Origin of the sequence: Pseudomonas sp. NBRC 111143, from assembly GCF_001320965.1 — a bacterium.
In the GTDB taxonomy this organism is placed as follows: domain Bacteria; phylum Pseudomonadota; class Gammaproteobacteria; order Pseudomonadales; family Pseudomonadaceae; genus Aquipseudomonas; species Aquipseudomonas machongensis.
The window spans coordinates 1-43409 of the sequence record NZ_BCBT01000056.1 but is presented as its reverse complement, the minus strand read 5'-3'; the positions used below and the strand labels follow the sequence as shown (position 1 = coordinate 43409).

38 protein-coding genes and 1 riboswitch are annotated in these 43409 nt (G+C 64.5%); of the genes, 15 read left to right on the top strand and 23 right to left on the bottom strand.

The features are described from left to right. Positions 1-46: 46 nt before the first annotated feature. The 12 genes from phaZ to gshB all read right to left on the bottom strand — a co-directional run bounded on the left by phaZ (position 47) and on the right by gshB (position 11407). Positions 47-898 carry a poly(3-hydroxyalkanoate) depolymerase gene (gene phaZ / locus APH44_RS23700; RefSeq protein ID WP_054894849.1) on the bottom strand — a complete coding sequence of 284 codons (852 nt, stop codon included), beginning with the start codon at positions 896-898 and terminating at the stop codon, positions 47-49. Between the two features lie 60 nt (positions 899-958). Then, positions 959-2638 (bottom strand): class II poly(R)-hydroxyalkanoic acid synthase, encoded by a 1680-nt coding sequence (gene phaC / locus APH44_RS23695; RefSeq protein WP_054894848.1) that lies wholly within the window; start codon positions 2636-2638, stop codon positions 959-961. A 233-nt stretch (positions 2639-2871) separates the two neighbouring features. Beyond that, entirely contained in the window at positions 2872-3249 is a 378-nt protein-coding gene (locus tag APH44_RS23690) for a gamma-butyrobetaine hydroxylase-like domain-containing protein (protein WP_054894847.1), read from the bottom strand. Positions 3250-3403: 154 nt separating this feature from the next. Further along, entirely contained in the window at positions 3404-4747 is a 1344-nt protein-coding gene (gene hslU / locus APH44_RS23685; RefSeq protein ID WP_054894846.1) for an ATP-dependent protease ATPase subunit HslU, read from the bottom strand. Between the two features lie 76 nt (positions 4748-4823). Continuing rightward, positions 4824-5354 (bottom strand): ATP-dependent protease subunit HslV, encoded by a 531-nt coding sequence (hslV, locus tag APH44_RS23680; RefSeq protein ID WP_054894845.1) that lies wholly within the window; start codon positions 5352-5354, stop codon positions 4824-4826. Positions 5355-5509: 155 nt separating this feature from the next. Beyond that, a complete protein-coding gene (locus APH44_RS23675) occupies positions 5510-6781 on the bottom strand; it encodes a dihydroorotase (RefSeq protein WP_054894844.1) in 1272 nt (423 codons plus the stop codon). Next, on the bottom strand, positions 6778-7782 hold the full coding sequence (locus APH44_RS23670; protein ID WP_054894843.1) for an aspartate carbamoyltransferase catalytic subunit: 1005 nt from the start codon (positions 7780-7782) through the stop codon (positions 6778-6780). The genes APH44_RS23675 and APH44_RS23670 overlap by 4 nt, the downstream gene beginning before the upstream one ends. A gap of 12 nt (positions 7783-7794) precedes the next feature. Next, complete coding sequence (pyrR, locus tag APH44_RS23665) at positions 7795-8313, bottom strand: bifunctional pyr operon transcriptional regulator/uracil phosphoribosyltransferase PyrR (protein ID WP_054894842.1); 519 nt, start codon at positions 8311-8313, stop codon at positions 7795-7797. Between the two features lie 46 nt (positions 8314-8359). Next, a complete protein-coding gene (gene ruvX / locus APH44_RS23660) occupies positions 8360-8785 on the bottom strand; it encodes a Holliday junction resolvase RuvX (RefSeq protein ID WP_054894841.1) in 426 nt (141 codons plus the stop codon). After that, on the bottom strand, positions 8785-9354 hold the full coding sequence (locus tag APH44_RS23655; RefSeq protein ID WP_054894840.1) for a YqgE/AlgH family protein: 570 nt from the start codon (positions 9352-9354) through the stop codon (positions 8785-8787). The genes ruvX and APH44_RS23655 overlap by 1 nt, the downstream gene beginning before the upstream one ends. Positions 9355-9464: 110 nt before the next feature. After that, positions 9465-10364: an energy transducer TonB gene (locus APH44_RS23650; RefSeq protein ID WP_054894839.1), complete on the bottom strand. Its 900-nt coding sequence runs from the start codon at positions 10362-10364 to the stop codon at positions 9465-9467. 89 nt (positions 10365-10453) lie between these two features. Further along, the gene (gene gshB / locus APH44_RS23645) at positions 10454-11407 is read right to left on the bottom strand and encodes a glutathione synthase (protein WP_054894838.1); all 954 of its coding nucleotides are present in this window, start codon (positions 11405-11407) and stop codon (positions 10454-10456) included. A gap of 195 nt (positions 11408-11602) precedes the next feature. On the opposite strand from gshB, the gene APH44_RS23640 reads away from it, so the two are divergent. The 7 genes from APH44_RS23640 to APH44_RS23610 all read left to right on the top strand — a co-directional run bounded on the left by APH44_RS23640 (position 11603) and on the right by APH44_RS23610 (position 21485). Beyond that, entirely contained in the window at positions 11603-12004 is a 402-nt protein-coding gene (locus APH44_RS23640; RefSeq protein ID WP_054894851.1) for a PleD family two-component system response regulator, read from the top strand. A 47-nt stretch (positions 12005-12051) separates the two neighbouring features. Continuing rightward, positions 12052-12417 carry a twitching motility response regulator PilH gene (pilH, locus tag APH44_RS23635; RefSeq protein ID WP_012274551.1) on the top strand — a complete coding sequence of 122 codons (366 nt, stop codon included), beginning with the start codon at positions 12052-12054 and terminating at the stop codon, positions 12415-12417. After that, positions 12414-12968 (top strand): chemotaxis protein CheW, encoded by a 555-nt coding sequence (locus APH44_RS23630; RefSeq protein WP_054894837.1) that lies wholly within the window; start codon positions 12414-12416, stop codon positions 12966-12968. The genes pilH and APH44_RS23630 overlap by 4 nt, the downstream gene beginning before the upstream one ends. A 50-nt stretch (positions 12969-13018) precedes the next feature. Next, entirely contained in the window at positions 13019-15040 is a 2022-nt protein-coding gene (locus APH44_RS23625) for a methyl-accepting chemotaxis protein (protein ID WP_371105645.1), read from the top strand. Between the two features lie 10 nt (positions 15041-15050). After that, complete coding sequence (locus APH44_RS23620; RefSeq protein ID WP_256216666.1) at positions 15051-20327, top strand: Hpt domain-containing protein; 5277 nt, start codon at positions 15051-15053, stop codon at positions 20325-20327. Beyond that, positions 20320-20793, top strand: coding sequence for a chemotaxis protein CheW (locus APH44_RS23615; RefSeq protein ID WP_054894834.1), 474 nt, complete (start codon positions 20320-20322; stop codon positions 20791-20793). Before APH44_RS23620 ends, APH44_RS23615 begins: the two co-directional genes overlap by 8 nt. Positions 20794-20867: 74 nt before the next feature. Further along, positions 20868-21485 (top strand): hemolysin III family protein, encoded by a 618-nt coding sequence (locus tag APH44_RS23610; protein ID WP_054894833.1) that lies wholly within the window; start codon positions 20868-20870, stop codon positions 21483-21485. 9 nt (positions 21486-21494) lie between these two features. Here the strand turns inward: APH44_RS23610 and APH44_RS23605 are convergent, their stop codons facing one another. Further along, positions 21495-22214: a 16S rRNA (uracil(1498)-N(3))-methyltransferase gene (locus APH44_RS23605; protein WP_054894832.1), complete on the bottom strand. Its 720-nt coding sequence runs from the start codon at positions 22212-22214 to the stop codon at positions 21495-21497. Positions 22215-22347: 133 nt separating this feature from the next. Then, positions 22348-23754 carry an adenosylmethionine--8-amino-7-oxononanoate transaminase gene (locus APH44_RS23600; RefSeq protein WP_054894831.1) on the bottom strand — a complete coding sequence of 469 codons (1407 nt, stop codon included), beginning with the start codon at positions 23752-23754 and terminating at the stop codon, positions 22348-22350. Positions 23755-24014: 260 nt separating this feature from the next. On the opposite strand from APH44_RS23600, the gene APH44_RS23595 reads away from it, so the two are divergent. From APH44_RS23595 to APH44_RS23585, 3 genes are all read left to right on the top strand, one after another. After that, entirely contained in the window at positions 24015-25814 is a 1800-nt protein-coding gene (locus APH44_RS23595) for a flavin monoamine oxidase family protein (RefSeq protein WP_054894830.1), read from the top strand. Between the two features lie 217 nt (positions 25815-26031). Next, complete coding sequence (locus tag APH44_RS23590) at positions 26032-26583, top strand: cytochrome b (protein ID WP_054894829.1); 552 nt, start codon at positions 26032-26034, stop codon at positions 26581-26583. Positions 26584-26617: 34 nt separating this feature from the next. Beyond that, complete coding sequence (locus tag APH44_RS23585) at positions 26618-27196, top strand: YceI family protein (RefSeq protein ID WP_054894828.1); 579 nt, start codon at positions 26618-26620, stop codon at positions 27194-27196. Between the two features lie 53 nt (positions 27197-27249). Here APH44_RS23585 and APH44_RS23580 read toward each other — a convergent pair whose 3' ends face one another. The 4 genes from APH44_RS23580 to ahcY form a co-directional block, all read right to left on the bottom strand. Next, the gene (locus tag APH44_RS23580; protein ID WP_054894827.1) at positions 27250-29154 is read right to left on the bottom strand and encodes a DEAD/DEAH box helicase; all 1905 of its coding nucleotides are present in this window, start codon (positions 29152-29154) and stop codon (positions 27250-27252) included. 339 nt (positions 29155-29493) lie between these two features. After that, positions 29494-30570, bottom strand: a complete 1077-nt coding sequence (locus tag APH44_RS23575) for a hypothetical protein (RefSeq protein WP_054894826.1) — start codon at positions 30568-30570, stop codon at positions 29494-29496. Between the two features lie 91 nt (positions 30571-30661). Next, on the bottom strand, positions 30662-31507 hold the full coding sequence (gene metF, locus APH44_RS23570; RefSeq protein ID WP_054894825.1) for a methylenetetrahydrofolate reductase [NAD(P)H]: 846 nt from the start codon (positions 31505-31507) through the stop codon (positions 30662-30664). 131 nt (positions 31508-31638) lie between these two features. Then, positions 31639-33048 (bottom strand): adenosylhomocysteinase, encoded by a 1410-nt coding sequence (gene ahcY, locus APH44_RS23565; protein WP_054894824.1) that lies wholly within the window; start codon positions 33046-33048, stop codon positions 31639-31641. Positions 33049-33069: 21 nt separating this feature from the next. Further along, positions 33070-33165, bottom strand: a riboswitch (S-adenosyl-L-homocysteine riboswitch). 179 nt (positions 33166-33344) lie between these two features. On the opposite strand from ahcY, the gene APH44_RS23560 reads away from it, so the two are divergent. Then, positions 33345-33746 (top strand): acyl-CoA thioesterase, encoded by a 402-nt coding sequence (locus APH44_RS23560; protein WP_054894823.1) that lies wholly within the window; start codon positions 33345-33347, stop codon positions 33744-33746. 58 nt (positions 33747-33804) lie between these two features. Here the strand turns inward: APH44_RS23560 and APH44_RS23555 are convergent, their stop codons facing one another. After that, positions 33805-35040 (bottom strand): sodium:proton antiporter, encoded by a 1236-nt coding sequence (locus APH44_RS23555; protein ID WP_054894822.1) that lies wholly within the window; start codon positions 35038-35040, stop codon positions 33805-33807. Between the two features lie 200 nt (positions 35041-35240). Here APH44_RS23555 and APH44_RS23550 point away from each other — a divergent pair, with 200 nt between their 5' ends. Together APH44_RS23550 and APH44_RS23545 are read left to right on the top strand one after the other, a co-directional pair. Then, a complete protein-coding gene (locus APH44_RS23550; protein ID WP_054894821.1) occupies positions 35241-36074 on the top strand; it encodes a DMT family transporter in 834 nt (277 codons plus the stop codon). Positions 36075-36098: 24 nt separating this feature from the next. Continuing rightward, on the top strand, positions 36099-36485 hold the full coding sequence (locus APH44_RS23545) for an MAPEG family protein (RefSeq protein WP_054894820.1): 387 nt from the start codon (positions 36099-36101) through the stop codon (positions 36483-36485). Between the two features lie 39 nt (positions 36486-36524). Here the strand turns inward: APH44_RS23545 and APH44_RS23540 are convergent, their stop codons facing one another. After that, positions 36525-37676 carry a murein transglycosylase A gene (locus APH44_RS23540; RefSeq protein ID WP_054894819.1) on the bottom strand — a complete coding sequence of 384 codons (1152 nt, stop codon included), beginning with the start codon at positions 37674-37676 and terminating at the stop codon, positions 36525-36527. Positions 37677-37795: 119 nt separating this feature from the next. Here APH44_RS23540 and APH44_RS23535 point away from each other — a divergent pair, with 119 nt between their 5' ends. After that, the gene (locus APH44_RS23535) at positions 37796-38242 is read left to right on the top strand and encodes a cytochrome c (protein WP_054894850.1); all 447 of its coding nucleotides are present in this window, start codon (positions 37796-37798) and stop codon (positions 38240-38242) included. Positions 38243-38288: 46 nt separating this feature from the next. Here APH44_RS23535 and APH44_RS23530 read toward each other — a convergent pair whose 3' ends face one another. The 3 genes from APH44_RS23530 to APH44_RS23520 all read right to left on the bottom strand — a co-directional run bounded on the left by APH44_RS23530 (position 38289) and on the right by APH44_RS23520 (position 41090). Beyond that, positions 38289-38684, bottom strand: coding sequence for a DUF1090 domain-containing protein (locus APH44_RS23530; RefSeq protein ID WP_054894818.1), 396 nt, complete (start codon positions 38682-38684; stop codon positions 38289-38291). Positions 38685-38888: 204 nt separating this feature from the next. Further along, positions 38889-40079, bottom strand: coding sequence for a methionine adenosyltransferase (metK, locus tag APH44_RS23525; RefSeq protein ID WP_054894817.1), 1191 nt, complete (start codon positions 40077-40079; stop codon positions 38889-38891). Positions 40080-40091: 12 nt separating this feature from the next. Beyond that, entirely contained in the window at positions 40092-41090 is a 999-nt protein-coding gene (locus APH44_RS23520; protein ID WP_054894816.1) for a metalloregulator ArsR/SmtB family transcription factor, read from the bottom strand. Between the two features lie 279 nt (positions 41091-41369). Here APH44_RS23520 and tkt point away from each other — a divergent pair, with 279 nt between their 5' ends. Continuing rightward, positions 41370-43367, top strand: a complete 1998-nt coding sequence (gene tkt, locus APH44_RS23515; RefSeq protein WP_054894815.1) for a transketolase — start codon at positions 41370-41372, stop codon at positions 43365-43367. The last annotated feature ends 42 nt before the right edge of the window (positions 43368-43409 follow it).

Genomic DNA, 43409 nt, shown 5'->3' with positions numbered 1-43409 from the left:
CCCGCGAAGGCAGCACCGCCGAGTAACTGAATGTCCTGGCGCCCGCTTACCTGCGCGCCACCGGCCGTGGATGCATGACCGCTCGCTGGCGCTCTTCCTGGAGGAATTTCATGATGATCGGAGCGACGGCCTCGGCGCGAGTGATCAGAAAAAGATGGCCGTCGTCGATTATGTGTAGCTGGGCATTGGGAATGCGCCAGGCCAGCAGGCGCATGTTGATCAGCGGAATCAGCGGGTCATCGTCACCGGCCAGCACCAGGGTCGGCTGGTGGATCTTGTGCAGCCAGTGGATGCTCGTCCAGCCAAGCCCCGCGAACAGTTGCCAGTAGTAGCCGGTCTTGCCCCCGGAGCGCACCTTGGAGGCGTGGTGCAACGCCAGGTCCGGGTCGCGGCGGAAGGCGCCGCCATAAATCATCGGCGCAATGCGGATCACGTGCGACGGCTGCACATAGCGCCGCGGGCTGGCCATCATCCACAACACCTTGGGCTTGCCGGGCACCATGAAGGCCCCCGCAGCGGTGGCGGCGAGCACCAGTTTCTTGCAGCGCTCGGGATAGTCGTGGGCAAACTGCTGGGCCAGCGCCCCGCCCCAGGACACGCCGATGACATTGACCTGGCCGTAGTCCAGGTAGTCGAGCATGCGCGCGGTGAGCTTGGCCAGGCCCGGGAAACGATAGGGGTGGCGGGGCGTGGACGAGCCGCCGACACCGGGTACGTCGAAGGCGATGACCTCAAGGTCCGGGTCCAGCGCCTCGATGAATGGAAATACCAGCTCGAGGTTGGCGCCAATGCCGTTGAAGATCAGCAGCGGCGTCAGGTGTGGCTTGCCGGGGCGGACGGCGGTGCGGATGGACTGGTTGTCCAGCTCGACGGTCCTGAATATGTAGGGTTGCGACATGCGCCTGACTCTGTGATGGATGAAGCGCCGCAGCCCGCCGGGTGGCCGCGGCGGTGCGGCTCAACGCTCGTGCACGTAGGTCCCCGGGGCCGCTTCGCCCGCGCTGTAGGCGCGATTGCCCAGGCGCGCCGGTGCTTTCTTCAGCTCACCGGCGCGTTCACCCAGCCAGGCCTGCCAGTGCAGCCACCAGGAGTCGGCGTGCTTGATCGCGTTCTCCTGCCAGGCCAACGGGTCGTCCGGGCGGTCTTCACCGGTCAGGAAGCGCGCCTTGGGGTTGCCTGGTGGGTTGAGGATGCTCTGGATATGGCCGCTGTTGGAGAGCACGAACTCGATCTTGCCGCCGAACAGGTGCGCCGAGCGGTAGCACGACTGCCAGGGGGTGATGTGGTCGGCGGTGCCGGCGACGCTGTAGATATCGCACTGCACTTTCTTCAGGTCGATGGCGGTGCCGGAGACTTCCAGCGCGTCGGCGCGGGTCAGCGGGTTGGTCTTGAACATCTCGATCAGGTCGCCGTGGAAGGCGGCCGGCAGGCGTGTGGTGTCGTTGTTCCAGAACAGGATGTCGAAGATCGGCGGCTCGTTGCCGAGCAGGTAGTTGTTGACCCAGTAGTTCCAGATCAGGTCGTTGGGGCGCATCCAGGCGAACACCTTGGCCATGTCGCTGCCTTCGAGCACGCCGGCCTGGTAGGAGTGGCGCTTGGCGGCTTCGAGGGTCTGTTCGTCGACGAACAGTGCCACTTGGGTATCGACCGTGGTGTCGAGCACGCTCACCAGCAAGGTCAGCGAGTTGACCTTGGTTTCGCCCAGCGCGGCGTAGTGGCCCAGCAGCGCGGTGCAGGTGATGCCGCCGGAGCAGGCACCGAGCATGTTCAGGTCCTTGCTGCCGGTTATGGCCAGCACCGCGTCCACTGCTTCCTTGAGGGCGTCGATGTAGGTCGACAGACCCCACTCACGCTGGGCCTTGGTCGGGTTGCGCCAACTGATGATGAAGGTCTGCTGGTTGGAGCGCAGGCAGAAGCGCGCCAGGCTCTTTTCCGGGCTGAGGTCGAAAACGTAGAACTTGTTGATCTGTGGCGGCACCACCAGCAGCGGGCGGCTGTGCACCTGCTCGGTGATCGGCCGGTACTGGATCAGTTCCAGCACGTCGTTGCGAAACACCACCGCACCTTCGCTGGTGCCGAGGTTCTTGCCAACCTCGAAGGCTTCCATGTTCACCTGGCTGGGCATGCCGCCGTTGTTGACCATGTCCTTGGCGAGGTTGGACAGGCCATCGAGCAGGCTCTTGCCGCCCGTCTCGAAGAAGCGCTTGACCGCCTGCGGGTTGGCCAGCGTATTGGTCGGCGCCATGGCCTCGGTCATCAGGTTGATGACGAACTGGCCGCGGCTGACATCCTGGGGCGACAGGTCACTCTCGGCGATCCAGTCGTTGAGCTCCTTGCGCCAGGCCAGGTAGGTCTGCAGGTAACGGCGATAGAGCGGGTTCTGGCTCCAGGCCGGATCGCTGAAGCGACGGTCATCGCTCTCGGGATGCAGGTTGGACTTGCCCAGCAGCACGTTTTTCAGTTCCAGGCCGAAATGGGCCACATGCTTGGCGCTGTGCAGCGGCTGACGCACCGCCTGGCGCAGTACGGTGCGCGCGGAGCTCAGCAGGTCCTTGCGACGAATGCCGATGACCGGATTCAGGCCGAGGGTGTTTTCCGAGGCCTGTTTCTGCAACTCATCGTTGTTCTTGTTACTCATCTACGACGCTCCGTTGTCCTGAGACGAGTACCGGCTGCCTGTGGCGGGTACACAGACGACCGCCCGGTACTGCTGCTCGGGTGACCAGTGATAACGAACAGATGCAGGAACTTGCCAGCCCCATTGGTTACCCGACTTTCATGCAATGCGCAAGACAGCCAGTCATTGGCTGTCTGTAAGTCATTCAAACAGAACGCATTAGAAAATGCGCTCTAACGCCTGGGAAGCTTGACCTAGAGCATGAGCTTGACCACTGACTCGACCGGGTCGCGGGATTTGCCGGCTTTGTGCAGTTCGTCGAGGTACTCGGCCCACAGCTGTTCCTGGCGCAGGCACAGTTGCTCGAGGTATTCCCAGGTGAACAGGCCGCTGTCGTGGCCGTCGTCGAACGTCAGTTTCAAGGCATATTGGCCGGCAGGTTCCAGGCCGTTGAGGCCGACGTTGATCTTGCCGAATTGCAGGATGGGGTTGCCGTGGCCCTGGACCTCGGCGGAGGGGGAGTGCACGCGCAGGAACTCGGCGGGCAGGTGATAGACCTCGCCGGGGGCGTAGGTGAGTGTGAGGGTTTTCGAGGCTTTGTGCAGGTTGATGGCGGTGGGGAGACGGGCCATGGGGGGAAATCTCTCGGGAGCTGATGGAACAAGCTTCCAGCTTCTGATGGAGGGATTCAAGGGCCCATTCGCGGGCAAGCCCGCTCCCCAGGGGCACCACATACTTCAGCATTTTGGTGACCCCTGGAGAGCGGGCTTGCCCGCGGTGGTGCTATTACAGGATGTAACGCGACAGGTCTTCGTTCTGCGCCAGCTCACCGAGGTGGCTGTTCACATAGGCGGCGTCGATGTTGATCGGCGTCTCGTCATGGGCGCTGGCCAGGTCGCCGGCACTGAACGACACCTCTTCGAGCAGGCGCTCGAGCAGGGTGTGCAGGCGGCGGGCACCGATGTTCTCGGTCTTCTCGTTGACCTGGAAGGCGATCTCGGCCAGGCGCTTGATGCCTTCGTCGGCGAAGGCGATGTTCAGGCCTTCGGTCTTGAGCAGCTCGCGGTACTGTTCGGTGAGCGAGGCGTGCGGCTCCTTGAGGATGCGCTCGAAGTCCTGCGGCGTCAGGGCCTTGAGCTCGACGCGGATCGGCAGGCGGCCCTGCAGCTCCGGTACCAGGTCGCTCGGCTTGCTCAGGTGGAACGCTCCGGAGGCGATGAACAGGATGTGGTCGGTCTTGACCATGCCCAGCTTGGTGTTGACCGTGCAGCCTTCGATCAGCGGCAACAGGTCGCGCTGTACGCCTTCGCGGGACACATCGGCGCCGCCGACGTTGCCGCGCTTGGCCACCTTGTCGATCTCGTCGATGAACACGATGCCGTGCTGCTCGACGGCTTCCAGGGCCTTGGCCTTGAGCTCTTCCTCGTTGACCAGGCGGCTCGCCTCCTCGTCACGGACCATCTTCAGCGCTTCCTTGACCTTCAGCTTGCGTGCCTTGCGCTTGCCTTTGCCCATGTTGGCGAACAGGCTCTGCAGCTGGTTGGTCATCTCTTCCATGCCGGGCGGCGCGGCGATTTCGACGCCCACCGCATCGGCAACTTCGATCTCGATTTCCTTGTCGTCCAACTGGCCTTCACGCAGGCGCTTGCGGAACAGCTGGCGAGTGTTGGAGTCGCTGCTGGACTGCTGGGCTTCCTCGTTGAAACTGCTGACCCGCGCCTGCGGCAGCAGGGCGTCGAGGATGCGGTCTTCGGCGGCGTCTTCGGCGCGGTGGCGCACACGGACGATTTCCTGCTCGCGCAGCATCTTCAGCGCAGCATCGGCGAGGTCGCGGATGATCGACTCGACATCACGGCCAACGTAGCCGACCTCAGTGAACTTGGTCGCTTCGACCTTGATGAACGGAGCATTGGCGAGCTTGGCCAGGCGTCGGGCGATTTCGGTCTTGCCGACGCCGGTAGGGCCGATCATCAGGATGTTCTTGGGGGTGACTTCAGCACGCAGCTCGGCAGGCAACTGCATGCGCCGCCAGCGGTTGCGCAGGGCGATGGCGACGGCACGCTTGGCGTCGTCCTGGCCGATGATGTGGCGGTTGAGTTCGTGGACGATCTCGCGGGGGGTCATGGACATGGTGAATTGGGTCCTGGGGCGTGGTGAGTCAGCGTGGGAAAAAGTCCCGCAGTGAGCGGGACACCAGATCAGCTGATCACTCGGCCAGGTCCTGCTCCTCGATGGTCAGGTTGTGGTTGGTGAACACACAGATGTCACCGGCGATATTCAGTGCGGTCTCGGCGATTTCGCGGGCCGAGAGATCAGTCTTGTTCAGCAGGGCGCGGGCTGCAGCCTGGGCGTAGGCACCACCGGAACCCATGGCGATCAGGCCGTCTTCGGGTTCGACCACGTCACCGTTACCGGTGATGATCAGCGAGGCGTCCTTGTTGGCCACGGCGAGCATGGCTTCCAGGCGGCTCAACGAGCGGTCGGTGCGCCACTCCTTGGCCAGTTCGACGGCCGCACGCACCAGGTGCCCGGAGTGCTTCTGCAGTTGCGATTCGAAGCGCTCGAACAGGGTGAAGGCGTCGGCGGTGGCGCCGGCAAAGCCTGCAATGACCTCGCCGTTGTACAGGCGACGGACCTTCTTGGCGTTGCCTTTCATGACGGTGTTGCCGAGGGATACCTGGCCGTCGCCGCCCATGACGACTTTGCCGTTACGGCGGACAGAAACGATGGTGGTCAAGAGAGAGTCTCCACGCAGCGGGGCGAAAATGCCTGTTGCAGACTCATATGGGGGGAGGGGGGAAGGATTTCAACCGGGGGGGATGAATGGTTGGGCCTTCGCGGGCAAGTCGGAGCGCCGAACCGCCGCTGCGACTTGCTCGCGAAGAATGTTACTCAGGCCTCGTGGCAGACGTGCCCATCGACCAGGGTGTAGCGCACTGCGCCCGGCAGGCAATGTCCGATGAACGGGCAGTTTTCGCCACGGGAGAACCACTGCTCGCCGGCCACGGTGGAGGCGCTCGGGTCGAACAGCACCAGGTCTGCCGCACCACCGACCTTCAGCTCGCCCGCCGGCAGGCGCAGCGCCTGGGCCGGGCCGCTGGACAGCCGTGCCAGCAGGGTCGGCAGGTCGAGCAGGCCGTCCTCGACCAGGGTCATGGCCAGCGGCAGCAGCAGTTCGACACTGCTGATCCCCGCTTCGGTGGCGCCGAACGGTGCCAGCTTGGCATCGCGCTCGTGGGGCTGGTGGTGGCTGGAGATCGCCTGGATGACGCCCGACTTCACTGCCTCGCGCAGGCCATCGCGGTCGGCCGGCGTGCGCAGCGGCGGCTGTACGTGGTACAGGCTGGAGAAATCGCGCAGCGCCTCGTCGGTGAGGATCAGCTGGTACAGCGCCACGTCGGCAGTGACCGGCAGCCCCAGTTGCTGGGCCTGGGCGATCAGCCGTGCGCCGCGGGCGCTGGTGATCTGGGTGAAGTGCGCTCGCACGCCGGTCTGTTCGACCAGCAGCAGGTTGCGCGCCAGCGCCACGGTCTCGGCGGTTTCCGGTATGCCCGGCAAGCCAAGGAAGCTGGCCATGGCGCCTTCGTGGGCCAGGCCTCCGGCTGACAGGTCGCGGTCCTGGGAGTGGAACACCACGGTCAGGTCGAAGGTGGCGGCATATTCCAGGGCGCGGGCCAGAGTCCGGTTGTTGGGGATCTCCTTGAGGCCGTTGCCGAAGGCCACGCAGCCGGTGTCGCGCAGGGCCACCAGCTCGGCCAGTTGCTCGCCTTCCAGGCCCTTGGTCAGGGCGCCAATCGGGTAGACCTTGCTGTTGGCTGCCTCGCGGGCGCGGTCGAGGATCAGTTCCGCAACGGCCGAGGTGTCGAGCACCGGTTTAGTCTGCGGCGGGCAGCACAGGCTGGTGACACCGCCGGCCACGGCTGCGCGGGTTTCGCTGGCAATGTTGCCCTTGCGGCTGTAGCCCGGCTCGCGCAGGGCGACGTCGAGGTCGACCAGGCCAGGTGCGGCCACCAGGCCGTCGGCCTGGATCGTGCGGCTGGCGCTGAAGCCTGCTGGCGCTGCGCCGAGGGCAAGGATGCGACCGTTCTCCAGGTGCAGGTCGGTGATCTGGTCCAGGCCGCTGCTGGGATCGATGACCCGTGCGCCGATGATGCTGATGGTCACAGGGCGTTCTCCTGGTCGAGTTGACGTTGCGCGTTCTGGCCGCTCATGGCCATCGACAGTACGGCCATGCGCACGGCGATGCCGTAGGTCACCTGGTTGAGGATCACCGAGTGCTTGCCGTCGGCCACCGCCGATTCGATTTCCACGCCCCGATTGATCGGGCCCGGGTGCATGACGATGGCGTCCGGCTTGGCGCCGGCCAGGCGCGCGGTGGTCAGACCGAACAGGCGGTAGAACTCGCCCTCGCTGGGCAGCAGGCCACCGGCCATGCGCTCACGCTGCAGGCGCAGCATGATCACCACGTCGACGTCCTTGAGGCCCTCGGCCAGGTCGGTGTAGACCTTGACCCCGTACTGCTCGATACCGATCGGGATCAGCGTCTTCGGGCCGATCACACGGATGTCCGGGCAACCCAGGGCCTTGAGCGCGAGCATGTCGGAGCGGGCTACGCGCGAGTGCAGGATATCGCCGACGATCGCCACCGAAAGGTTCTCGAAGCTACCCTTGTGCCGACGGATGGTCAGCATGTCGAGCATGCCCTGGGTCGGGTGGGCATGGCGGCCATCGCCGCCGTTGATCACCGCGACCTCAGGGCATACGTGCTCGGCGATGAAGTGCGCGGCGCCGGAGTCGGAGTGACGCACGACGAACATGTCGGCAGCCATTGCTTCCAGATTGCGCAGGGTATCGAACAGGGTCTCGCCCTTGCTGGTCGAGGAGGTCGACACGTTCAGGCTGATCACGTCGGCCGACAGGCGCTGGGCGGCCAGTTCGAAGGTGGTGCGGGTGCGGGTGGAGTTCTCGAAGAACACGTTGCACACGGTCTTGCCGCGCAGCAACGGAACCTTCTTGACGGCCCGGGCGCCAACTTCGAGGAAGGAGTCGGCGGTGTCGAGGATCTCGGTGAGCAGTTCGCGGGGCAAACCGTCGAGCGAGAGGAAATGGCGTAGCTGGCCCTGATCGTTGAGCTGCAGCGGGCGCTTGGCGTCGAATGGCGTCATCGCGGGGGACTCTTAAAGGGCGGATGCGGGGGCGAGGTCCTGGCGCTCGAGGGCGAGCGGGGCGGGTCCAGTCAATTTTACCCGTTCATGGGCCGCCAAGGACAGCGTCGCACCGAGCACATTCGGGCGGATCGGCAATTCGCCTGCGTCCAGGTCGAGCAGGCAGACCAGGGTCACACTGGCCGGGCGCCCATAGTCGAACAGCTCGTTGAGCGCAGCGCGGATGGTTCGACCGCTCATCAGCACGTCATCCACCAGCACCAGGTGCTGGCCTTCGATCTCGAACGGCAGCTCGGACGGGCGCACCTGCGGGTGCAGGCCGTTCTGGCTGAAGTCGTCGCGGTAGAACGACACGTCGAGGGTGCCCAGCGGGCTCTGGTCGCCAAGCGCTTGCTGCAGGGCCTGGGCAACCCACACGCCACCGGTGCGGATACCGATGAAGCGTGGCTCTGCGATGGCGCGGCGCGCCAGGTGGGCGCGAAGGTCGACGGCCATCTGCCGGATCAGGTCGGCGGGATTGGGTAGGCTCATTGCGTGCTCCTTGGGGCGCCGGCATCGCCGGCAGCAAAGCGGATGGTCAGGTATTGGCCTCCAGCCAGCCCTGCAGCAGCAGTGCAGCGGCGATGGCGTCGACCGGGTTGTCGCGGTAGCTGCCACGCTGGCCGCCACGGGCCATCTGTTCGCCCTTGGCCTCGAAGGTGGTCAGGCGTTCGTCGTGGGTATGTACCGGCAGGTTGTAGCGTCCATGCAGGCGGCGGGCGAACTTCTCCGCGCGTTCGCTCATCTCGCTGGGCGTGCCGTCCATGTTCAGCGGCAGGCCGACGACGATGGCGTCGGGTTTCCATTCCTTGATCAGTTTCTCGACCTGGTTCCAGTCCGGCACGCCGTTCTGTGCCTTGAGCGTACACAGTTCGCGGGCCTGGCCGGTGATGACCTGGCCGACGGCGACGCCGATCTGGCGGGTGCCGTAGTCGAAGCCCAGCAGCAGGCGCAGCTCGGCCATCAGGCGTGCCCTGCCTGGCTGGTCAGCAGACTGAGGTTGATGCCCAGGCTTTGCGCGGCGGCCTGCAAGCGCTGCTCGCAGGCCATGCCGAAGAGGATCTCGGGGTCGAACGGGCAGTTGAGCCAGGCGTTATCGGCCAGCTCCGCCTCGAGCTGCCCGGCTTCCCAGCCGGCGTAGCCCAGGGTGATCAGGCTCTGCTTCGGGCCGACGCCCTCGGCGATGGCGAACAGCACATCCTGTGATGTCGACAGCGACAGGCCTTGCAGCTCGATGGTGGCCTGGTAGGTGCATTCGGCGCTGTGCAGCACGAAGCCGCGGTCGGTCTGCACCGGGCCACCCTGGTAGATCGGGATCTGCAGGGTGCTGGCAGGCGGTTCCTCATCCGGGCGCAACTGCTCGAGGATATCGGCCAGGTTCAGCTCCTGCGGGCGATTGACCACCAGGCCCATGGCGCCGTTGGCGTTGTGCTCGACGATGTAGGTGAGGGTCTGGGCAAAGTTCGGATCGGCCATGTGCGGCATGGCAATCAGGAACTGGTGCTTGAGGTAGCTCGGCGTGAGGGTTTTCATGAGGGGTAGTGTGGCGTCAGGTGGCGAGGCTGACAAGCTGGCTGTGCGGTGTATGTACCGGCCCCATCACGGGGCAAGTCGCAGCGATGGGCCGACACAGCCCGTACCGGTCAATTGCTCGACAGCCGGTCCCCACGCGCGAAGCGCCAGGTGCGGATGATCTCCAGGCGGTCGAATTCCGCCAGGTCGCCGGTGAACGGCGCGAACGGTGCCGCAAGGCGAACGATGCGCTGGGCGGCCTGGTCCAGCACCGGTTGCCCGGAGGATTCGAGCACCAGCACTTCATACAACGAACCGTCGCGGTTGATCGACACCATCATCCGCAGGCTGCCGTACATCTGCTGGCGTCGGGCTTCTTCCGGGTAATTGAGGTTGCCGATCCGCTCGACTTTCTTGCGCCATTCCTCTTTGTACCAGGCCCCCTTGTCGCGCATGGTCGAGGCCGCGTTGAGACGATGGATGCGGGGGCGCTTGGCATACAACTGCTGTTCGTTGGACAGCTCGGCCTCGAGGCTGGCGATCTGGCTCGACAGCTGCGAGCTGTCGAAGTCCGGCACCGGCGCGGGGGGCTTGGGTTGAGGCTTGCTTTCCTTTGGCGCGGTTTCGGCTTTCTGCGGTTTTGGTGCCTTGGTCGTCACCACGGATTTTGCCGGCGCCGCTGGCGTTTCCGGCCGGGCTGCTGGAGGCGGGGTGATCTTGTTGACCTTGCTGTCCTGGAATGGCGCCACTTCGGTGGTGGTGGGCACGGCTTTCTTGTCCAGGGTGCCACTGCCCTGCTGGTTGTCCTGGGCCTGGTAGTCGGCTTTCTCCGGCGCTTTCTCGCTCTTGAAGGTGGCCAGGGTGATGTCCATGGTCTGGCGGACTTCGGCGGGCTTGACCACGCTGAAACCCACCCCGAGGATCAGCGCAAGGTGCACCAGGGCGGCAAGAAACAGCGTGAAACCGAGCCGGTCCACCGGGCGAACGCGCGGTGGCAGCAGGTCGGATGGGATGTCGGCAGGCAGCGTCATCGGGTATCCAGCAACCGCAGTGGGGCAGCAGGTCGAGTGAAATGGACCGGCATCATACCCCACTCCAGGGTTTTGCTCCGCGTCGGTGGTCAGCGCGCCTTGAGCTTGCGATCAATGGCGTCCATCAGCTGGCCGCCGATATGGGTGTTGTAGGCAGCATCGATCTCGCGGATGCAGGTCGGGCTGGTGACGTTGATCTCGGTCAGCGAGTCGCCAATCACGTCCAGGCCGACGAACAGCAGGCCCTTTTCGCGCAGGGTCGGTCCAACCTGGGCGGCGATCCAGCGGTCGCGCTCGGTCAGCGGACGGGCTTCGCCACGGCCACCAGCGGCGAGGTTGCCACGGGTCTCGCCGCTGGCCGGGATGCGTGCCAGGCAGTAGGGCACCGGCTCGCCGTCGATCATCAGGATGCGCTTGTCGCCATCGACGATCTGCGGCAGGTAGGCCTGCGCCATGATCTGCTGGTGGCCATGCTGGGTCAGGGTTTCGAGGATCACCGAGAGGTTCGGGTCGCCCTGGCGGTGACGGAACACCGATGCTCCGCCCATGCCGTCGAGCGGCTTGAGGATCACATCGCCATGGGTGGCGGCGAAGGCGCGCAGGATGTCGGCGCGGCGGCTGACCAGGGTTGGCGCCATGCACTGCGGGAATTGCGTGGCGAACAGCTTTTCGTTGCAGTCACGCAGGCTCTGCGGTTTGTTGACGATCAGCACACCTTCGCGCTCGGCCTGCTCCAGCAGGTAGGTGCTATAGACGAACTCCATGTCGAAGGGGGGATCCTTGCGCATCAGGATCACGTCCAGCTCGTTCAGCGCGCTGTCCTGCTCATCGCCCAGCTCGAACCAGCGGGCCGGATCGGCGAACACCTTCAGCGGTCGCATCTGTGCACGGGCCTGGCCGGCACCCAGGTAGAGGTCGCGCTGCTCCATGTAGAACAGGCTCCAGCCACGCTCCTGCGCCGCCAGCAGCATGGCCAGCGAGCTGTCCTTCTTGTAGGAAATGGACGCGATGGGGTCCATGACAATCCCGAGACGAACGCTCATGGGGTAATTCCTCTTGGCGGCAGGTGGCCGCGATGGCACGAAAGAAAAGTGGCTCAGGGTGGCGCCGGGAACGCGGCCGGTCAAGGGGGGAGGCAGATGGAATGCCTACCCGGACTGTGTTAAAAATGCCAGTCAGAGCGCTGCATGGCAGCCCTCGAGGTTTCATTCCTGGCTTGGCGATGGGTGACGCATTTCATGGAACAGCCCCTGAAGGTGATGGTGATCGACGATTCCCGCACCATCCGCCGCACCGCCCAGATGTTGCTGGGCGAGGTGGGTTGCGAGGTGATCACCGCCAGCGACGGTTTCGATGCCCTGGCCAAGATCGTCGATCACAAGCCGCGGATCATCTTCGTCGATGTACTGATGCCGCGTCTGGACGGTTACCAGACCTGCGCAGTGATCAAGCACAACAGTGCGTTCAAGGATATTCCGGTGATCCTGCTGTCGTCGCGTGACGGCCTGTTTGACAAGGCCCGCGGCCGGGTGGTCGGCTCCGATCAGTTCCTCACCAAACCGTTCAGCAAGGAAGAACTGCTCGACGCGATCCGTGCCCACGTGCCCGAATTCGCCGTGCAGGCACAACACGCACCCTGACCGCGCCCGCCCTGGCGCGGTCTTCATTTTCCTGATGGGGAAACCGTATGGCCCGAGTGCTGATTGTCGACGACTCGCCGACAGAGATGTACAGATTGACCGAATGGCTCGAGAAGCATGGCTACCAGGTGCTCAAGGCCAGCAACGGTGCCGATGGCGTGGCCCTGGCCCGCCAGGACAAACCGGATGCGGTGCTGATGGACATCGTCATGCCCGGCATGAACGGTTTCCAGGCCACCCGCCAGCTCAGCAAGGACCCTGAAACCAGCGCCATCCCGGTGATCGTGGTCACCACCAAGGACCAGGAAACCGACCGCATCTGGGCCACGCGCCAGGGCGCTCGCGATTTCCTGACCAAGCCGGTGGAAGAGGACGCGCTGATCGCCAAGCTCAAAGAGGTGCTGGGCGCTTGACCACACGCCCCCAGGGTGCGTCGCTGACCGCCTTCGAGCTGTTGCTGGACATCGACCGCCGCTGCCGCCTGTTGGTGGCCGACCAGCCGCTGCAGGACACGCGCCTGCAGCAGTGGAGCGGTATCGGCTTTCGCATCGCCGGGCAGTGGTTCGTCGCCCCCATGGGTGAGGTGGCTGAAGTGTTGCGCGAGCCGCGCAGCAGCCGGGTGCCCGGGGTGCAGCCTTGGGTGCGCGGCGTCGCCAACTTGCGCGGTCGCCTGCTGCCGGTGATGGACCTGTCGGCGTTCTTCGGCCTTGGGCCGGCGGCCTCGGGCAAGCAGCGCCGCGTGCTGGTGCTGGACCATGACGACCTGTTCGTCGGCCTGTTGGTGGATGAAGTGGTCGGCTTGCAACATTTCGACCTGAGCAGCCTGGAGCTGTCGCCCCCGCAGCCACTGATCCGCGCCGCGGCGCGTTTCGTCCAGGGGCATTTCCCGCGTGAGCGCAACTGGGCGATCTTCAGCCCCTTCGCCCTGGCCCAGGCGCCAGGCTTTCTCGATGTGGCGTTGTAGAGGACCCTGCGACAGTGAACAAGCCCGCTCCAACCGTCGTTCCCGAAGCCGTGGCCCAGCGCCCGCGCAGCACCGCACAGATCACTGTACTGTTCGTGGTGCTGATCCTGTCGATCGTGCTGCTGTTCGCCAACTTCGCCTACCTCAACACCCAGTCCAACCACGACAAGCAGTACATCGGCCACGCCGGCGAGTTGCGCGTGCTGTCCCAGCGCATCGCCAAGAACGCCACCGAGGCGGCGGCGGGCAAGGCCCTGGCGTTCCGGCTGCTGTCCGATGCACGCAACGATTTCGAGCGCCGTTGGAAATACCTGCGCGAGGGTGACAAGGCCACCGGCCTGCCGCCAGCACCGGCCACGGTGCGCGACGAGATGGACGCGGTGCGCCAGGACTGGGAAAACCTGCGGCGCAACACCGACACCATCCTGGCCAGCGAGCAGACCGTGCTGTCCTTGCACCAGGTGGCGGCGACCCTGGCCGAAACCGTGCCACAGTTGCAGGTCGAGTATGAAAAGGTCGTGGAAATCCTGCTGCAGAGCGGTGCACCGGCCAGCCAGGTGGCCGTGGCCCAGCGCCAGTTGCTGCTGGCCGAGCGGATTCTTGGTTCGGTCAATACCGTGCTGGCCGGTGACGATAGCTCGGTGCAGGCCGCCGACACCTTTGGCCGTGATGCCAGCCGCTTCGGCCAGGTGCTCGAGGGCATGCTCGGTGGCAATCCGGCGATCCAGGTGACCCGTGTCGAAGACCCGGACGCGCGTGCGCGTCTGGCCGAGATCGCCGAGCTGTTCCAGTTCGTTTCCGGCTCGGTCGACGAAATTCTCGAGACTTCACCGGAGCTGCTGCGGGTGCGCGAGGCCGCGAGCAACATCTTCAGCCTGTCGCAGACCCTGCTCGACGAAGCCTCGCACCTGGCCAATGGTTTCGAGAACCTGGCCGGGCGCACCCTCGACACCGTCGGCGGCTATGTGCTCGGCCTGCTGGCGCTGGCCTCGATCATCCTCATCGGCCTGGTGATGGTTCGCGCCACCAACCGGCAACTACGCGACACGGCGGAGAAGAACGAGCGCAACCAGCAGGCGATCATGCGCCTGCTCGATGAAATCGAAGAGCTGGCCGATGGCGACCTGACGGTGACGGTGTCGGTCACCGAAGACTTCACCGGCGCCATCGCCGACTCGATCAACTTCTCGGTGGACCAGTTGCGCGACCTGGTGGCGACCATCAACCACAGCGCCGAGCAGGTCGCCGCTGCGGTGCAGGACACCCAGAACACCGCACGCCAGCTGGCCAAGGCTTCGGAACACCAGGCCGACCAGATCAGCGAGGCGTCGCTGGCGGTGGGCGACATGGTCGAGTCGATCGACCGGGTTTCCGCCCACGCCTACGAGTCGGCCAAGGTCGCCGAGCGTTCGGTAGCCATCGCCAACAAGGGCAACGAGGTGGTGCACAACACCATCCATGGCATGGATAACATTCGCGAGCAGATTCAGGACACCGCCAAGCGCATCAAGCGTCTGGGGGAGTCTTCCCAGGAAATCGGCGACATCGTCAGCCTGATCGACGACATTGCCGAACAAACCAACATCCTGGCCCTCAATGCGGCGATCCAGGCTTCGCTGGCGGGTGAAGCGGGGCGCGGCTTCGCCGTGGTCGCTGACGAAGTGCAGCGCCTGGCTGAGCGTTCGTCGTCGGCCACCCGACAGATCGAAGCGCTGGTGCGAACCATCCAGGCCGATACCAACGAAGCGGTGATCTCCATGGAGCAGACCACCGCCGAAGTGGTGCGTGGTGCGCGTCTTGCACAGGACGCAGGCGTGGCCCTCGCTGAAATCGAGGGCGTGTCGCAGAACCTGGCCGAACTGATCCACAGCATTTCCGACGCGGCGCAATTGCAGACATCCTCGGCCGGGCAGATTTCCCACACCATGGCGGTGATCCAGCAGATCACTGCGCAGACCTCCGCCGGTTCCGGCGCTACCGCCGACAGCATCCGTCACCTGGCCAGAATGGCCAGCGAGATGCGCCGTTCGGTGTCTGGTTTCACCTTGCCGGCCCCGGCCGAGCGGCGCTGAGGAGAGGTCGATGGCCGTTACGGCAATGAGCCCCGAGCGTCACGACACGGTCGCCCTGAGCTGGACCAAGGCGGCCATCGCCGATTGCCTGGGCCAGGCGCGGCAGGCGCTGGAGCGTTTTTCCAGCGAGCCGGGCGACCCCGCCTTGCTGGGGTTCTTCGTCGACAACCTGCATCAGGTGCAAGGGTGCCTGACGATGCTCGAGCTCAATGGCGCGGCGCGTCTGGCCGAGGAATTGGAGTTGCTCGGGCGCGCCCTCTTCGAGGGCCAGGTCAGCCCGCGTGGCGATTGCCTGGGTGCGCTGTTCCGCGGCCTTGAGCAATTGCCGCCCTACCTCGAGCGCCTGCGGGGCGCGCGCCACGACCTGCCGTTGGTGGTGCTGCCGTTGCTCAATCAGTTGCGCCTGTGCCGCGGCGCCGAGCCGCTGGCCCAGGACAGCCTGATGGGAGAGGCGGCGCAGCGCCTGGCGGGGGCCAACGATCTGGCCAACCTCGACCTGTCGCTGGGCAACTGGCGCGACCAGTTGCAGGCCGGCCAGGGCCGCGATGCCCTGCGCTCGGTGATCACTGCCCTGTGCGACGACCTGGTGCGGATCAAGGAGCGGCTCGACCCCTTCGTACGGGGGGATAACGAGCAGCGCGACCCACTCGATGTGCTGATCGCGCCGCTGCGCCATGTTGCCGATACCCTCGCAGTGCTGGGCTTCCAGCAGCCGCGCCGGGTCATCATCGACCAGGTGCTCGCCTTGCAGGCCCTGGCCCAGGGCGAACGTGCCGTGGACGATGCGGTGCTGATGGATGTGGCCGGTGCCCTGTTGTACGTGGAGGCGACGCTCAACGGCATGGTGGGCGGCCTTGCCGAGGGCCTGGAAGGCGGTATGCCCGGCTCGGACGTGACCGAGATCCGCCAACGGGTGTTCGAGGAGTCGCTCTCGGTGTTGCAGCAGGCCAAGGACCTGATCGGCGACTGTCTGGAATCCGGTTGGCCGCGCCAGCGTCTGCAGCCCCTGCCGGGCCTGCTGCAGCAGGTGCGTGGCGCGTTGGCGATGCTGATGCTGCCGGCCGCCTCCGAGGTGTTCGGGGTGTCGGCCGACTATGTGCAAGGCTGGTTGTCGCATCTTGAGCAGGAGCCACCGGAGCAGGAGCTGGCCCACCTGGCCGAGGCCTTGAGTGCGGTGGAGTGCTACCTGCAATGGCGTGTCGCCGATCCGCTGGCCGATGCCCAGCGTTTTCTCGACATGGCTTGCGCCAGTCTGGCCGCCCTTGGCCTGCGCTGCAGCCAAGCGCCGGTCATGGCTGAGCCGCAGCGTGCCGATGACGGCATCGACGATGAGCTGCGCGAAGTGTTCCTGGAGGAAACCGCTGAACTGCTGCCGGAGATCGAACGCCAATGGTTGCGCTGGCGTGCCGACAACCAGCAACGCGATGCGCTTGTCGAACTGCGCCGTGCCTTGCATACGCTCAAGGGCAGCGGGCGGATGGTGCACGCAGGCGCCGTGGCCGAGCTGGCCTGGGGTGCCGAGCATCTGCTCAACCGTGTGCTGGAAGGACGCATCGTGCTCAGCGGCGAGGGCGCCGTGGCGCTGCAACAGGCCTTCGTGCACCTGCCTGACCTGCTCGCCGACTTTGCGGTGGGTCAGATACCCCGGCTGGCCGATGTCGAGCAGCTCAGCAGCCACCTGCACGCCCTGGCGGTCAACGACACCGCGTCTGCCAGCGACAGTGACGGGCTCGATCCGCAACTGCTGGAGATCTTTCGCAACGAGGCACAGGGCCATCTGGCCAGCCTCGACAGTTTCCTCATGGCTGCCAAAGGCCAGGACACCCCGGTCAGCGACAGCCTGCAACGCGCGCTGCATACCCTCAAGGGCAGCGCGGCCATGGCCGGGGTGATGCCGATCGCAGAGCTTGCCACCGCCTTCGACCGCCTGGCGCGTGAATACAAGGCGCACCAACTGGCTTTGGAAGTGGCGGATATCGAATGGCTGGAAGCGTCGCGCAGCCTGTTCCAGCTGGGCCTGGCCCAGCTTGAGCGCACACCGCTGGCACCGATTCCTGGCGCTGCGCAACTGATCGAGCAGGTCGGCGAAGCGGTGGATGCACGCCTGGCGGTGCTGCAGGACGCAGCGCCGCACACCCGCCGCAACCGTCGTGATCCACAACTGATCGCCAGCTTCCTGGCTCAGGGCATGGATATCCTGCTCGATGCCGAGTCGCTGTTGTCGCGTTGGCAGGAGCATCCGCGCGAACGCCAGGAGCTGGACACGCTGCTTGATGAACTGACGACCCTGGCCCATGGTGCGCACCTGGCCGATTTCTGGCAGGTGGATGAGCTCTGCGAAGCGCTGCTCGATCTGTATGGGGCGGTTGAGGAGGGCAGCCTGGTCGCCAACGGGCATTTCTTCGCCCAGGCGCGGCAGGCCCACGAAGCCCTGATCGACATGCTCGATGAGATTGCTGCCGGGCAGGAGGTCACCCCGCGCAGCGAGTGCCTGGATGGCTTGCGTGCGTTGCTGGACGGGGCGCTCGACCCGGCGGCAACCGGGCTGGTGGGCGAGCAGGGCGTGACCCCGCTGGCCACGGCCATGGACCTGCCGGAGCCGGCAGTGGTGCAGTTGTTCCTCGACGAGGCCGGCGACATCCTCGACAGCGCCGATCAGGCTTTGCAGCGCTGGCGACAGGAGCCGGAAGGCAGCTCAGCGGTGTCGGCGTTGCAGCACGATGTGCAGACCTTGCGTGGCGGTGCGCAGATGGCCGCGATTGGCGCCATCGAGGTGCTCGCTCAGGAGCTGGCGTTGCTCTACGAAGGGCTGGTCGATCGGCGGTTGGCCGCCAGCAGTGCGCTGTTCGAGCTGCTGCAGCGCAGCCATGCGGCGCTGGGCCAGATGCTCGACAGCCTGCGTCAGGGCGAGCTGCCGTCTTCAGCGGTGGCACTGCTCGGCGAGTTGCGTGAGTTCCGCCATGCGCCGGTCAGCGAGCCGGAGGTGGCAGAAACACCTGGCGACAAGGAGCTGCTGGAAGTCTTCCTCGAAGAAAGCTCGGACATCGTCGAAAGCGCTGCGGCTGCGTTGGCGCGCTGGCAGGCCGACCCGCGCAGCAGTGTCGAGGTGGAAAACCTGCTGCGCGACCTGCACACCCTCAAGGGCGGCGCGCGCATGGTAGAAATCGCCGCCATTGGCGACCTGGCCCATGAGCTGGAGTTTCTCTACGAACTGCTCGCTGCTGGCCGCCTGCCGCCGACGCCCGCGCTGTTCAGCCTGCTGCAGAACTGCCACGACCGCCTTGCGCACATGCTCGACGCCGTACGTCTGGGGCAGCCGCTGCACGCGGCAACGGCGCTGATCGACTACATTCGCAACTTTTCCAGTGCGGCGCTGACCGACAGCGCCGCCGGCCAGCCGCCGGTGGAGGCCGCGCCGCTCGATGTGCCGAGCGCTGCACCCGAGCGAGCGCCGGGGGACATGGTCAAGGTCGATGCCGAACTGCTCGACGACCTGGGCAACCTGGCCAGCGAGCACGCGATCATTCGTGGTCGTATCGAGCAGCAGGTCAACGATGCACAGTTCGCCTTGAGCGAAATGGAAACCACCCTGGAGCGCATGCGCGACCAGTTGCTGCGCCTGGACAACGAAACCCAGGGCCGCATGTCCAGCCGCTGGCAGGCCGAGGGCGACGCCTACGACGACTTCGACCCGCTGGAAATGGACCGCCATTCGCAGTTGCAGCAGCTGTCGCGGGCCTTGTTCGAATCGGCTTCCGACTTGCTCGACCTCAAGGAAACCCTGACCCTGCGGGCCCAGGAGGCGCATGGCCTGCTGCAGCAGCAGGCGCGGGTCAACAGTCAGTTGCAGGAAGGCCTGACCGCCACCCTGATGGTGCCTTTCGAGCGCCTGGTGCCGCGCCTGCAGCGCGTGGTGCGGCAGGTGGCGAGCGAGCTGGGCAAACAGGTCGAACTGGTGGTCGGCAATGCCGAGGGCGAGCTGGACCGCAGCGTGCTCGAGCGCATGGTCGCGCCCCTGGAGCACATGCTGCGCAACGCCGTCGACCATGGCCTCGAGCCGCGCGAGGTGCGCCTGGCGGCAGGCAAGCCGGAGCAGGGCACAATCCACCTCAACCTGCTCCACGAGGGCGCCGACATCGTCATCGAGATGAGCGACGACGGCGCCGGGGTGCCGCTGGAGGCGGTTCGCAAGAAGGCCATCAAGCGCGGCTTGCTGGCGCCGCAGGCGCAGCTCAGCGATCACGAGATCTTGCAGTTCATCCTGCGTCCGGGCTTCTCCACGGCCGAGAAGATCACCCAGATTTCCGGGCGCGGGCTGGGCATGGATGTGGTCCATGAAGAGGTCAAGCAGTTGGGCGGCTCGATGAGCATCGAGTCCAGCCCAGGCAAGGGGGCACGCTTCCAGATCCGCTTGCCGTTCACGGTATCGCTGAACCGGGCGCTGATGGTGCACCTGGGCGAGGAGCAGTACGCCATCCCGCTCAACACCATCGAGGGCATCGTCCGCGTGCCGCCCGCCGAGCTCGAGGCCTGCTACCAGCTGGATCCGCCGCGCTATCGCTATGCAGGGCACGCCTACGACCTGCGCTACCTGGGCGAGCTGTTGCAGGATGTCGGCCGTCCGCGCCTGCTGGGGCAAAGCCTGCCCTTGCCGGTGCTGCTGGTGCATGCCCAGGAGCAGTCGTTTGCGATCCAGGCCGATGGCCTTTCGCCGAGCCGCGAAATCGTGGTGAAAAGCCTGGGGCCACAGTTCGCTGCGGTGCCGGGCTTGTCTGGTGCGACCTTGCTCGGTGATGGGCGGGTGGTGCTGATTCTCGACCTGCTTGGTCAGCTGCGCGGCCAGCAGCGACGCCTGGCGCGGTTGCCGGTGGGTGACGGCGAGCGGCGCCAGCTGTTCGGCCCGGCGGCGCGGCGTCCGTTGCTGGTGATGGTGGTCGACGACTCGGTCACCGTGCGCAAGGTCACCAGCCGTCTGCTGGAACGTCACGGTATGAGCGTGTTGACCGCCAAGGACGGGGTCGATGCGATGGCCCTGCTGGAGGAACACCGTCCTGACGTGCTGCTGCTGGACATCGAGATGCCGCGCATGGACGGCTTCGAAGTGGCGACGCGGGTGCGGCGTGACAACCGCCTGCACGACTTGCCGATCATCATGATCACCTCGCGTACCGGGCAGAAACACCGCGACCGGGCCATGGCCATCGGCGTCAACGAATACCTCGGCAAGCCTTACCAGGAGTCGCTCCTGTTGCAGAGCATCGCCCACTGGAGCCAGCCTCATGCTTGAACATATCGCCGGTCAGCGCAGCAGCCTCACCGGGCTGTTGCTGCCCCTGGGCGACCGTACCCTGGTGCTGCCCAACGTTGCGGTGGCCGAGCTGATCGGCGAGCGTGCGTTCGTCTGCGAACTGCATGAGCCGGCCTGGCACATGGGCTGGATCGACTGGCGCCAGCAGTGTCTCCCGCTGATAGGTTTCGAGGCCGCCTGTGGCGGTGAAACGCCCTGTGGCGAGCGGGCGCGGATCGTCGTGCTCAACGCCTTGGGCGATACCGGGCTGCGCTACCTGGCGCTGCTGCTGCAGGGGATCCCGCGCTCGTGCAAGCTCGACAGCCAGTTGAATTATGTAGACGTGCCGCTGGGGGCGCTGGAGCTGGCGGCGGTGCAGGTGGGCGAGCAGGTGGCGCGGGTGCCGGACCTGGCGGCGCTCGAGCGGCTGGTGCGTGACGCGGATCTGCAACCTTCGGCGCAGTAGGATGATGCTCGTGCGGGCCCTGTCGCGCCACTGCCCGCCAGGAACCCATTGGCTTTGTGGAGGTCTGAGCCTGCATGTACTACGGTGAACGCTTCAACGCCTGGACCCACCTGGTCGGTGCTGTCCTGGCCTGTATCGGTGCCATCTGGCTGATCGTCGTCGCGGGCCTGCAAGGCGACCCCTGGAAGATCGTCAGCTTCTCCATCTACGGCTTTACGCTGCTGTTGCTCTACAGCATTTCCACGCTCTATCACAGCACGCGCGGCCGGGCGAAGGTGGTCATGCGCAAGCTCGATCACCTGTCGATCTACCTGCTCATCGCCGGCAGCTATACACCGTTCTGCCTGGTCAGTCTGCGCGGACCCTGGGGCTGGAGCCTGTTCGGCATCGTCTGGGGCCTGGCGGTGATCGGCATGCTCCAGGAGATCAAACCGCGCTCCGAGGCACGGATCCTCTCGATCATCATCTACGCGGTGATGGGTTGGATCGTGCTGGTGGCGGTCAAGCCGCTGCTCCGCAGCCTCGGTGGCGCCGGCTTTGCCTGGCTGGCGGCCGGCGGCGTGCTGTACACCGTCGGCATCATCTTTTTTGCCTTCGACAGCCGCTTTCGCCACTGGCACGGCATCTGGCACCTGTTCGTCATCGCTGGCAGCCTGATGCACTTCGTCGCGGTGTACTTCTACGTGCTATAGGGGCTGAGCTTAGAAATCGCCCCACAGCTGCTGCGCCACCGACAGCGCCACCACCGGCGCCGTCTCGGTGCGCAGTACGCGAGGGCCGAGGCGGGCGGCGTGGAAGCCGGCGCCCTTGGCCTGATCGACTTCGGCATCGCTCAAGCCACCCTCAGGTCCGATCAGGAAGGCCAGGCGTGTCGGTTTGTCATGGCTGGTCAGCGGCTCGGCCACCGGGTGCAGGACCAGCTTGAGATCGGCCTCGCTGTCTTTTAGCCATTCGGCCAGGGTCACCGGCGGGTGGATCACTGGCAGCGTAGAGCGCCCGCATTGTTCGCAGGCGCTGATCGCCACCTGGCGCCAGTGAGCCAGGCGCTTGTCGGCGCGCTCGTCCTTCAGGCGCACTTCGCAGCGCTCGCTGACGATCGGGGTGATTTGGCTGACGCCCAGCTCGGTGGCTTTCTGGATCGCCCAGTCCATGCGCTCACCGCGTGACAACCCCTGGCCGAGGTGGATGTGCAGCGGCGAATCGGGCTGGCCGGACAGAGCCTGGTCGAGGCTGACCCGCACGGATTTCTTGCCCACGTCGAGCAACTGGCCGAGGTATTCCTGGCCGCTGCCGTCGAACAGTTGCACGGCGGCGCCGGCGCTCATGCGCAGCACGCGGCCGATGTAATGGGCCTGGGCCTCGGGCAACTCGTGCTCGCCAAGGCTCAGGGGGGCGTCGATGAAGAAACGGGACAGTCTCATGGTTCGGCTCGGAATAGGGGTGAGGACATCATCCTCTGTGGGAGCGGGCTTGCCCGCGAATGCGGTGATGAAATTCACTGATGCATTCGCGGGCAAGCCCGCTCCTACAGGGTTAGGCGGGGAGTTTGCCGGCCTAGCCCGGATCGCGGAAGTCGGGATGAAAATCGGCCGGCACCGCCACGCTGACACTGTCACGGGTGGCGATATCGATGCCTTCGCTGGCCACTTCGGCCAGGAAGTCGATCTGCTCCGGGGTGATCACGTAGGGCGGCAGGAAATACACCACGCTGCCCAGCGGTCGCAACAGCGCGCCGCGGGTCAGGGCATGCTCGAAGACCTTCAGGCCGCGGCGTTCCTGCCACGGATAGGCGACCTTGCCGGCCTTGTCCTTGACCATCTCGATGGCCAGGGCCATGCCGGTCTGGCGCACTTCGGCCACGTTCGGGTGATCGACCAGGTGCGCGGTGGCGCTGGCCATGCGCGCCGACAGCGCTTTGTTGGCGTCGATCACCTGGTCCTGCTCGAAGATGTCCAGGGTCGCCAGCGCGGCGGCGCAGGCCAGCGGGTTGCCGGTGTAGCTGTGCGAATGGAGGAAGGCGCGCAGGGTCGGGTAGTCGTCGTAGAAGGCCTGGTACACGTCATCGGTGGTCAGGCAGGCGGCGAGCGGCAGGTAGCCACCGGTCAGGGCTTTGGACAGGCAAAGGAAGTCTGGGCGGATACCGGCCTGCTCGCAGGCGAACATCGTGCCGGTGCGGCCGAAACCGACGGCGATTTCGTCATGGATCAGGTGCACACCGTAACGGTCGCAGGCTTCGCGCAGCAGCTTGAGGTAAACCGGATGATACATGCGCATGCCGCCAGCGCCCTGGATCAGCGGCTCGACGATGACCGCGGCGATCGTGGCGTGGTGTTCGGCCAGGGTCTGCTCCATGGCTGCGAACATGTTGCGCGAGTGTTCCTCCCAACCCATGCCTTCAGGGCGCAGGTAGCAGTCGGGGCTGGGCACCTTGATGGTGTCGAGCAGCAGGGCCTTGTAGGTTTCGGTGAACAGCGGCACATCGCCGACCGACATCGCGGCGATGGTTTCGCCGTGGTAGCTGTTGGTCAGGGTGACGAAGCGCTTCTTGGCGCCTTGGCCCTTGTTCTGCCAGTAGTGGAAGCTCATCTTCAGCGCCACTTCGATGCATGACGAGCCGTTGTCGGCGTAGAACACTCGATCCAGCCCGGCCGGAGTCATGGCCACCAGGCGCTCGGACAGCTCGATCACCGGTTGATGGCTGAAGCCTGCAAGGATGACGTGTTCGAGCTGGTCGACCTGATCCTTGATACGCTGGTTGATGCGCGGATTGGCATGGCCGAAGACGTTGACCCACCAGGAGCTGACCGCGTCCAGATAGCGCTTGCCCTCGAAGTCCTCGAGCCAGACGCCCTCGCCGCGGCGGATCGGGATCAGCGGCAGGCTCTCGTGGTCTTTCATCTGGGTGCAGGGGTGCCACAGGACCTTGAGGTCGCGCTGCATCCACTGTTGATTCAGGCCCATGGGGCGGATCTCCTGGCTGGGGTGGCAAGTAGGACGGCGTAAGCCTAAGCAAAGGCACCCCCAGGAACAACCTTGGATTTTGTGCTGGCTTGCGTGGTAGCGGGCTAGCCCATGAAAGGCTCAACATAGAAAACCGAACCATTCGAAGCACTTGATAGCGCTGTGCTGGCAGGCTCCTGGGACCTGACGTATTCTTAGCGCATCTCTCCTGGGGAGATCCTCCCCACTTACATTTCGCTTCTGATCCGGAGTTCGCCGACATGGCTGCTGCTTGGGTGCGCCTGTGCGCGTTGGTATTGATTGGTGCATCCAGCGCTGGTGCGCTGGCGAAGGACAAGACCCCCACGGCCATTGTCGTCGGCGGTGGCCTGGCTGGCCTGACGGCAGCCTACGAGCTGCAGGCCAAGGGCTGGCAGGTGACCCTGCTCGAAGCCAAGGGCGGCATGGGTGGCCGTTCGGGGCTGGCGACCAGCGAGTGGATCGGCAACAACAAGGCGCAGCCGGTACTCAATCAGTACCTGGACCGCTTCAAGCTGGAAACCTTGCCTGCGCCCGAGTTCGTGCGTACCCCAGGCTACCTGATCGACGGCGAGTACTTCAGCGCGGCCGACCTCGCCACCAAGCAGCCCGCGACCGCCGAGGCGATCAAGCGCTACGAGAAGACCCTCGATGACCTGGCCCGTTCGATCGATGACCCGATGAACCCGGCTGCCAACAGCACCTTGTTCGCCCTCGATCAGATCAACGTTGCCACCTGGCTGGACAAGCTGCAACTGCCAGCGACCGCCCGTCAGTTGGTCAACCAGCAGATCCGTACCCGGTATGACGAGCCCTCGCGTCTGTCGCTGCTCTATTTCGCCCAGCAGAGCCGGGTCTATCGTGGAGTCGGCGATCGTGACCTGCGTGCGGCACGCCTGCCTGGCGGCAGCCCGGTACTGGCACAGGCCTTCGTCAAGCAACTCAAGACCATCAAGACCAGCTCGCCGGTCACCGCCATTGTCCAGGACAAGGACGGCGTCACCGTCAAGGTGGGGGCCGTGGGCTACCAGGCTGACTATCTGGTCCTTGCCGTGCCGCTGCGCGCGCTGGCGAAGATCCAGATGACGCCGGGGCTGGACAACCAGCATCTGGCGGCACTCAAAGGCACCAACTACGGCTGGCGCGACCAGTTGCTGCTCAAGTTCAATAACCCGGTGTGGGAGAGCCGCTCGCGTATGTCGGGCGAGATCTTCAGCAACGCAGGCCTGGGCATGCTGTGGATCGAACCGGCGCTCAAGGGCGGTGCCAATGTGGTGATCAACCTGTCCGGCGACAACGCCCGCCTGCTGCAGGCCTTCGGTGACAAGCAGATGGTCGACCAGGTGCTGATTCGCCTGCATGCCTTCTACCCTCAGGCTCGTGGGGCCTTTACCGGTTACGAGGTCAAGCGCTACAGCACCGACGCCGGCACCGGCGGCGCCTACCTGGCCTACGGGCCGGGGCAGATCAGCAAGTACTGGCGTCTGTGGGAGCGCCCGGTGCAACGTGTCGCCTTTGCTGGCGAACACACCGATGCACTTTACCCGGGCACCCTGGAAGGCGCGCTGCGCAGTGGCCAGCGTGCCGCGGGCCAGGTCGAGGACCTGGCCGCTGGCAAATCCTTCGATCCAGTGGTCAAGGCGGCGCCGGTCGCTGCCGCTGCGGGCGCTGCGGCAGTCGGCGCGGCAGCCGCCAAGGACAGCAAGCCTGGCTTCTTCTCCCGTCTGTTCGGTGGCGACGACAAACCGGTGGCCAAGACCGAGCCGGTGACCAAGGCCGCTGAGCCGACACCCGCGCCGCCAGCTCCTGCTCCTGCAGCCGCACCAGCGGCGCCGGCCGTTGCGCCTGTGGCCAAGGAAGAGCCGGTCAAGGCCCAACCCGCCAAGGCTGCACCGACCAAGGCGGCACCTGCCAAGCACGCACCAGCGCACAAGCCGCCGGCCAAGCAGGCCAGCAAGACGGAGCCGGTGAAGAAGGCCGCCGCAAAAGCCGAGCCCGTCAAGAAGAAACCCTCGACCGACACTCAGGCCAAGGCCAACTGATTGGTCATTGCGGGCACTCGTGGCATTGCCGCGATGTGCCCGCGCTGTTGCCTGGCCTGGCAAGTCCCCCCGCGTTCGCCTACCGTTAATGTTTTCTTAATTGGATGAATTCAAAATAAGCTATCGATTTTCTCGATTATAAGAAGCGGACTTTTCCGCTTTATTTCGATACTTATCGCGTTATCTTGTGCACAGCTTTCACGGGGAATACGCCAACATGCAACTGCGCAATTCTGCTTCTCGCTATGGTGCGGTCAGCATCTTCCTGCACTGGGGCGTGGCCCTTGTCGTATTCGGGTTGTTCGGTCTGGGCCTGTGGATGGTCGGTCTCGACTACTATGATCCTTGGCGCAAAGCCGGGCCCGACCTGCACAAGAGCATTGGCCTGGTATTACTGGCTGTCATGCTGCTGCGGGTACTCTGGCGTTTGATCAGCCCACCTCCACCGGCTCCGGCCAGCCACGGGTCACTCACCCGCTTGGCCGCCAAGCTGGGGCACCTGGCGCTGTATCTGGGGTTGTTCGCGGTCATGGCCGCTGGCTACCTGATCTCCACTGCCGACGGTGTCGGCATTCCGGTCTTCGGTCTGTTCGAAGTACCGGCACTGGTCAGCAACCTGCCCGATCAGGCGGACACTGCCGGTGTGATTCACCTGTATCTGGCCTGGGGGTTGGTGATTTTCGCCATCCTGCATGCCCTGGCAGCCTTGAAACACCATTTCATTGACCGTGACGCGACCCTGGCTCGTATGCTGGGCCGCAAAGCTTGACTCTCAACCTCAATTGCAAAGGAAGGAAGTAAGGATGTTGAAAAAGACTTTTGCCGCCCTGGCGCTCGGTACCGCTCTGATTGGCGCTGGTCAGGCCATGGCCGCTGACTACAAGATCGACAAGGAAGGCCAGCATGCTTTCGTCGACTGGAAGATCAGCCACCTCGGCTACAGCTTCATCCACGGCACATTCAAGGACTTCGACGGTTCGTTCTCCTGGGACAGCGCCAAGCCTGAAGCCAGCAAGATCAGCGTCGACCTGAAGACTGCCAGCCTGTGGTCCAACCATGCCGAGCGCGACAAGCACATCGCCAGCGCCGACTTCCTGGACGTGAAGAAATATCCGGACGCCAAGTTCGTCTCCACGGCCGTCAAGTCCACCGGTGACAAGACTGCCGACGTGACCGGCGACCTGACCCTGCATGGCGTGACCAAGCCGGTCACCTTCAAGGCCGTGTTCAACGGCGAGGGCAAGGACCCGTGGGGTGGCGAGCGCGCTGGCTTCAACGCCAAGACCACGCTGAACCTGAACGACTTTGGCATCAAGGGCCCGGGCCCGACTTCCCAGACCCTGGATCTGGACATCAGCCTGGAAGGCGTGAAGCAGAAGTGATTCGCGTCATCTGAAACGACAAGGGGCCGCTATGCGGCCCCTTGTCGTTTCTGTCAGCCCTTGCGGGTCAACAGCGCCGGACGCTCGCCACGTGGGCGGCTCGGCAGGTCATCCAGTTGCTCGGGCGTCGGGTAACGGTCGAGCTTGGATTCCTTGCGGATGATCACAGGCGTGCTCTGCGACTCGCGCGGACTGCGTACGGCAGGTTCCTGGCGGTTGCTGTCGTCCCGGCGCGCACGGCCCGGGTTGCCATCGCGGCGTGCACCACCACCATTGTTGTTGCGGGGGCGCTTCTCGCCAGAACCCTGGCCGCCTTGGCGCTGGCCGCCGCTACCGTTGTTGTTGCGAGGCTGGCCCGAACCCGAACGCTGCCCCTGGCCTTGAGCCTGGCCGCCGTTGCCGCCCGGGCGACGGTTGCGGCCCTGGTTCTTGCCGTTCTGGTAAGGGCTGACGTAGTCGGCGCGGTTGCCGAAGTTGTCGATATCGTCGTCCAGGAACTCTTCCGGGTCGCGATCGGCAGGTACTTTGGGGGCATTGCCCTGGGCCTGGCCGGCCTGCTGCTGACGTGGCTTCTTGTTGTCGCGCTGCTTGCGTGGCTCCTGCTTCTTCTGCTGCGGCTTGTCGCCCGCAGTGCCCTTGTCGGCAGGCTTGTCGGCGGCCTGTTGCTTGGTCTTGCCTTTGTCCTTGCCCTTGTCCTTGCGCCCGCCGCTGCCTTCCTTGCTGCCTTCGGCACGTTGCTGCTGGTTGCGCCCGCCGCGGCCGTTGTTCTGCTGGCGCTCGCGCACCTCGGGTTTCTCGGCCTCGACCTGCGAGGCATCGAAGCCCATCAGGTCGCCATCCGGGATCCTCTGCTTGGTCACCCGCTCGATGCTCTTGAGCAGTTTCTCTTCGTCAGGTGCTACCAGCGAAATGGCTTCACCGGAGCGGCCAGCACGGCCAGTACGACCGATGCGGTGAACGTAGTCTTCCTCGACGTTGGGCAGTTCGAAGTTGACTACATGCGGCAACTGGTCGATATCCAGGCCACGGGCGGCGATGTCAGTGGCGACCAGCACCCGCACGCTGTTGGCCTTGAAGTCGGCCAGGGCCTTGGTGCGCGCATTCTGGCTCTTGTTGCCGTGGATCGCGGCAGCGGTCAGACCGTGCTTTTCGAGGTACTCGGCAAGGCGGTTGGCGCCGTGCTTGGTACGGGTGAAGACCAGCACCTGTTCCCAGGCGCCGAGGGTGATCAAGTGGGCCAGCAGCGCACGCTTGTGGCTGGCGGGCAGGCGGTAGACGCGCTGCTCGATACGCTCGACGGTAGTGTTGGGCGGCGTGACCTCGATGCGCTCGGGGTTGTGCAGCAACTTGTCGGCGAGGTCGGTGATGTCCTTGGAGAAGGTCGCCGAGAACAGCAGGTTCTGGCGCTTGGCCGGCAGGCGTGCGAGGACTTTCTTCACGTCATGGATGAAGCCCATGTCGAGCATGCGGTCGGCTTCGTCCAGAACGAGAATTTCCACCTTGGACAGGTCGACGCTGCCTTGGCCGGCCAGGTCGAGCAGACGGCCCGGGCAGGCGACCAGAACGTCGACACCCTTGGCCATCGCCTGGATCTGTGGGTTCATGCCGACGCCGCCGAAGATGCAGGCGCTGATGAAGTTCAGGTCGCGGGCATAGATCTTGAAGCTGTCGTGGACCTGTGCGGCCAGTTCGCGGGTCGGGGTCAGGACCAGGACGCGCGGTTGGCGCGGGCCGTGACGCTGCGATTTGTCGGGGTGACCACCTGGGAACAGGCGCTCGAGGATCGGCAGGGCGAAGCCACCGGTTTTACCAGTGCCAGTCTGCGCGGCGACCATCAGGTCGCGGCCTTGCAACACGGCGGGAATGGCCCGCTGTTGCACCGGGGTAGGCTGGGTGTAGCCCGCAGCCTCGATAGCGCGGACAAGTGCCTCGGAGAGACCGAGGGAAGCAAAGGACATGGGCAATCCTGTTCTCGTGTGGGCTGGGCCCTGTGGGATGTTCTGCCTGGCGCGACGGGCATCGGTGGGATGCGATCGCGTCCGGTCCAGCTGGGCTTACACTGCGCATCCTGGAGGCGGCGGGCGGGCACTTGAGGGTGCGTCGCTGCTGGTCGAGATGCCTTTTGCGAGGCCGAGCGTCCGGGCGTGAGCCGGGCGGGAAGGCCCGAGTATAACAGAGCTATCGCGATGTGCTGCGATCCTGCTGCTCAACGGCGTCGAGAAAATGTTCGGCGGAGTTTGCGTTGCGCGCATGCTGGGCAGTACAGGGGCGCTCCGCGATCGCCAGCAGGGCTGTACTCAGGCTTGCTGTGCGTCGAGCAGATGCCGTTCGATATCTTTGTGACGGGTGCCCAGCGACAGACGAAGGCCGGGTTGACGCAAGCATTCGCGCAGTTGCTCGGGGCTCATGCCGCCCTGGCGCTGATTGAAGTTTTCCAGGGCCTTGTCCCACCACGCCGTGGCGCAGGCGCGGTCGAATTCGTTGTCGTAGGGGTAGCAGCCGTAGAGCAGTTCACGGGCGAACTGGCGGTGACGACTTGGTAGCGTGAGGCTCATGGCCTTGTAGCCGAGGCGGTGCAGGGTGGGGGGGCGAGGCAGTTGATCGTTGACCAGCGTGATGTCGGCCATCGCGGCCTCGCCGAATGGATCGTCGCCGTGCTTGCGCAACCACGCCTGGATCTTGGCACGGAACTGGGCCTTGCGGCTCCAATAGTGATGGATGACGTCGGTGCAGGTGGCCAGTTGCAGCTTGCGGTAGGCGGCGACCGCCAGGCAGAACTCCTCGAGCGTATAGGCCTCGCGTGCCAGGGGATAAAGCTCGTCCATCAGCGCGATGGAGTGGTCCAGGATCGTTGCATCCTGTGCAGTCAGGCCCATGACACCGGAGTTGACCAGCGGCATCTGGCAGTCGGCCAGGCCACGCTGTTGCAGGAGCGTCAGCAGGTTCTTGTACAGCAGGCACTTCTGGTTTTCGCCGTAGCGACCGCCAATGGCATTGCACAGCAGGCTGCCGGGCTTTACCCGGCGGAACAGCTCTATGGGCGATTGGCGGAAAAAGGTATCGGTATCGATCAGCACTGCCAGCGGGTGCTGTTCGAGGACATGGCGCAGCAGCACATGCTTGCTGCGAAAGTGATACCCGTGCGGCTGATTCCAGGTTGTACGCGTGTGCTCATCGAGCAGGTGCACGGTGACGGGCAGCTTGGCGTAGGGTTCGGGGTTGTCGGTGTAGACCTGGATGTCCATGACTTCCCCTGGCGTCTTGCGCAGGTTGACCAGGGCGCTGACGATGCTGAAGCAGGCTTCCTGGTGATAGGTAGCCGGGCCGAAGGCGAGGTAGACGAGTTGCGGGGTGTCACGGTTGCACGGCTGCATCGGGGGAAACCTGGTATCAGCTTGAATGATCAAGGCTCCAATCTACGTTCGGAGCCTTAATCATTGCTTAAGCTATTGTTACCAATAGGTTTCAGCGCGGCAGCTTGAGGTTGTTCCAGATCGCCAGGCTCGGCTCGGCCTGGTTCAGCGTGTAGAAGTGCAGGCCCGGTGCGCCACCTTGCAGCAGCTCTTCGCACATCTTGCTGATCACTTCTTCACCGAATGCCTGGATGCTGGTGGCATCGTCGCCGTAGGCTTCCAGCTGCTTGCGGATCCAGCGCGGAATCTCGGCACCACAGGCGTCGGAGAAGCGCGCCAGCTTGCTGTAGTTGGTGATCGGCATGATGCCGGGCACTACCGGAATATCCACGCCCAGCTTCTGTACGCGCTCGACGAAGTAGAAGTAGCTGTCGGCGTTGAAGAAGTACTGGGTGATGGCGCTGTCGGCACCGGCCTTGACCTTGTGTACGAAGTTGGCCAGGTCGTCCTCGAAGTTGTGCGCCTGCGGGTGCATTTCGGGGTAGGCGGCAACTTCCAGGTGGAAGTGGTCACCGGTTTCCTGGCGGATGAACTCGACCAGGTCGCTGGCATGGCGCAATTCGCCACTGGCCATGCCCATGCCGGATGGCAGGTCACCGCGCAGGGCAACGATGCGCTTGATTCCGGCCGCCTTGTATTCGGCGATCAGGGCGCGCAGGTCGTCCTTGCTGTCGCCGACGCACGACAGGTGCGGGGCTGCCGGGACCTTCACTTCGTTTTCCAGTTGCAGCACGGTGTTCAGCGTGCGGTCGCGAGTCGAGCCGCCGGCGCCGTAGGTGCAGGAGAAGAAGTCGGGGTTATAGGTGGCCAGTTGACGGGCAACGGCCATGAGTTTTTCGTGACCGGCATCGGTCTTGGTCGGGAAGAACTCGAAACTGTAGCGGCGTTCCTGGGACATCGGTCGTTCCTCTGGCAGCGTGCTTCAAGCGCCAAGCTGCAAATAAAAGCCAGATCGGTGATGGCCGATCTGGCTTGGGCGTCGTTCAGATCCTTGCGCTGCTGCGGCGCGCAGTGCGCGCCGCACGCCGCTTAGTAGCGGTACGCGTCGGGCTTGAACGGGCCTTCGACAGTCACGCCGATGTACTCGGCCTGCTGTGGGGTCAGCTGGGTGACTACACCGCCGAAGCCGCGGACCATTTCCAGGGCCACTTCTTCGTCGAGCTTCTTGGGCAGCACTTCGACGGTCAGGCGCTCGGCCTTCTTCGCAGCTGGCAGCTCGGCGAACTTCTGCTCGAACAGGAAGATCTGCGCCAGTACCTGGTTGGCGAACGAGCCGTCCATGATGCGGCTCGGGTGGCCGGTGGCGTTGCCCAGGTTCACCAGACGGCCTTCGGCCAGCAGGATCAGGTAGTCGTCATTCTGCGGATCGAAGGTGCAGGCGCCGGTGCGGTGGATCTTGTGCACCTGTGGCTTGACCTCTTCCCATGCCCAGTTCTTGCGCATGAAGGCGGTGTCGATCTCGTTGTCGAAGTGACCGATGTTGCAGACCACTGCGCGCTTTTTCAGGGCCTTGAGCATGTTGGCGTCGCAGACGTTGACGTTACCGGTGGTGGTGACGATCAGGTCGATGCGGCCCAGCAGGTCCTTGTTGATGCCGGCTTCGGTGCCGGTGTTGATACCGTCCTTGAACGGCGAAACCACTTCGAAGCCGTCCATGCAGGCCTGCATGGCGCAGATCGGGTCGACTTCGGTGACCTTGACGATCATGCCTTCCTGACGCAGGGACTGGGCCGAGCCCTTGCCCACGTCGCCGTAGCCGATCACCAGGGCCTGCTTGCCCGACAGCAGGTGGTCGGTGCCGCGCTTGATGGCGTCGTTCAGGCTGTGACGGCAGCCGTACTTGTTGTCGTTCTTGCTCTTGGTGACCGAGTCGTTGACGTTGATCGCCGGGACTTTCAGCTCGCCTTTGGCCAGCATGTCCAGCAGGCGGTGCACGCCAGTGGTGGTCTCTTCGGTCACGCCGTGGATCTTGTCCAGCATGGCCGGGTATTTCTTGTGCAGGATTTCGGTCAGGTCACCGCCGTCGTCCAGAACCATGTTGGCGTCCCAGGGCTGGCCATCTTTCAGGATGGTCTGCTCGATGCACCACTCGTACTCCTGCTCGGTTTCGCCTTTCCAGGCGAACACCGGGATACCGGCAGCGGCGATGGCAGCAGCAGCCTGGTCCTGGGTGGAGAAGATGTTGCAGGACGACCAGCGCACTTCGGCGCCCAGGGCGATCAGGGTCTCGATCAGCACGGCGGTCTGGATGGTCATGTGGATGCAGCCGATGATCTTCGCGCCCTTGAGCGGTTGCTCGGCTTGATACTTGCGGCGCAGGCCCATCAGTGCGGGCATTTCCGATTCGGCGATGATGACTTCCTTGCGGCCCCAGTCGGCCAGGGAGATGTCGGCGACCTTGAAGTCGGAAAAACCAGCGGGCGTGTTTACAGCGCTCATGAAGAGCCTCCATTCGTAGTGTGCGAATGGGCGCCGTTGTGCGTTGAGCGTCCGCAGCAGCGGACAACGCCCCATCCGAGCCTGACAGGTGAACCTGCTGCAGCGCCCCTCGGACAGGTGGCGGGATGACCACCGCAGCGGGTGGCCATTGGAAAACGGCGAGATTATAGCCGCGCCCGTGTGACACACCCAAGACTTTCTGTCGATTTATCGCGACGATAGTCGATGTTCAATGGAGGCTGACCGGCGGGTCTGCCATCATTACCCCACGTCAGTCAGGCACGTCAGGAGTTGTAATGAATTTCCACACGCGCAAATGGGTAAAACCCGAAGACCTCAATCCCAACGGCACCTTGTTCGGTGGCAGCCTGTTGCGCTGGATCGACGAGGAAGCGGCGATCTACGCCATCGTCCAGTTGGGCAACCAGCGGGTGGTGACCAAGTATATTTCCGAGATCAACTTCGTCAGCGCCTCGCGCCAAGGCGAGATCATCGAGCTGGGTATCACCGCCACCGAGTTCGGCCGCACCTCGATCACCCTGCAGTGCGAAGTGCGCAACAAGATCACCCGCAAGAGCATCCTCACCGTCGACAAGATGGTCTTCGTCAATCTGGGCGAGGATGGCCTGCCGGCACCGCACGGGCGCACCGAGATCAAGTACATCCAGGATCAGTTCCCGGATTCGGCGGTGGAGTAGAGCTGGAAACCGTGCGGCGCACTTCGCGAGCTTGCCCGCGAAGTGCGCGCCATCGTAATCACGGCTGGGCGCTTACCCGTCGCACCACCTTGCCGATTGTCAGCCCCTGCACCAGGATCGACGATAGCACCACGATGTAGGTGATCGACAGCAGCAGGTCGCGTTCGTCGCCCACCGGCAGCGACAGCGCCAGGGCCACCGATACACCCCCGCGCAAGCCTCCCCAGGTCAATACCCGCACCGTGCCACGTGGCACTTCGCGCCAGCGCCGCAGCAAGACGATGGCCGGCGCCACGGTCAACAGGCGCGATGCCAGCACCGCGACCGCAAGCACGCCACCCGCTGCCAGGTGCAGCCAGTTGAACGGCAGCAGCAACAGCTCCAGGCCGATCAGGGCGAAGAGCAGGGCATTGAGCATGTCGTCGATCAGCTCCCAGAAACCATCCATGTAGCGACGGGTCATGTCGTTCATCGCCAGGTTACGCCCCAGGTTGCCGATGATCAGGCCGGCTACCACCATGGCGATCGGCGCCGACACGTGCAGCTCGTAGCACATGGCCGAGCCGCCGATCACCAGCGCCAAGGTCAGCATCACCTCCACCTGATACTGCTCGATGCTCTTGATCATGCGGTAGGTGGCGTAGCCGATCAGCCCACCGAACACCACGCCGCCTACGGCTTCGCGGGCGAACAGGATGGCGGTGTCGGAAACGCTTGGCGTCTCGCCGAGCTGGATGATGCCCAGCAGCACGGTGAACACCACCACCGCGGTGCCGTCGTTGAACAGCGACTCACCGACGATGGTGGTCTTCAGCGGTTTGGGGGCGTTGGCGGTACGCAGAGCACCGAGCACCGCGATGGGGTCGGTCGGCGAGATCAGCGCGCCGAAGAGCAGGCAGTAGATCAGCGGTACGTCCCAGCCGAACATCGCGAACACCCAGTGGGCGAGATAGCCGATTACCACGGTGGCGATCAGAACGCCGATGGTGGCGAGCAGGCCGATTGGCCAGCGGTAGCTGCGCAGGTCGCCGAGGTTGACGTGCAACGCGCCCGCGAACAGCAGGAACGACAGCATCCAGTGCATCAGCAGGTCATTGAAGTCGATCTGGTTCATCAAGCCTTCGACGCGTTCCTCCAGGCCGGGAAAGCCGATCAGGCTCAGGCCTTGCAGGATCAGTGAGAACAGCAGGGCGGTGACCATCACGCCGATGGCGGGCGGCAGGCCGATGAAACGGTAGTTCACATAGGTGAGGAGGGTGGTGAGGCAGATGAACGCGGCAACTAATTCAAGCATCCTGAATCCTGTGACAATGGCTTCCAAGTCGTAACCCGAACAGCTCGGGCAGTTCTTTGATGGCCTGACGGAGCACTCGGGACACACCTTATGACCGGAATTATCAGGATCGTTCCTCACTTCACGGCTGAAGCCGCGCCTACAGGCGCTGCCCGGATCGCGTATATAGTGACGCGAGTCTTGTTCAAGGAACCTTCCGCGTGCTGGCAACTTCCCTCGTCCTGATCGCCGCCCTGCTGCATGCCACCTGGAACACCCTCATCAAGTTCAGCGCAGAACGCCTGCTGGTGATCGCCAGCATGGACGCGGTGGCGCTGGTCTTCGCGGTGCTCGCGGTGGCGTTCGTCGAGCCCCCTCCGGCCGCGATCTGGCCTTGGCTGCTGGCCTCGGCGCTGGCCGAGCAGGTCTATCGTGTCCTGCTGATCAAGGCCTACCGGGTCGGTGACCTGGGCCTGGTCTATCCTCTGATGCGTGGATTGTCGCCGCTGGTGGTGCTGGGGCTGACCCTGGCTTTCGCCGGTGAGTCGCTGAGCGGCCAGCAGATCATTGGCATCCTGCTGATCCCCTGCGGCATGGCTTGTCTGCTCTGGCAGGGCGGTGGCGGTGATCGGCTGCCCTGGTCGATGCTGCCGGTGGTGGCGCTGATCGGCCTGTGCATCGGCTGTTACACCTGGTTCGACGGCCAGGCGGTGCGCCTGTGGGGTAAACCGTGGGACTATCTGGTCTGGCTCACTCTGCTGAGTGCCTGGCCGTTCCCGGTGCTGGCGGGCGTGGCCCGACGTGCACCCTTCGTGCTGTTCTGGCGCAGCCAATGGCGACTCGGGTTGGCGGTCGGGCTGTGTGTATTGCTGAGTTATGCCCTGGTGTTGTGGGCCATGCATCTGGGGTCGGTGGCGGAGGCGGCGGCGCTGCGGGAGGTCAGTGTGATCCTGGTGGTGCTGTTGGGCATGCGCTATCTCAAAGAACCTTTTGGCGGCCCGAGACTCCTAGCTTGCGGGCTGGTCCTGGCAGGCATGCTGGTGATGAAGCTCTGACCTTTCTGAACGAGGAGCCTGTCCATGACCGTTGCCCTGTGGTGCATCCTGATCGCCCTGGTCCTGCCGCCTTTGTGCGCATTGATTGCCAAAGTCGCCAGTGGCCGTTTTGGCTTGAGCGACAACCATGATCCGCGAGCCTTTCTCGACACGCTCTCGGGCCTGCCTCGGCGCGCCAATGCGGCGCAGCAGAACGGCTACGAGGCGTTTCCAGCCTTTGCCGCAGCGGTGCTGGTGGCGGATATCGTCGGCAACGCCGAGCAGGTGACCCAGGATGTGCTGGCGGTGCTGTATATCACCAGTCGGCTGCTGTACATCATCTGCTACCTGGCGGACTGGGCGGCGTTGCGCTCGCTGGTATGGTTCGCCGGATTGGCATTGATCGTGTCGTTGTTCGTCGTATCGGCATGAAGCCATCGCGGGCTTGCCCCGCGATAGCTTAACCCCCGATCACGGCACCTTCGGCACTTCAGGCAGAGCAGCCCCCTTGGGCCACAGCATCCAGATCTGCCCTTGTTGCTTCATGTTCCCAGCCAGCTCGCCGGCCTCGGGGCCGGTCCCCCAGAACAGGTCGGCGCGCACCTCGCCGGTGATCGCGCCGCCGGTGTCCTGCGCACCTACCGGGCGCACCACCGGCGAGCCGTCCGGTCGGGTGGTGGACAGCCACAGCAGGCTGCCCAGCGGAATCACCTTGCGGTCGATGGCCACGCTGTAGCCCGCGGTCAATGGCACGTTGAGCGAGCCGCGCGGGCCTTCGTCGCTGTCGGGGCCTGCGGCGAAGAACACATAGCTCGGGTTGCTCGCCAGCAGCTCCGGCACCCGTTGTGGGTTGGCCTGGGCCCAGGCGTGGATGCTGCCCATGGTCACGTCTTCTTTCTTCAACTGGCCCTGGTCCACCAGCCAGCGGCCGATCGGTCGGTAGGGGTGGCCGTTCTGGTCGGCGTAGCCCAGGCGCAGCTGGCGGCCGCTCTCCAGTTGCACGCGACCGGAGCCCTGGATCTGCAGGAACTGCAGGTCCATCGGGTCGGTCAGCCAGGCCAGCACCGGCGCCTTCACACCCTGGCGGTTGATCACTTCGGCGGTGTCGTAGGGCTTGAGCACACGACCTTCGATACGACCGCGAAGGCGTTTGCCTTTGAGCTCCGGGTATACGCTGGCCAGGTCGACCACGATCATGTCGTCTGGAGGGCCATAGACGGGGACCCGGGCTTGTGCCGTGCGCGTCAGGCTGCCTGGGTAGACCGGTTCGTAGTAACCGGTGATCAGGCCGTTGGCGTTGTTCTCGGCGGAGCGCAGGCCGTAGACCTGCAGGTTCTGTTGCAGGAAGGCACGTACCTGGGCGGGATCGCCCGGCACTGCAGCCGCCGCGCTGCACGTCGCAGCCCAGACCGGGTCGCGCTTGAGTTTCTCGCAGCCGTTGCGCCAGGCCTGAAAGCCTGCGACCAGGTCGCTGTCAGTGACGCTCGGCAAATCTTGCCAGGTGGCACCGGCATAGGTGGCGATGGCGTGGGGCTCGGGCTTGGTGCCCTCGCCGCCGTTGCAGCCGGCCAGCAGGGCCAAGGCCGGGAGCACCCAGGCCAGAGGGCGCAAAGCAGATTTCATAAGCGGGGTCCTGTTACGGGCGGAGATGAAAATTCGCCCTTGTCTTTTGTGTGGCTATTGGTCTTTGCCCGACGGGCGGCGATACTGGCGACCCGTTCATGCAGGCCGAAGAGACCGTGATGTTCAAGCGATTGACCGTAGTGCTGCTCGCCACCCTGACCCTGACCGCTTGCGAGCGTATCGATCCGAACTCGCCATTGGGCCAGCGCAAGGTAATCTTCAAGGACATGCTCAAGACCAGTGAAGACCTGGGCGGCATGTTGCGCGGCCGCTTGCCGTTCGATGGGGCGAGGTTCGCCGAGGGGGCGGTAAAGCTCGATACCCTGGCCCACGAACCCTGGCAGCACTTCCCGCAGGCTCGTGACGGGGGAGATAGCAGCGCCCGGCCTGAGGTCTGGGAGCGCCAGGCGCGTTTTCATGACCTGGCCCGCCGGCTCGAGAGCGTCACCGGTGAGCTGGTCGGTGTGACCCGCAGCCAGCCATTGGATGCTGCTGGGCTGAAGGCACCGATGGACCGCGTCGAGGCTGCGTGCAAGGCCTGTCATACCGAGTTTCGCAATCATTGATGATCTGCGGTGCCCTGTGTGGGAGCGACCGCGTTTGCCGCAGGCCTCAGCGCTCGAGTTCGTCGACCGCTTCCTGCAGTTCCTTCTTGGCGTCGGCGAGCTTTTCCTTGCGCTTGTTGATCTTCTCCGAGTCGCCCTTCTTCATGGCCTTGTCCAGGTCCTTGGTGCGCTGGTTCACTTCATGCCGGGCGTCGAGCACCTTCTGCTCGCGCTCCTTGCGCAGGCTGCTATCGGTGCAGTTGGCCGTGACTTCGCTCAGGGCTTTTTCCAGGCCTGCGACCTGGGCACTGTTGTTGTGTGCGCGGGCTTCGCTCAACTGGTTTTCGATGGCGCTGCGCTTGGCAGCGCAGCCGGTCAGGCCGGGCTCGGGCTGGGCGGCCTGCAGGGGGCCGGCGGCCAGGCCGACGGCAGCCAGCAGAACGAGCGTGGAAACTGATTTCATGAACTAGAGCCTCTTTTCAGGGCAGGGCGGCAAAAAGGGAAATCCTGCCCTGATTTTGCCCATTTGGAAACCGCAATGGACTGATCGCTGGCAAGATGAGGAAAGTGCCTACGTAATCAGTGCATTACACGGACTTGCAGTAATTTCCGGAAACGAAAAAGCCCCTGTCGATCACTCGCCAGGGGCTTTTGTCAGGCCGGGTGTTTACAGGCCGGCGGCGTCGCGCAGGGCGGCGGCGCGGTCGGTGCGCTCCCAGGTGAAGGTGGTGAAGGTGTCGTCACCCACGGTCTTCTGCTGCGGCTCACGGCCGAAGTGACCGTAGGCAGCGGTCTCCTGGTACATCGGGTGCAGCAGGTCGAGCATGGTGGTGATCGCGTAGGGGCGCAGGTCGAAACACTCGCGCACCAGCTGGATGATCTTGTCGTCGGACACCTTGCCGGTACCGAAGGTGTTGATCGAGATGGAGGTCGGCTGGGCTACGCCGATGGCGTAGGAGACCTGGATCTCGCAACGTTCGGCCAGGCCTGCGGCGACGATGTTCTTGGCCACGTAGCGACCGGCGTAGGCGGCGGAGCGGTCGACCTTGGACGGGTCCTTGCCGGAGAACGCGCCACCACCGTGACGGGCCATGCCGCCGTAGGAGTCGACGATGATCTTGCGGCCGGTCAGGCCGCAGTCGCCCACCGGGCCGCCGATGATGAAGTTGCCGGTCGGGTTGATGTGGTACTGGGTGCCCTTGTGCAGCAGTTCGGCCGGCAGGGTGTGCTTGACGATCAGCTCCATCACCGCTTCCTGCAGGTCTTTCTGCGACACTTCAGGGTTGTGCTGGGTCGACAGGACCACCGCGTCGATGCCGACCACCTTGCCGTTCTCGTAGCGGCAGGTGACCTGGGACTTGGCGTCCGGGCGCAGCCACGGCAGCAACTTGGACTTGCGCGCTTCGGCCTGACGCTCGACCAGACGGTGCGAGAAGCAGATCGGCGCAGGCATCAGCACTTCGGTTTCGTTGCTGGCGTAGCCGAACATCAGGCCCTGGTCGCCTGCGCCCTGGTCTTCCGGCTTGGAGCGGTCGACGCCCTGGGCGATGTCCACCGACTGCTTGCCGATGATGTTCATCACAGCGCAGGTGGCGCCATCGAAGCCGACGTCGGAGCTGTTGTAGCCGATGTCGATGATGACCTTGCGCACCAGGTCTTCCAGATCGACCCAGGCCGAGGTGGTGACTTCGCCGGCGATGATGGCGACACCGGTCTTGACCAGGGTTTCACAGGCTACGCGGGCGTATTTGTCCTGGGCGATGATGGCGTCCAGGACCGCGTCGGAAATCTGGTCGGCGATCTTGTCCGGATGCCCTTCGGACACGGACTCGGAAGTGAAAAGGGAGTATTCGCTCATCTCGAGGGGTTCCTAAAATTTACCGATGTGTGTGTCGCCAGCGGCCCGCTGGAAATGGCGGACCTGAATCTGGAAACCGTTACGCAAGCCAACATAGAGGCTGTCCCCGGGGGTCAGCCCCGCAGCATTGGCCCAACGGGCCAGGTCGTCCTGCTCGAAGCCAAGCCAGAGGTCGCCGCAGGCGTCCCGCGCCCACCCCTGATCATGGCTGCACAGCTCGGTGACCAGCAGGCTGCCGCCCGCCTTCACCCGTTTGGCCAGCAGGCGCAAGGCCAGGGCCGGGTCGCTGAAATGGTGCAGGACCATGTTCAGCACAACGCAGTCGGCTTCCACATCCGTTGCACCCAGTGCATCGGCCAACTGCAGGATTACATTATCCAGGCCTTCACGTTCGCAGACCTGGCGCGCCAGCTCGAGCATGGTCGGGCTGTTGTCCATCGCCGTGACCTGGGCGAAGCGCTGCGCCAGGTCGGGCAGGAAGCCGCCATCGCCGGGGCCAACCTCCAGCGCGCTGGCGTTGCTGCCAAAGCTCAGCTTGTCGAGCAGGGACAGCAGGCTTTCGCGGTATTGCGGCACGCCAGCGATCAGGTCCTGCTGGGCACGGAACTTCTCTTCGACGCGCTGGAAAAAGTCTTGGCTGGTGGCCGCGCGGCGCTGCTGCACCTGGGCAATACGCGCCTGCACATCGTCCGGCAGGGCCAGTTCGTCGACTTCTTCGAGCAGGGCCGCGTGCAGGCGTCCGCCCTGGCGCAGGCTGTCGGGCAGGGCGCGGCGATAGAAGATCGCATTGCCTTCGCGGCGCGTGGCCACCAGTTCGGCCTGGGCCAACACCTTGAGGTGGTGGCTCATGCCGGACTGGCCGATGTCGAAGATTTGCGCCAGCTCCAGTACGCCGAACGAGTCGCTGGCCAGGGCGCGCAGGACATTCAGGCGCAGCGCATCGCCACTGGCCTTGCACAGGGCAGCCAGTGCGTCGCTTTGCTGGGGTATCGCTTGCGCACGCAGGTTCATGGGGCGGCAGTCTAGACAGGCATCGTTGCCCTGGCAAGGCAATATCAAAAAGTTTTGATATTGCCTGATGGGTGGCTGATGCCTGGCTCCGGGAGCCGTGTGGGTGGGTTCACTCGCGCAAAGCACGACGCCGGTCCCACGTTTTTTACCCGAAGTGCCAGCCAATCACAGGAAAAATCCCCGACTGCGACCATCCGTCATTGCCCCGAAGGCCCCCAGTGGGCGAAAATGGCCGCCTTTTTTCGTTTCACCACTTATTCAAGCCTCAGGAGATAAGCGATGCCCAGCCGTCGTGATCGTGCCAACGCCATTCGTGCCCTCAGCATGGATGCCGTGCAAAAGGCCAACAGCGGCCATCCAGGTGCCCCCATGGGCATGGCGGATATCGCCGAAGTGCTTTGGCGCGACTACCTCAAGCACAACCCGAGCAACCCGAATTTCGCCGACCGTGACCGCTTCGTGCTGTCCAACGGCCATGGCTCGATGCTCATCTATTCGCTGCTGCACCTGACCGGCTACGACCTGTCCATCGATGACCTGAAGGCGTTCCGCCAACTGCACAGCCGTACCCCGGGCCACCCGGAATATGGCTACACCCCAGGCGTCGAGACCACCACTGGCCCGCTCGGCCAGGGCATCGCCAACGCGGTCGGTTTTGCCCTCGCCGAGAAAGTGCTGGCAGCGCAATTCAACCGTGAAGGCCACCAGATCGTCGACCACAACACCTACGTGTTCCTGGGCGATGGCTGCATGATGGAAGGTATTTCCCACGAAGTCGCCTCGCTGGCCGGCACCCTGGGCTTGAACAAGCTGGTCGCCTTCTACGACGACAACGGCATCTCCATCGACGGCGAAGTCCACGGCTGGTTCACCGACAACACCCCGGCGCGTTTCGAAGCCTACAACTGGCAGGTCATTCGCAACGTCAACGGCCACGACGCCGAAGAAATCAAGATGGCGATCGAGACCGCGCGCAAGAGCGACCGTCCGACCCTCATCTGCTGCAAGACCATCATCGGTTTCGGCTCGCCGAACAAGCAGGGCAAGGAAGACTGCCACGGCGCGCCGCTGGGCAACGACGAAATCGCCCTGGCCCGCAAGGAACTGAACTGGAACCACGGCCCGTTCGAAATTCCGGCCGACATCTACGCCGAGTGGGACGCCAAGGAAGCCGGTGCCAAGGCCGAAGCCGAGTGGAACCAGCGTTTCGACGCCTACGCCAAGGCTTTCCCTGAACTCGCCGCCGAGTTCAAGCGCCGCGCTGCTGGCGACCTGCCGGCCGACTTCGCCGAGAAGGCCCAGGCCTACATCAATGAAGTCGCCGCCAAGGGCGAGACCATCGCCAGCCGCAAGGCCAGCCAGAACACCCTCAACGCCTTCGGCCCGCTGCTGCCCGAGTTCCTCGGTGGTTCGGCGGACCTGGCCGGTTCCAACCTGACCCTGTGGAAAGGGTGCAAGGGTGTCGAGGCCAATGACGCCAGCGGCAACTACGTGTTCTACGGCGTGCGCGAGTTCGGCATGACCGCCATCATGAACGGCGTGGCCTTGCACGGCGGCCTGGTGCCTTACGGCGCCACCTTCCTGATGTTCATGGAATATGCCCGCAACGCGGTGCGCATGTCGGCCCTGATGAAGCAACGCGTCATCCACGTCTACACCCACGACTCCATCGGTCTGGGCGAAGACGGCCCGACCCACCAGCCGATCGAGCAACTGACCAGCCTGCGCAGCACGCCGAACCTGGACACCTGGCGTCCGGGTGACGCGGTCGAGTCGGCCGTTTCCTGGAAAGCCGCCCTCGAGCGCAAGGACGGCCCTTCGGCGCTGATCTTCTCGCGTCAGAACCTGCAGCACCAGGAGCGCAGCGCCCAGCAGATCGCCGACATCGCCCGTGGCGGCTACGTGCTCAAGGACTGCGCCGGCGAGCCTGAGCTGATCCTGATCGCCACCGGTTCCGAAGTGGGCCTGGCGGTCCAGGCGTTCGACAAGCTCAGCGAGCAGGGCCGCAAGGTCCGCGTCGTGTCGATGCCAAGCACCAGCGTGTTCGACGCCCAGGACGCTGCCTACAAGCAGTCGGTACTGCCGTTGGAAGTCGGTGCGCGTATCGCCATCGAAGCTGCCCATGCCGACTTCTGGTACAAGTACGTCGGCCTCGAAGGCCGCGTCATCGGCATGACCACCTACGGCGAATCGGCCCCGGCCGCCGCGCTGTTCGAGGAGTTCGGCTTCACCCTGGAGAACATCCTGGGTACCGCCGAAGAGCTGCTGGAAGACTGATGTAACGATCTGCGGGCGGTGTCGCCCTTGTTCGCGGGCAAG

Bases quoted from the DNA above. Each gene is read 5' to 3' on its own strand.
- phaZ (WP_054894849.1), bottom strand. From the start codon at position 898: ATGTCGCAACCCTACATATTCAGGACCGTCGAGCTGGACAACCAGTCC.
- phaC (WP_054894848.1), bottom strand. From the start codon at position 2,638: ATGAGTAACAAGAACAACGATGAGTTGCAGAAACAGGCCTCGGAAAAC.
- APH44_RS23690 (WP_054894847.1), bottom strand. From the start codon at position 3,249: ATGGCCCGTCTCCCCACCGCCATCAACCTGCACAAAGCCTCGAAAACC.
- hslU (WP_054894846.1), bottom strand. From the start codon at position 4,747: ATGTCCATGACCCCCCGCGAGATCGTCCACGAACTCAACCGCCACATC.
- APH44_RS23670 (WP_054894843.1), bottom strand. From the start codon at position 7,782: ATGACGCCATTCGACGCCAAGCGCCCGCTGCAGCTCAACGATCAGGGC.
- pyrR (WP_054894842.1), bottom strand. From the start codon at position 8,313: ATGAGCCTACCCAATCCCGCCGACCTGATCCGGCAGATGGCCGTCGAC.
- ruvX (WP_054894841.1), bottom strand. From the start codon at position 8,785: ATGGCCGAGCTGCGCCTGCTGCTGGGCTTCGACTACGGCACCCGCCAG.
- APH44_RS23655 (WP_054894840.1), bottom strand. From the start codon at position 9,354: ATGAAAACCCTCACGCCGAGCTACCTCAAGCACCAGTTCCTGATTGCC.
- APH44_RS23650 (WP_054894839.1), bottom strand. From the start codon at position 10,364: ATGACGCTGCCTGCCGACATCCCATCCGACCTGCTGCCACCGCGCGTT.
- gshB (WP_054894838.1), bottom strand. From the start codon at position 11,407: ATGAGCGTTCGTCTCGGGATTGTCATGGACCCCATCGCGTCCATTTCC.
- APH44_RS23640 (WP_054894851.1), top strand. From the start codon at position 11,603: ATGGAACAGCCCCTGAAGGTGATGGTGATCGACGATTCCCGCACCATC.
- pilH (WP_012274551.1), top strand. From the start codon at position 12,052: ATGGCCCGAGTGCTGATTGTCGACGACTCGCCGACAGAGATGTACAGA.
- APH44_RS23620 (WP_256216666.1), top strand. From the start codon at position 15,051: ATGGCCGTTACGGCAATGAGCCCCGAGCGTCACGACACGGTCGCCCTG.
- APH44_RS23615 (WP_054894834.1), top strand. From the start codon at position 20,320: ATGCTTGAACATATCGCCGGTCAGCGCAGCAGCCTCACCGGGCTGTTG.
- APH44_RS23610 (WP_054894833.1), top strand. From the start codon at position 20,868: ATGTACTACGGTGAACGCTTCAACGCCTGGACCCACCTGGTCGGTGCT.
- APH44_RS23605 (WP_054894832.1), bottom strand. From the start codon at position 22,214: ATGAGACTGTCCCGTTTCTTCATCGACGCCCCCCTGAGCCTTGGCGAG.
- APH44_RS23600 (WP_054894831.1), bottom strand. From the start codon at position 23,754: ATGGGCCTGAATCAACAGTGGATGCAGCGCGACCTCAAGGTCCTGTGG.
- APH44_RS23595 (WP_054894830.1), top strand. From the start codon at position 24,015: ATGGCTGCTGCTTGGGTGCGCCTGTGCGCGTTGGTATTGATTGGTGCA.
- APH44_RS23590 (WP_054894829.1), top strand. From the start codon at position 26,032: ATGCAACTGCGCAATTCTGCTTCTCGCTATGGTGCGGTCAGCATCTTC.
- APH44_RS23585 (WP_054894828.1), top strand. From the start codon at position 26,618: ATGTTGAAAAAGACTTTTGCCGCCCTGGCGCTCGGTACCGCTCTGATT.
- APH44_RS23580 (WP_054894827.1), bottom strand. From the start codon at position 29,154: ATGTCCTTTGCTTCCCTCGGTCTCTCCGAGGCACTTGTCCGCGCTATC.
- APH44_RS23575 (WP_054894826.1), bottom strand. From the start codon at position 30,570: ATGCAGCCGTGCAACCGTGACACCCCGCAACTCGTCTACCTCGCCTTC.
- metF (WP_054894825.1), bottom strand. From the start codon at position 31,507: ATGTCCCAGGAACGCCGCTACAGTTTCGAGTTCTTCCCGACCAAGACC.
- ahcY (WP_054894824.1), bottom strand. From the start codon at position 33,048: ATGAGCGCTGTAAACACGCCCGCTGGTTTTTCCGACTTCAAGGTCGCC.
- APH44_RS23560 (WP_054894823.1), top strand. From the start codon at position 33,345: ATGAATTTCCACACGCGCAAATGGGTAAAACCCGAAGACCTCAATCCC.
- APH44_RS23555 (WP_054894822.1), bottom strand. From the start codon at position 35,040: ATGCTTGAATTAGTTGCCGCGTTCATCTGCCTCACCACCCTCCTCACC.
- APH44_RS23545 (WP_054894820.1), top strand. From the start codon at position 36,099: ATGACCGTTGCCCTGTGGTGCATCCTGATCGCCCTGGTCCTGCCGCCT.
- APH44_RS23540 (WP_054894819.1), bottom strand. From the start codon at position 37,676: ATGAAATCTGCTTTGCGCCCTCTGGCCTGGGTGCTCCCGGCCTTGGCC.
- APH44_RS23535 (WP_054894850.1), top strand. From the start codon at position 37,796: ATGTTCAAGCGATTGACCGTAGTGCTGCTCGCCACCCTGACCCTGACC.
- APH44_RS23530 (WP_054894818.1), bottom strand. From the start codon at position 38,684: ATGAAATCAGTTTCCACGCTCGTTCTGCTGGCTGCCGTCGGCCTGGCC.
- metK (WP_054894817.1), bottom strand. From the start codon at position 40,079: ATGAGCGAATACTCCCTTTTCACTTCCGAGTCCGTGTCCGAAGGGCAT.
- APH44_RS23520 (WP_054894816.1), bottom strand. From the start codon at position 41,090: ATGAACCTGCGTGCGCAAGCGATACCCCAGCAAAGCGACGCACTGGCT.
- tkt (WP_054894815.1), top strand. From the start codon at position 41,370: ATGCCCAGCCGTCGTGATCGTGCCAACGCCATTCGTGCCCTCAGCATG.